The following is a 54,100-nucleotide window of genomic DNA, read 5'->3' as shown; positions in this document are numbered from 1 at the left end:
GCGACGACGTCGAGGCGTACGTGCGCGGGCAGTTGGGTCTGACCTCGATGGCCCGCCGGATCACGTCGGCCGTGTCGGGGAACTTCCTCTACGCGCGCTACGTGGTGCAGGAGCTCAAGGGCCGCCCGGCGCCGGCGATGGCGGCGTTCGACCCGAGCCGTCTGCCGGACGGGCTCGACGAGCACTACCGCGAGTTCCTGACCCGGGAGCTGGGCCGCGAGACGGGCGCGTGGGAGCGGGTCTACCGCCCGGTGCTCGGCCTGCTGCTGGTCGCGAAGGGCGACGGCCTCACCGCCACCCAGCTGGCCGGCGCGACGGGCCTGCCCCGCTCCGAGGTGGACGACGCGCTCACCCGCCTGGCGCCGTACGTGGCCGCGAGCGCGAGCGGGTCGATGCGGCTGTACCACCAGTCGTTCGCCGGCTACCTGGAGAGCGAGACGGAGTATCCGCTCTACCCGGACGAGGCGGACCGGGCGCTGGTCGGCTGGTACCGGACGCGCTACGGCACGGACTGGCTGGCCGCGGCCGGCGACCGCTACGCCACCGAGGAGCTGGTCAAGCACGCCGCCCGGCCCGGTGATCTGCTGAGCGACCCGGGCTTCGTGGCGATCGTCGACCCGGACGCGGTGCTGCTCGCCGCCGCCGGCGCCGATCCGGCGAGCCGGGTCGTCCGCGCCGCGCTCGGGGTGGCGCGGGGCAAGCCGATGGCCGAGCGGGTGGCTTACTACGCGCTGGTGGCCCATCAGCTGGGCGACACGGCATTGGCCGGCGCCCTGTACGCGTTGCCGCTCCCCCGGCCGTGGGAGGTGCTCTGGTGTCACTGGTCCTCGCCCGACTCGCACTACGTCGTCGGCGACCACGGCTGCCCGGTCCGCGGCATCGTCGTCACCGAGATCGACGGCCGGCCGGCCGTGGTGGCGGCCGACGACAACGCGGTCCTGCGCGTCTGGGATCTCGCGTCGGCGCGGGAGTGCCGGCCCGCGATCACCGCCGCCGGCCGCACGTTCGGCCGGCTCGGCCGGGCGGAGCTCGACGGACGCCGGCTCGTCGCGCTCGAGGCGCCGTCCCGGGACGCGGTCCACGTGTGGGACGTCGACGCCGGCGCGGCGGCCGCCCGCGTACCCACCGGGGAGCTGTCCACCGGCGTGCTCGCCGGCGTGGCCGGCGGGCGCCTGCGGGTGGTCACGTCGGACGTCCTGCGCACCCGCGTCTGGGACGTCGCGTCCGGCCTGATGATCGGCGCCGAGCTGGTCGCCGGCCGGCGGAACTCGGCGCAGGACGTCGCCACGCTGTCCGGGCGGATGGTTCTCATCAGCGCCCGCGACCGCGACGAGCGGCACGTCCTGCAGATCCACGACCTGGAGTCGGTGGCCCTCGTCCGGGAGGTCGGCCTCCGGCCCTACGAGGGCGGCGAGGACGTGGACGCCATCGCGGTCGCCACGCTGGGCGGCCACACCTGCGTGGCACTGGTGATCACCGATTACCACTACCGGGGCACGCTCGTCGTCCGCGACCTGGAGGACGACACCGAGCTGGCGGTCGTCGACCTCGGTCCGGCGATGGGACCGACGGTCGCGGCCGGGACCGCGGCCGGCCGGGATCTGGTCGTGGTCGGCGTGAGCGACGACGTCGAGGTGTTCGAGTTCGCCGGCGGCGAGCTCCACCGGCGCCGGCTGCACGGGCACAGCGACTCCGTCGAGGATGTCGCGATCGCGGAGCTCGGCGGGCAGGCGGTCATCGTGTCCGCCGGCCGGGACGGCACCGTCCGCTCCTGGCCGGCGCCGCTCCCCGGCGAGGCGGCGGACCCCGCCGGCGAGGCGCCCGTCTACATCCGGCGGGCCGCCACCGGCCGGCTCGGCGGCGACCTGGTGGTGTGCAGCCGCTGGGCGGACGCGGCGGGCACGACCGCGTTCGCGGAGGCCTACGACGGCGCGGACGGACGCCCGCGGTTCCGGCTCGAGACGCGCAGGACCTGCGCGGTCGGCGTCAGCCCGGAGGCCGTCGTGCTGGCCAATCCGCAGGGGCTGGTCACCCAGGTCGACGCGGACGGGACGGTCGTCCGCAACGACCTGTTGTTCGACCTGCTGCCCCCGGCCGAGGAGGGCTACTTCCTCGCGGCCGGGCGGGCCGCCGGGCGACGGCTGCTGGTCGCCGGGTCCGGCGGTGTCCACAGTGGTGCCGTCGTCGTCGATCTCGCCGACCTGACCCTCGCCGGTCCCGGACTGGCGGCGAAGAGCCCGGGACGGTCCGCGGTCGGCGAGTTCGAGGGCCACGCCGTGGTCGCCTTCGAGGACTACGACTTCGGCGCCCAGCCGGCCGCGTCGATCCGTGTCCACGACGTGAAGACGGGGCGGCGCATCGGCGAGCCGCTGCCCTGCGTGACCGGCCCGACGCGGAACATGCACGTCCACGAGGTGTCCGACCTCGCGGTCGGGACGATGGCCGGGTCGCTGACCGTCCTGGCCGGCAACCGCTTCGGCGAGGCGCGCCTGTGGGATCCGCGCGACCCCGCGTCGCTCGTCCTGATCGAGGTGCGCGACGGCCCCGTCGCCGTCGCGCTGGCGTCGGTCACCGGGCGGGAGCTCGCGCTGACCGGCGACGCCGGCGGGGCCCTGTGCGGGTGGCGGCGGGACGGGACGCCGCAGTTCCGCATCGAGCTCGGCCAGGGGATCTGGTCGATCGACGTGACCGGCGAGGACCGGGTGGCGGTGGGCACCGACGCGGGGCTGATGATGCTCCGGCTCAGTGGCGGCCTTTGTGGCAGGGTGAGGGCATGGCGCACGAGGTGACGGTGCGGGCGGTCGAGGCCCGGCCCACGGCGGTGGTGCGGGCGGCGACCACCTGGGCCGCGTTTCCCCAGCTGTGGCCCGACCTGCTCGACGACGTGTGGACGTGCCTGCGGGCCGGCGGGGTGGACGGCGGATTTCCGAACGTCATGCTCTACCTCGACGACGTGCCGCACGTGGAGGTGGGCGTGCTGCTGACCCGGCCGGTGCGGCTGAGCGGCGGCGTCGTCGAGTCGCGGCTGCCGGCCGGGCTCGCGGCCTGGACGGAGCATCGCGGGTCGTACTCGACGCTGTGGTCGGCGCACGAGGACATCATGGCCTCGGGGCTGCCGCTGGCCGGGCCGCGGTGGGAGATCTACGGCCCGCATCGGGAGAACCCGGCCGAGGTGAAGACCGAGGTCTACCACCTGCTCCAGGGCTAGGTGGCGGCCACCAGGACGGCCAGGGCGCCGCCGGCGAGGGCCAGGCCGCCGACGAAGAAGACCGGGATCGTCACGGTCATCAGGCGCAGGTCATCCTCGGTCGACCGGATGACGTCGGCCCAGCGGCCGGTGGCGAAGACCGTGCGGCCCCGGCGGACCAGGACGCCGTTCTCCAGACGGGCCAGGACGAAGACCGGAATTCCATGCGGAAGGCGGGTTTCCCGTACGGTCACCCGATCGCCCTTCTTCAGACGGCCGGCCATCTCCGCGGGCACCCACGGCGGCGGGACGAGGCCGCGTTTGTGGGCGTACTCCGTGGTGGTCGTCTCGGCCGCGTGCGTGCCGGCGAAGACCCCGGGCTCGATCGGCGCCGTCCGGCCGGTCGCGTCGACGAGCGCGGGATGGCCCGGTGTGCGGCCGGCGTCGGCGCTCCACGTGAGGTCGCCGTCGCTGTCGCCGGACCGGTCGCAGGTGGCGACCACCTCGAACCAGGCGCACGTGGCCTCGCTGAGCGGGCCGACCTGGAGGCCGGCCGGCCCGGACTCGGTGCGGCCCTCGGCGGCGACCCGGCCCGGCCGCCAGTCGCCGATCGGGGTGGGCGGGGTGCGGCGCAGCAGGCGCGCCATCCGGAGGTCGCCGACGCTGATCAGGGCGAAGATGCCGGTCACGCCCACCATGCAGGCGCCGACGAGCAGGACGATGGCGGCAGCAGTGGCCATGCGCACAAGATAGCGGCGGCGCGCACTATCGTGGCCCGGTGGACGAGTTGCGGTACCGGGCCCTGCGGGCCGAATCCGAGTACGACTCGGTCAAGAAGGACGCCCGGGTCGCGTACGGGATCTGGCTGGTCCTCGGCATCTTCGGCGGTCACCGCTTCTACCTGGGCGACACCGGCCGCTCGATCGCGATGTTGTTCACCCTCGGCGGGTTCGGGCTGTGGACGCTGGCCGACCTGTTCTTCGTGGGCCGCCGCGTCCGCAGCGTGAACCGAACCCGCCGAGCGGCGATCATGGCCCGTTACGGCATAGTCGACGCCTGGTAGTGGTCATGATTGCGTGCGGGACCACTGCTGGTTGGTCCCGCCGTTGCAGGTGTACTGCTGGATGTCGGCCCCGTCGGCGGTGTTGGCGTTGACCACGTCCAGGCACTTGCCGCTGTGGCGGGCCTTCAGCGTGTAGTAGCTGCCGGTGGCCGCCCACTGCCACTGCTGGTTCGTGCCGCCGCCGCAGGTGTACTGGATGATGTTGGCGCCGTCGGCGGTCGAGGCCGAGGAGACGTCGAGGCACTTGCCGCTGTTCTGGTTGACGACCTGGACGTAGCCGCTGCCCGCGTCCCGGAACTCCCACTTCTGGTTGCCGCCGCCGTTCCACGCGTACTGCTTGATCTCGGCGTTGTTCGCGGTCGAGGCGCTCACCGCGTCCATCACCTTGCCGCTGTTGCGGTTGGTGACGCGGTAGTACGTGGCCGCGGCGCCGGTGACCGTTCCGGCGGCCGTGTCGATGCTGATCGTCGGGTACCAGGACAGGCTCATGCTGGTGGCGCTCGGGAAGGCGATCGGGAGCCAGACGTACGTCGAGTCGTTGACCGGCCCTCCCCAGGCGCCCGCCCACCGGTCGCCCATGTAGAGGAAGCTGCTTCCGACCGGGAGCACGTACGCCGGCTGGGAGCTGAACGTGGTCGAGTCGCCGACGTTCTGCCAGCCGGTCCACGGGCCGGACATGCTCGACGCCGTCGCGTACTGCGCCTGGTTCGGGCTCCACCCGGTGGCCGCCGACGTCAGCATGAAGTAGGTGCTGCCCCGCTTGAACAGGGCCGGCGCCTCGCGGTGCGCGTCGTTCCAGAAGTTCCCGACGACGGCGGCGATCCCGGTGAAGTCGGCCGTCAGGCGGTAGATCATCAGGTCGTAGTTCTCGTCGGCCGCCGAGACCATGTAGGCGGTGCCGTTGTCGTTGAACAGCGTGATGTCCCGGGACATGTAGGTGTTCGACGGGCGGAAACTGCCCTGATACGTGTACGCCCCGTCGACCGTGGACGACACGGCGACGGCGGCCCGGGCCTGGCTGTAGTCGGTCCCGTTCTCCTTGTGCATCCACATCACGTACTTGCCGGTCGTCGCGTTGTAGATGACCTTGGGCCGCTCGACGTTCGCGCCCTGCAACTCCGCGGCCGACGACGGCGTCAGCACGTTGTTGCGGAACTCCCACGTCTTCAGGTCGGTCGAGCGGTACACCGAGACCGCCTTGAACGTGTTGTCGGCGTTGCGGTTCTCGCCGAACCAGTAGTAGTAGGAGCCCACCTTGAGCACGCCCCCGCCGTGCGCGTGCACGACCGCGCCGGAGGTGTCGGTGAACTGGCTGCCGTTGGTCACGGTGACCGGCGCCGCCTGGGCGGGAGCGGCGAGAACGGCCACCGCGGCCACCACGAGCGCCGCCCCGAGCGGGACAAGTCGCCTCATGCCCCTTTTGGTAGCCGCTCGCCCGGCATCCCGGAAACGATCCGACCTCGTTCGTCCACGGACGAAACTGTTCGTACATCGTTGACGGTCTATGAACACCGCATTACGTTTACGAGCGGCGCTCCTCCCGCCCTCGAGAAGGGGGTCGCGGTGACCGACGAGCGTCTCTTCCCGGTGCAGCGCCACGAACGCCTGCTCATCGAGCTGCATCAGCACGGCGCGGTGCGCGTACGGGAGCTGGCTCGTGACCTCGGCGTGAGCGAGCTGACCATCCGCCGTGACATCGCGGCCCTGGCGGCGCGCAATCTCGTGACCCGGGTCCACGGCGGCGCGACGCTCCCGCTGCGCGCCCGGCCCGCCGGACGGCCCCGGCCGAGCACCGCCTTCACCATCGGCATGGTCGTGCCGTCCCTCGACTTCTACTGGCCCCCGGTGGTGGCCGGCGCCCGGGCCGCCGCGGCCGCGCTCGGCGTCACCGTCCAGCTGCGCGGCTCGAGCTACGACCCGGCCGAGGACCGGCGGCAGATCGGCCGGCTGGTCGAGGCGGGCGAGGTCCGCGGCCTGCTGCTGGCGCCGAGCCTCGACCACGACGCGATGATCGACTGGATCGGGCGGCTGCCGGTGCCGTCGGTGCTGGTCGAACGGCAGCCGGGCCGCTGGACGACCGCGTCGCAGAAGGTCGAGTGGGTACGCAGCGACCACGCCCTCGGCCTCGAGATCGCCGTCCACCACCTGCGCGAGCACGGGCACCGCCGGATCGGGCTGCTGGTCTCCGGGGGCAGCCCGACCTCGGCGTACCTGCATCACCCCGGGCTGCTGCCGCCGGTGGTGCTCGACGATCCGCCGCGAGTGCTGCCGAGGACCGTCGTCGATCTGCACCGGGACGGCGTCACGGCGCTGATCGTGCACAGCGACCCGCACGCGATCGCGGTCGCCCAGGCCTGCGCGGACCTCGGGCTGCGGGTGCCCGAGGACCTGGCGCTCATCTCGTACGACGACGAGGTCGCGCACCTGGCCGAGCCGCCGCTCACGGCCGTGCGGCCGCCCAAGAACCATGTCGGGCGGCTGGCCGTGGAGCTGATCGTCTCCCGGTTGCTCGACGGCGACCGGCGGCCGGCCCGCGGCATGCTCGTCGCCCCGGAGCTGGTCGTGCGGCAGTCGTCTCCGTACCACGTACGAACGTGAACGCTTGTGATCGTCTGGTTTCGCTTCGTGGCGTGGTTTCCGCCCGGTCCGTTACCGATGTCCCATGAAGAAAGCCCTCCTGCCGGCGGCCGCGGTCGTGGCGCTCGTGGCCGCGGCGCTGTCCGTCCCCGCATCCCCCGCCGTGGCGGCCACCACCGGCTTCCGCGGCGTCAACTGGGCCGACCAGCGCGACAACTTCGTCGACGACACCCTCGTCCTCGGCGGCCTGAGCACGTCGGACAGCTACGCCACCACGCAGGCCAAGGCGAACGGCATCCTCACCGGCTTCCAGAACAACCTGGGCGCGAACACGGTGCGCATGCCGGTGAACCACCCGACCGTCTCGGGCTCGTACTGGAACTCGTACACCGGGGCGATCGACGCGGCCACCGGCAAGGGGATGAAGGTGATCCTCAGCTACTGGGAGGCATCGAGCTCCCGCAACGGCACGGTCGACAACCTCACCCAGTTCTGGTCGATGTGGCAGACGATCGTGACCAAGTACTCGGGCAACGCGAACGTCTACTTCGAACCCATGAACGAGCCGTACGGCTACAGCGACGCCGACTGGAAGAACCTGGCGGCCCAATGGTTGTCGTCCTACCCGGGCGTGCCCCGCGGCCGGGTCATCGTCTCCGGCGCCGGGTACAACCAGCGGCTGACCACGATCGGGTCGGACAGCCGTTTCGACGGGACGCTGATCTCGCGGCACACGTACCAGTTCTTCGACTCGAGCCGGACGACCGAGGACTCCTGGCGCGAGAGCCTGCGGACCAGCGTCGGCTCGTACGCGTCCCGGGTGCTGATCACCGAGTTCGGCGCGCCGATGACCGACGGCCGGAACTACGACTCGCCGTCCGCCTCCGACAGCTTCGTCGCCTTCATCCGCGGGACGGCGGCCGAGGCGCGCGCGCTCGGGCTCGGCACGGTGTACTGGCCCGGGGTGCGCGTGGCCGACCCGTACCGGCTCCAGGAGATCGGCGGCAGCGGCACCAGCCTGACGCTGTCCACCACCAACGCGTCCGGCCGTGACCAGCTGCGCTACTCGTGGGGCCTGGACGGCGGCGGCAACGTGGCACTGGCCCACTACCGGGTCACCAACCGCAACAGCGGCAAGGTGGCGGACCTGGTCGGCGCGTCGCTGTCGGACAACGCCGAGGTGAAGCAGTACGCCTGGAACGGCGGGCTGAACCAGAAATGGGCGTTCGAGGACGTGGGCGGCGGCTACGTACGTGTCGTCAACCAGAACAGCGGCAAATGCCTGGACGTTGCCTCGGCGTCAACGGCCGACGGCGCGAACGTCATCCAGTACACGTGCGGCGGGGGCACGAACCAGCAGTGGCAATGGACAGCGACCGGCAGCTACTACACGCTGAAGGCCCGCCACAGCGGCAAGTGCCTCGACGTGACCGGCGCGTCCACCACCGACGGCGGCGACATCGAGCAGTACACGTGCAACGGCGGCACCAACCAGCAGTGGACCCGGACCGCCGCCTGAGGCCCGATGAGTTTCGCGTTCCGGAACGGTCCAAGAGACATGAGCTATCCGAAGCACCCCGGCGTCGACGCCTACCTTGCCACGCTGCCCGCGTGGGAGGGACGGCTCGGGCGGGACCTGCGCGACCTCATCCACGCGGCGATCCCGGAGATCGAGGAGACGATCAAGCGCACCGTACGCCCGTACTTCGTCCACCGCGGGAACGTGTGCGCCCTTCTCGGCGCCAGGGATCACCTGAATCTGTTCCTCTACGACGGCGCCATCGTGCCCGACCCGGAGGGCATCATCACCGGCGGCCACGGCAACAGCACGGCCCGGACGATCGCCTTCCGGGAGCACGACGCGATCCCGGCCGAGGCCCTGACCGCCATGCTGCGCCGGATCGCCGCCGACAACGAGGCCGGCGGGTGGCGCCGGCTCAAGGCGCGGTGAGGCCGGTCGGCGCCGGCACGAAGTACTCGCTCATCTTGGCGCCGCCCGTGCGCGGGGCCTTCACCATGCACGGGATGCGCTTCGTGCAGTGGATGTAGGCCTCGTGCACCTTGGTGACGACCCACAGCTTGGCCCGCTGCCCGGCCGGCGTGTCGACCTGCTCGTCCGGGTCCTCGACGATCTCGGCGGTGCCGTTCACGTGCAGGCCGACGGTCTCGCCGAAGTCCAGGAACAGGAGCCCGACGTGCGCGTTCTCGGTGATGTTGCCGAGGCTCGCCATCACGCCGTTGCCGCGCAGCTCCGGCCAGCTCAGGTGCTCGTGGTCGAGCACCCGCACGAACCCGGGCGGCCCGGCCCGGAACGTGTTGTCGCAGCCGCCGCCGGCGTCCGCGGTGGCGAGGAACATCATCTCCTGCCGCCCGATGAAGTGCCGCATCGCGTCGTTGAGATGGGACAGAACCTGCCGGGCGTAGAAGCCGTCGGCCCGCTCGCGCGTGCCGAGCCGGTCCTGGAGCTCGCGCTCACCGTCGTTCATGATGCCCCTCCTGCCAGCGTCGGGACCCCGTGCGCGACAGTTTCACTGAGTGACCTCATGACCGCATAGAGTTGCAACTTGCATTGATCGGGTTGAATCGTTCCTGCTGAGAGACGTTCGCCCAGCCCTCGGCGCCTGGCCCGAGATTTGACCTTTGCTCCCCGTGTCACTCGATCGGGTGACAGTCAGCGGTGGTAGACGGCCAGGTAGTCGATCGTCATCTCACCACCTGAGACGGTGTTCCCGTTCGGGCCGCCACCGAAGGCCGCCGGGAAACCGCCGCCGATGGCCAGGTCGAAGATGATGAAGAACGGATGGTCGACGGCGTTGCTCCAGGTCTTCGCGTCGACCCGGTCCTGCTTCAGCGTGAAGTAGTTGCCGCCGTCCAGGTACCACCGGATCCGCTCGGGCGTCTGCGAGCGGTCGATCTCCACCGCGTACGTGTGAAATCCGCTCTGGCACCCGCCGCAGGGACGCTCGCCGCTGCCGAGGCCGCTCGACTCGCCGCACGGGCCGCCGGGGTTGGTGCCGCAGTGCAGCGTGCCGAAGACGGACGAGCGGCCGTTGATGTCCTCGAGGATGTCGACCTCGCCGACCGCCGGCCAGGTGCCGCCGTTGCGCAGGCCGCTGCCGAGCATCCAGAACGCCGGCCAGTAACCGGCGCCGTTGGCCTTGGTCACGGCCGGCTGCCTGATCGACGCCTCCATCCGCACGACACCACCCTTGGCCGCGCCGAACGAGGACGAGTTCGTCTCGAAGCGGCCGGACGTCCAGCCGCTGCCCGGGTCATCGCCGGCGTGCAGGGCGCGCAGCACCAGGTGGCCCTTGCCGTCGTGGAAGACGTTGCGGGTGCTGTCGGTCATCGTCTCGATCTCGCCGGTGCCGAACTTGCTGCCGGGCCCGGTGTCGTAGCGGTATTTCCCCTTGTCCAGGCCCGTGCCGGCGGCGCCGTCGAACGCGTCGTAGAACGTGGTTTCGAACCCGCCCGGCTTCTTCGGCGCGGTGAGGCTGGCCGCCGCCGTGTTGGATTTGGCGGGCTTCTTCGTCGTCGCCTTCGTCGGCTCCTTCGTCGCCGGCTTCCGGGACGGCGCCGACTCCTCCGCGGCGGCCGGCGCGGCCCGGTTCCCGTCGCCACCACCGCCGCGCCGGGTCATCGCGAACGCGGTCACCGCGCCCACCAGGACCAGGACGACGGCCACCGCGGCCCCGGCGATCACCAGCCGGGAGGTGGGCGCGGCGTGCCGGGGGCTTTCGTCGAACGCGTCGGGCATGCCCGCAAAACTAGCCACAGCCACCCTCCCGCCGGCACCCCGGAACGCCGTTTTCCCGAAATCTGCAACGTGGCCGGAATAATCGTTACGCCATTTCTTTCCGGCCGCTTAGGAATGGCTTAGGCGCGGGCGCCGCCGTCGACCCGGAGCACCACCCCGGTCACGAACGACGCACGGTCGCTGAGCAGCCACGCGGCGGCCTGGGCGATCTCCTCGGGGTCGGCCTGGCGGCCGAGCGGCGTCTGCGCGACGAGGCGATCGACCAATCCGGGCGTGTGCGATTCCCACTCCGCGATCATTTCCGTACGGGTATTGCCCGGCGCGATGGCATTGACCCGGATGTTCTCCGGCCCGTACGTGATGGCCGCCGATTCGGTGATGCTGTTGACCGCTCGTTTCATAGCGCCGTAAGCGGGCAGCACCGGATTCCCGGTCAGGCTCCCGACGCTGGAGTTGTTGACGATCGCGCCCGAGCCCGCCGTCGCCCGGATGGCGGCGACCTGCGCCGTCATGGCCAGCCACACACCGCGCAGATTGACCTCGTAGAGCCGGTCGAAGTCGGCGAGCGCGACCCGGTCGACCGGTCCCGGCGGCGAGATCGTCGCGCCGTTGTTGAAGGCCACGTCGAGCCGCCCGTGCCGGTCCACCGTCGCCGCGACCGCCGCGCGCACGCTCTCCGGGTCGCCGAGGTCGCAGACGACGTACGAGGCCGCCTCGCCGATCTCCGCCGTCACCGCCTTCAGCTGGTCCTCGGTCCGCGCCGCCAGCACGACCCGCGCGCCCTCCCGGGCGAAGAGCCGGGCCGCGGCCGCGCCGATCCCCCGGCCGGCGCCGCTGACGAACGCCACTTTGTTGTCGAGCAGAGGTGTCATGCCGTCAGCCTGCGTCGGCCGCGCGGGCTCAGCCAGGCATCGGCGATACCTGGCTGGGCCCGGGGCGGCCGCGCACACTGGGGACGTGGATCGACGGGAACTCGCGGACTTCCTGCGCAGCCGGCGCGAACGCATCACCCCGGCCGACGTCGGGCTGCCGGCCGGCGCCCGCCGCCGCACGCCCGGCCTGCGCCGCGAGGAGGCCGCTCAGCTCGCGCACATCTCGACCGAGTACTACACCCGGCTCGAGCAGGCCCGCGGCCCGCGTCCGTCGCGCGAGGTGCTGGCCGGGCTGGCCCGGGCGCTCCGGCTGACCGACGCCGAGCGCGAGCACCTGCACCACCTGGCGGGCGAGCCGGCCGCCCCGCCGAAAGGACCCTCCCGCGACGTCCGGCCGAGCATCCTCGACCTGATCCGGCGCCTGCCGAACGCCGCGGCCACGGTCATCTCGGCCGGCTTCGAGGTGCTGGCCTGGAACGACCTGGCGGCGGCGCTGATGGAGGACTTCTCGGCGGTGCCCCGCCGCGAGCGCAACCTCGCGCGCCGCGTCTTCCTGGGACCGCACCTGTACGGGGTGTCCGACGCCGACGAGTTCGCCCGGAGCGCGGCCTACCGCCTCCGGGCGGCCGCGGCCCGCTACCCCGCCGACCCCTCGCTGGCCGCCCTGGTCCGCGACCTGCGATCCGGCAGCGCCCGCTTCCGCGACCTGTGGGCGTCGCACGAGGTGGCCGCCGAGCCCACCTTGGAGAAGACCTTCCAGCACCCGGCGGTCGGCCCGATCACCGTCAACTGCGACGTCCTCGACATCGCCGACCGCGACCAGCGCCTGGTCATCTACACCGCCGTCCCAGGCTCCCGGTCCGAGGAGGCCCTGCGCCTGCTCGCGGTGATCGGCACCCAGCGCCTGGACGTCGCCGGCTGACTCCGTCACCGGCGGTCCGCCGGCATCAAAAACGTCAGGACGATCAGCAGCAGACCGGCGGTGCTGAAGAACGCCGCGCCCCCGGCCATCACCACCGGCACCGGCCGGCCCCCGCCCAGCTGCGACAACACGGCCGTCGCCAGCCCGACAAGCGCGCTGCAGACCAGCGACACCGCGACCCACAAACCCTTCATGTTCCGTCTCCTTCGGTTGCGATTCCCGGGAAGTCACGCAACCCGTCCATCCATCCACCCGAAAGGGAATTCGGACACGACGAACGAAGTGGACGGCGGCTACGCTGGTCGCACCCGACGCGGAGGCGGCCCGAGCGATGCCGAACGGCTCCAGCGGCGCACCGGATCCCGGGAGCGCCGAGACCCCGGAGCAGTTCGTGGCCCGCCTCGCCGCGCTCAAGACGGCGACCGGGCTCTCCTTCGATCGCATAGCGAACCGCAGCGGGCGGAACGGCCGGGCCGGCATCTCGGTCAGCACCGCGCACAACCTGACGCGACCGGGAAAGGTCCCCCGGCTGACGTCCGTCCGGGCCTTCCTGGTCGGCTGCGGTCTCGACGATTCGGCCCAGCGGCCGTGGATCGCCAAGTACCACGAGCTGTTCCCGCCGCCCACGGAGCCGCCGACCGATCCGGGGCAGCCGACCGGCCCGTTGCGGGCGCTGCTCACGGCCCAGTGGGAGGACGCACACCGCCACCGGTATCAGTTCTTCACCGGGCACGCGCCGACGCTGCCCACGCTCTACGTGGCCCAGCGCAGCGAGCCGGCCGAGGCGACGGCCCGGGAGGACGACGACGGCACCGCCGAGACCGTTAGCGTGGCCGAGATGCTCGAGCAGTCCACGGACATGCTCGTGCTCTCGGCCGCCGGCATGGGCAAGTCCACCATGGTCAACCAGATCCAGTACGCGCAGGCCGGCTGGTGGCTTCGTGACCGGGACGGCCCGGCACCGTTCGGGCCGGTCGTCCCCATCGCGGTGCCCGCCGGGCTGCTTGCCGAGCGGAGCCTGGCCGAGGCCTTCGAGGCGGTCTGCGACCGGCTGCACTGCCCGCCGATCTCCTCGGCCGAGCCGCCGCTGCCCTCGGCCGGAGTCTCCTGGCTCGTCATGGTGGACGGCCTGGACGAGGTCCTGACGTCGTACGAGCGCTCCCGGGTCCTCACCAAGATCGTCTCGTGGATGCTCCGCCGGGAGGCGCACGTGCGGTTCCTTGTCGCGAGCCGGCCGCTCATGATGGCCGAGCTGGCCGAGTTGCGGGCGCTGCGGATCGGCGAGTACCGGCTGCGCGGCTTCGACCAGGCGGACCTGCGGACGTTCGCGGGGAACTGGTTCCGGGTGCAGACGTCGTCACCGCCGGTCGCCGGGGACCGCGCGGACCGGTTCCTGGCCCGGATCGCCGCCGCGCGCCTGCGCCCAATCGTGCAGGTGCCGCTGCTGGCGACGACCGCGGCGTTGGTCTTCGACGCGGACCCCGACCGCGACCTGCCCACCAGCCGGGCCGGGCTGTACGCCCGCTTCGTCGATCATCTGCGGTACGGGCGGCGGGACGCGCCCGAGCACCAGCAGCGAGTGGTCGCCGAGTTCATCCGGTACGGCGAGGCGGGCCGGCGCGCGGCCGACTGGTTCCTGGCGTCGCTGCCCGACCTTCTCGAGCACCTCGCCGAGGTGCGGCTCGACCGGTCCGGGGTCTCGCTCATGACGGCGGCCACGTCGTGGATCACGCGCGGCGCTCCGGTCGCCGGGATCGCCTTGATTCCCGGCTGGGAGGGCGCTCTGCGGTCCCTGCTGACCGGCACGGCCCTGCTCCTGGAGCGCGACCGCGACCTGGCTTTCGCCCACCAGAGCTTCGCCGAGTACCTGGCGGCCGTGCCCCGGGCGCGCCGGTTCGACGAGGACATCTGGTTCGCCGACGTACGCAGCCCCGAACGCCGCAACCTCGCCCTGTTCGTGCTCGCCCTCTCCCTGGAGACGGCCGACCGCCTGGTGCGGACGCTGCTCGACGGCGGCGGTGCCGACGTGATCGCCGCCGGCGACATCCTGGTAGACGGCATCGACGTCGGCGTGCCGCTCTACCGCCGGGCCAAGGCGGTGCTGTTCGGCCAGATCACGGCCGAGGACCCGACCGCGATCGAGGCGCTGCGGGTTCTGATCGACCTGCGCTCCGACCCGGCCGTGGTCGCGGACCTGGTCGACCTCGTCCGCCATCCGGCGCAGCGCCCGTGGGTGCGGGCCGCCGTCGCCGACGAGTTGGAGGAGCACGAGGTCGGCGACACCCACCTCCTGCGGCTCCTCGAGGACACCGACCTGCCGGCCGACGCCCTGCGCTGGATCGCCCGCCGCTACCTGCAGCGGCACGGCGAGGACGATCCGGCTGCCGAGCTCGCGGCCGAGCTGTCCCGGCGCCCGGCCACGCCCGGCGATGCGGGCCGCGTCGGCGTCTTCCGCCGCAACGCCATCCGGCAGGCGTCGGCCGACTCCGCCTCCCTTCCCCGGCACCGTCTCGACGCCGCCCTCGACCTGGCCCGCATCGGCGACCCGACCACGCCCCTGGCCCTGCGCGCCTGCGTTGCCGACCCCGCCCTGCCGCTGTATCTCCGGCTCGAGGCGGCCCGCGCCTGGTCCGACCTCCCCGGCGACGGCCTCCGCGGGGAGATGTCCGAGCTGGCGAGTTCCCCGGACGCCGCCCCCGAGGCCCGCGCGGTGACCGCCGTGGCCCTGGCCGAGCGCGGCATCGATAACGCCCGCGAGGTGCTCGCCGATCTCCACCGCCGCCACGCCATGCTGGCCGTCCGCCTGCCGGTGGTGCTGGCCCTGCTGCCGGACAACGGACCGGCCCGGCTCGCTCCGAGCGCCACGTCAGAGGCCGTGGCGCCGATCGCGCGGGATACCGAGCGAGGACGACCGGCGGTGTGGGGCAATGTGCCGCCGCGCAACCCGGACTTCCTCGGCCGCCAAGACCTGCTCGACTCGCTGCGCGCCCTGGTCGCCACCAACTCCACCGTGGCCATCCTTGCCTTCGGCGGGTCGGGCCGGACGCAGCTTGCGATCGAATACATATATCGCGAACAGAGCTCGTTCGACATCATCTGGTGGATACCGGCCGAGACCCCCGACCAGATACGTCGTTCCTTCGACGAACTCGCGGCTCGGCTCGGATACGGCACAACCTCGCGTCTGATGGATGCCTTGCGCCAAGGTCCCCCGTTCCCGAACTGGCTGATCGTCCTCGACGAGGCGCAGGATCCCGCCGACTTGCTCGACTACCTTCCCTCAGCCGGGGGCGGCCGGGTCCTGATCACCTCGCGCGACCGGCGCTGGGCCGACATCGCGCCGTCGATCGAGGTCGGCGTCTTCCGGCGAACCGAGAGCATCGACGTGCTGCGGGCAAAGGTTCCCGACGTGAGCGTGCCCGACGCCGACCTTGTGGCGGAGAGACTCGGCGACCTGCCGTTGGCCCTGGTTCAAGCGGCGGCCTGGCTCGCGACGACCGGAATGCCGGTGAGCCAGTATCTGGAGCTGCTGGACACCCAACTGACGAGAATGCTGGCCGACAACCCGCCGGCGAACAGGTCCGATCCGGCGAGCACGTGGCTTTTCTCCGTCGACAAGCTCCGGGAACGCAACGAGGGCGCCGCGCAGCTTCTGGAGTTCTGCGCGTTCCTGGCGCCCGAGCCGATCTCCCGCGACCTGTTGAGCGCGGGACGCGGGGTACCGATCACGCAGGTGCTCGACGAGGTGCTGATCGACAGTTACAAGACGTCCCAGGCGATCCGTGATCTCCAGCGGCTGGCCTTGATCGCCATGGACTACCGGGAAGACACGTTGCAGGTGCACCGTCTCGTCGGCGCCGCGGTGCGGAACTCGCTCCGTCCCGAGGCCCAGGAAGAGATGCGGCGTGGGGCTCAGAGGCTCCTGGCCGCCGCCGCTCCGCGGGATCCGAGCCGCCCGGCGGCCTGGCGGCAGTACCGTGCCCTCATGCCCCACCTGCGGGTGTCGGGGGCGGTGGAGTCGGCGGAGCCCGCGGCGCAAGACCTGGTGACGAGGGCCGTCCAGTTCCTCTATCACTGGGGCGACTACCGGGACGCCGTGGAACTGGCCCAGCAGGCATACGAACGTCACCCGGACAACCTCGCGCTGGAACGATGGCTCGGGCGCGTCCTGGTCGCCGACGGCCGGTTCGAGGACGCAAGCGGGCTCAACGCGCACACCCTTGGCCGCGAGGAGACGCCCGAGTCCCTGACCCTGGTCGCCACCGACCGACGGCTGGCGGGCCTGTTCGCCGGGGCAAAGGCGCTGGACGAACAGGCGGTGGCGGTCGCGCGGGCCACGCTCGGCGACGACGATCCGCGGCGCCTGGACGCCTCGTACTCGCTCGGCGTCACGTTGCGGCACCTCGGACGGTTCGCGGCGGCCCGGGAGGTCGACGAGGAGGTGCACCGGACGCGGGTCGCCGTCTCCGGCGCCGACCACCCGGCCACGCTGAGCGCCCTGGACGCGCTGCTGATCGACATACGGGAGTGCGGCGACCACCGTGCGGCGCGGGCCGGGCACGAGGAGCTGCACGGCCGGTGCCTGGCGCTCTTCGGGCCGGCGAACCCGGCGACCCTGCGCGTCGCGCGCCAGCTCGCGATCGCTCGGCGTACGGCGGGCGATCTGCCGGCGGCTCTCGGGCTCTCCGGGACGACCCTCGACACGTACGCCGAACGCTACGGCCGCAATCACCTGGAGACCGTGGCGGCCGCTCTCACCCACGCCGTCCACCTGCGGCGAGCGCGTCGGGCCGTGGAAGCGCGGGAGGCCTGCTCCGAGGCGCACACCGTGCTCCTGGCCATCTTCGGCGAGCGCCATCCGTTCACGGTCGCGGCGCGCGCCAACCTGGAGCTCCTCCAGGCCGGCGACGGGACCACCCCGCGCGACGGGCTCGACGCCGACATCCTGCCCTGGTCGTGAGGCTCTAACTGCCGCAGTGCTCGAAGTCGCTGTCGTAGGTGGCGTCGGCGATCGAGCCGCCCCACTTCACGCAGACGCCGTCGGCCTTGGCTCGGACCGGGCCCGCGTAGTAGTCGAAGTTGCCGGCGTCGGTCACCCGGGCCTGGCCCTGCACCTCGAGGTAGGCGGAGGCGGGGCCGGATGTGCCGACGTCGGTGGTCTTGAGGGTGACCGCGCAGTTCTTGCCGGTGGCGGCGTTGTAGAGCAGGTAGACGCGGCCGACGACGACGCCGCCGGACTTCAGCGGGGCCTGGTCGATCACCGAGAACTCGCTGCCGCAGACCGCCTTCGGGGTGTGCGGGTTGGTGGCGGGGGCGGCCGACGACGACGCGGAATTGCTGGGCTCGGTGCTCGGGCCGGCGGACCCGGGCGCGGTGGTGGCGGTGCGGCTGGGCTTGGTCTTCGCCGGGGCCGCCGCGCGGGACGGGCCGGGCTTGGCGTGGTTGCGGGTGGCGCCGGCCGGGCCGTCGGCGACGCCGAGGGCGGGGCCCTCGGTCTGGGCGTTGCTGCGGTCGGGACGCAGGGCGAAGACGGCGCTGATGCCGACGACGATGGCGAAGACGGCCGCGACCACGACGGCGATGGTGGCGGTGTTGCGGCGGCGGTTGCCGGGCGCGACGGTCGCGGGCATTCCGGCCGGCGGGGTGGCGGCGGGCGGCTGGTAGGCCGCGGCCGGCGCCTGGTACGGCGGGCGCGAGACCGAGGCGGACCCGGCGGCAAAGCCCGGCCGCGGCGGTCCGGCGGGCCGGGACGGGGGCGGGCCGGCGGCGCCGGCCGCGGTCAGGCCGGTGGGGCGGGCCCCGCCGGGGCGGGCCGCGGGCGGGCCGGCGGGGCGGGACGAAGACATCCGCGGGGCGGAGCGGGCGGCCGCCGCGAGGGCCGCCGCGCTCGGATAGCGCCGGGCCGGGTCCTTCTCGAGGGCGCGCAGCACCACGGCGGCGACCTGCGGCGGCACCTCGACCGGCAGCGTCGGCGGGTCGCCCATCACCAGCTGGGTGAGCACCTGCAACGGCTCACCGACGTAGGGCGGACGGCCGGTGAGGCAGCAGTACGCCACCGCGCCGAGCGCGTAGACGTCGGTGACCGGCGTGACCGGCTTGCCCTCGGCCTGCTCGGGCGCCATGTAGTGGGCCGAGCCGAGGACCAGCCCGGTGCTGGTCAGGCCCTCGGCGGTGGCCGACCGCGCCACGCCGAAGTCCACCAGCACCAGGGCGCCGCCCGGGCGTACCAGAAGATTGGAGGGTTTGACGTCGCGGTGCACGATGCCCGCCTCGTGCGCCACCTGGAGCGCGTCGCCGACCTGCGCGACCATCGCCAGGGTCTCGGCCACCCCGAGGCGCCCGGATGCCTCGATCTTCTTCGACAGCGGCGTGCCGTCGATGAACTCCATCACCAGGTAGTCGAGGCGCCGGCCGTCGACGACCGCGTTCTCCCCGTAGTCGTAGACCTGCACGATGCCCGGGTGCCGCAGCGCCGCCATCATCCGCGCCTCGCGGCGGAACCGGTTGATGAACTCGGCGTCGGACATCAGCGTCGGCAGCAGCACCTTGATCGCCACACCCCGGTGCAGCAGCATGTCGGTGCCGCGCCAGACCTCGCCCATTCCCCCGGCCGCGATGCGTTGGGTGAGTCGATAGCGCTCGCTCAGCACGGTTCCCGGGGTCAGCACCCGCAACATGCTACTGGTCAGGCCAAACCTCAGTAGGTGGCGCGGCCGCCGCTGATGTCGTAGACGGCGCCGGTCGAGAACGACATCTTGTCCGAGCACAGCCAGGCGATGAGCTCGGCCACCTCGGTCGCGCGGCCGATCCGGCGCATCGGGATCAGGCTGGTGATGTGGGCCAGGGCCTCGGGGCCGGTGTCGGCGTTCATCGGGGTCTCGATGACGGCCGGCGCGATCGCGTTGGCCAGCACGCCGGTGGTGGCCAGTTCCTTGCCGAGCGACTTGGTCAGGGCGATGACGGCGGCCTTGGAGGCCGAGTAGGGCGACATGTTGGGGTTGCCGTCCTTGCCGGCCATGCTCGCGATGTTGACGATGCGGCCCCAGCCCCGGGCGATCATGCCGGGGACGAAGGCCCGGCAGGTGTTGAAGGTGCCGCGCACGTTGACCGCGAACGTCTTCTCCCAGCCGTCGGGCGGGACCTCCCACAGCGGCACGTTCGGCCCGACGATACCGGCCGAATTGACGAGAATGTCCACGTCACCCAGCGAAGCGGCAACGGCCGCGACGGCGTCACCATCGGCGACATTCACCACAAAGTCGGCGGTGGGCGAAATGTCCAGGACGATGACGCGTACGCCGTCCGAGCGCAGCCGGGTGACGACGGCGGCGCCGATCCCGCTGAGCCCGCCGGTGACGACCGCGACGCGCGACATCAGTGCGACTCCCGCGAGACCGACCAGCCGCTCGACCCGACCAGGAAATCGAGATCGGCCCCCGTGTTGGCCTGGCCGACCGTGTCGACGTACAACTTCTCCCAGCCTCGGACCGGCGCCGCGTAGGCGGCCGTCGCCGCCGCCGAGGGTGACCGCGCGGCCAGCTCCTCGTCGGGGATCTCGACGTCGAGCCGCCGCTTCGCGACATCGAGCACGATGATGTCTCCGGTGCGCACCTTCGCGAGCGGTCCGCCGGCGGCGGCCTCGGGGGTGACATGCAGAACCACGGTCCCGTACGCGGTGCCGCTCATCCGCCCGTCGCAGACCCGCACCATGTCGCGGACGCCCAGGGCGAGCAGCTTCGCGGGCAGCGGCATGTTCGACACCTCGGGCATGCCCGGGTAGCCCTTGGGTCCGCAGCCGCGCAGCACCAGCACCGAGTCGGCGGTCACGTCCAGGTCGGGGTCGTCCAGCCGCGCGTGCAGGTCTTCGATCGAGTCGAAGACGACGGCCGGCCCCCGGTGAGTCAGCAGCTCGGGCGTCGCCGCGGCCGGCTTGATGACGGCGCCGTCCGGCGCGAGGTTGCCGTACAGCACCGCGATGCCGGCCTCGGCCTGCAGCGGTTCCGCCCGGGCGCGGATGACCTCCCGGTCGTAGACCGTGGCGTCGTCCAGATAGGACACCAGCGGCGAGCCGGTGACGGTCAGCGCGGCCGGGTCGAGCAGGTCGCGCACCTCGCGCAGCACCGCGTGCAGCCCACCGGCCCGATAGAGGTCGTCCATCAGGAAGCGCCCGGCGGGCTGGAGGTCGACCAGCAGCGGCACGCCCGAGCCGACCCGGTCGAAGTCGTCCTGGGTCAGCGGCACGCCGAGCCGGCCGGCGATGGCGAGCAGGTGCACGACCGCGTTCGTCGACCCGCCGAGCGCGGCCAGGGCGACGATCGCGTTGAGGAACGACTCCCGGGTCATCACCTGGCTCGGCCGCAACTCCCGCTCGACGAGAGAGACGGCCAGCACCCCGGTCGCGTGCGCGGCCTCGAGCAGGCGGCTGTCCGGGGCCGGCGTGCCGGCGATGCCGGGCAGCGTCATCCCGAGCACCTCGGCCAGCAGGCCCATCGTCGACGCCGTGCCCATGGTGTTGCAGTGCCCGCGACTGCGGATCATCGACGACTCGGAGCGGTTGAACTCCGCCGCGCTCATCGTCCCCGCGCGTACCTCCTCGGAAAGCTGCCACACCCCCGTGCCGCAGCCGAGCGGGACCCCGCGGAAGGTGCCGGTCAGCATCGGGCCGCCGGGCACCACGACCGCCGGTATGTCGACCGAGGCGGCCGCCATGAGCAGGGCCGGGATCGTCTTGTCGCAGCCGCCGAGCAGCACCACGCCGTCGATCGGGTTGGCCCGCAGCATCTCCTCGATGGCCATCGCCGCCATGTTGCGCCACAGCATCGCCGTCGGCTTGACCTGCGTCTCGCCCAGCGAGACCACCGGCAGGTTGAGCGCGATGCCGCCCGCCTCGTGGATGCCGTCGGCGACGCTGCGGGACACCTCGTTGAGGTGCGCGTTGCAGGGGGTCAGGTCGGAGGCCGTGTTGGCCATCGCGATGTGGGGCCGGCCGTCGAACGCGTCGGCCGGTAGACCCCGACGCATCCAGGCCCGGTGGATGTAGCTGTTCCGGTCGTCACCGCCGTACCACTCCGCAGTCCGCCGCATTTCCGCACTGTAAACCTTTCAACTTGGCGGAACAACGGTCTAACATCCGGAACGTGACCGACCTGAGCGACCGCCTCGTCGGTGCCGATCGCGTCCTGGCCGTGCTGGCCGAGCTGGCCCGGCACCCCGACGGCATCGGGCTCGACGACATGGCCCGGGCGATGGCGAGCCCGAAGCCGACCGTGCACCGCGCCCTCGCCGCCTTGCGCCGGGCCGGGTTCGCGGCCCAGGACGGCCACGGGCGTTATGTGCTCGGCGACGAGTTCCTCCGGCTGGCCTTCGCGCATCACGAGGCCCGCCCCGATCATCTCCGGGTTCAGCCGGTTCTGCGGCGACTTTGCGACACGTACGGCGAGACGGTGCACTACGCGACGCTGGACGGCCGGTGGGTGGTCTACCGGTCGAAGCTCGACCCGCCGAGCGGCGCGGTGCGGCTGACCTCGGTCGTCGGCGGCCGCAACCCGGCGCACACCACCGCGGTCGGCAAGCTGCTGCTGTCGTTCGTGCTGCGCTCGGTCGCGGAGGTGCGCGACTGGATCGGGGACACGCCGCTGACGACGCCGACCGAGCGCTCGCTCGGCACCGCTTCCGCGCTCCACGCCGAGCTGGAGCGCACCCGCGAGCGCGGCTACGGCCTCGACGACCAGGAGAATGAGCCGGGCGTCAACTGCCTGGCCGTCCCCACCTTCCTCACCTCGCCGAGCACGCCGAGCGGGGCGATCAGCATCAGCGGCCTGGCCTACCGCACTCCCCTCGCCTCGCTCGTCGAGGCGGTGCCCGCGATCCGCGCGATCGTGGCCGGAACGGAGCTCTCGTGATCACCTACTCCGCGACGCCGGTCGGCCCGGACGCGTACATCCTGGGCGAGGGCCCGGTGTGGGATCCGGCCCGCGCACGTCTGCTGTGGGTCGACATCAAGGCCGGCAAAGTCTTCGCGGGCCGCGTCGACCCCTTCGAGGTCGACGCCACCTGGTCCTTCGACGGCCTGGCCTGCGCGGTCGCCGTCGCCGCCGACGGTGAGCTGCTGGTCGCCACGGCGGACTCGCTCGTCCGCGTCGATCTGGCCGGCGAGAAGACGCTCGTGCGGCGCGTCCTGAGCGGCGACGGCGGCCGGCTGAACGACGGCGGCGTCGACCCGTCCGGCCGCTATGTAGTCGGAAGCATATCTTTGTCCGATAAAAAGGGCGACGAGATTCTCGTGCGATTCGAGAACGGCGAGCTCACCACGCTCGACGACGACCTGACCCTCTCCAACGGGCTGGCCTGGGCCGGCGACCAGCTCTACAGCGTCGATTCGATCCCGGGCGTGATCTACGGGCGCACCTACCCGGACGGGCCGCGCCGCGAGCTGTTCCGGGTCACCGGCGGCCTGCCCGACGGCATGTGCGCCGACCGCGACGGCAACCTGTGGATCGCCGTCCACGGCGGCGGCCGGGTCGAGCGCCGCACCCCGGCCGGCGAGCTGCTCGCGGTCGTCGAGGTCGCCGCCTCCCAGCCGACCAGCGTCGCCTTCGCCGGGCCGGAGCTCGACCTCCTGGTCATCACCAGCGCCACCGACGGCCTCGACGCGCCTGCCGAGTTCGACGGCCGCCTCTTCACGGCCCGGGTCGGCACGACCGGGCTGCGCACGCCGTACTGGAATCCCGCCCTCTGACATCGGAGACCTCGTGTATCTCATGCGTGTCGGCGCCCCCGGCGCCGAAAAGCCGGTCGTCCGCGTCGACGACGCCACCTACGTCGACGTGTCCGACCTCGTGACCGACTTCGACGAGGCGTTCTTCGGCAACGACGGGATCCGCCGGCTGGCCGAGCCGGTCGCCGAGCGGCTCGCGGCCGGCGAGGTCGAGCCGTTCGGCAGCCAGCGGATCGGCGCGCCCATCGCCCGGCCGCACCAGATCCTGTGCATCGGCCTCAACTACCGCGACCACGCGGCCGAGACCGGGCAGGCGGTGCCGGACGAGCCGATCCTGTTCACCAAGTCGCCCAACACGCTGGTCGGGCCCAACGACGACGTCCGCATCCCGCGTGGCTCGGAGAAGACCGACTGGGAGGTGGAGCTGGGCATCGTCATCGGCAGCCGGACGTCCTACCTGGACAGTGCCGAGGACGCCCGCGCGGCCATCGCCGGATACGTCCTGGTCAACGACGTCAGCGAGCGGGCGTTCCAGATGGAGCGCGGCGGCCAGTGGAGCAAGGGCAAGTCGGCCGAGACGTTCAACCCGGCCGGGCCCTGGCTGGCCACCCCCGACGAGATCCCGGACGTGCTCGACCTGGACATGTGGCTGGACGTGAACGGCGTGCGGCGGCAGACCGGCAACACCCGCACGATGGTCTTCGACCCGTACTTCATCGTCCACCACCTGAGCCAGTTCATGGTCCTCGAGCCCGGCGACCTGATCAACACGGGCACCCCGCCCGGCGTCGGCATGGGCTTCAAGCCGCCGATCTGGCTGCGGGCCGGCGACGTCATCGAGCTCGGCATCGACCGGCTCGGCCGCGGCCGGCAGAAGGTCGCGGGACCGCGCTGATGCGGGCGCTCGTCTTCACCGGGCCGGGCCGGGCCGAGGTGCTCGACGTGCCGGCGCCGGTCGCCGAGGCCGGACAGGTGCTCATCGACGTCGAGCGGGTCGGCGTCTGCGGCACCGACCTGGAGCTGCTCGGCGGGGACATGAGCTATTTCCGGACAGGCGTCTCGGCCTACCCGCTGCGGCCCGGTCACGAGTGGTGCGGGGTGGTGACCGCGCTCGGCGCCGGGGTCGATCCGGCCTGGCTCGGGCGGCGCGTCACCGGCGACACGATGATCGGCTGCGGGAAGTGCCGGCGCTGTCTGGCGGGCCGGCATCACGTCTGCGAGTTCCGGTCCGAGCTCGGCATCCGCGGCGGGATGCCGGGCGCGCTGGCGGCTCAGCTGGCCTTCCCGGCCGCGTACCTGCACGCGCTGCCCGACGCGGTCGACGCCACGCTCGGCGCCCTGGTCGAGCCCGGCGGCAACGCGCTGCGGTGCGTTGACGCCGCTTCCCTCGCCGCGGGCGAGCGGCTTCTCATTTTGGGAACCGGCACGATCGGGCTGCTGGTGGCGATGTTCGCCCGTGCCCGCGGCATCGCGGTCCACCTGATGGCCGAGAAGGCGGATTTCGTCACCCTGCCCCGGTCGCTCGGCTTCCCCGACGTCTGGACCCGGGAGTCGCTGCCGTCGCTCGCCTGGGACGGCGTCGTGGACGCCTCCACCGGGCAGGACATCCCGGCCCTGGCGCTGGAGCTCGTCGAGCCCGGCCGCCGCATCGTCTACATCGGACTCGCGCACGAGCCGAGCCGCGTCGACACCCGCGAGCTGGTGCTCAAGGACGTCACCGCGGTGGGCATCCTGGGCGCGTCGGCGGGCCTTCCCGGAGCGATCAGCGCGTACGCCGATGGCAGCGTCGACCCGCGCGACCTGGTCGCCGCGACGGTCAGCCTCGACGAGATCGTCGACGTTCTCGGCGGCCGGCGCCCACCCGGGTCCGGCCCCAAAGTTCACGTGGATCCACGGCTAGTCACCTCGGAGGGCTGAGAACATGTCCGAATTCGCCGGCCTCAACGCGATCGTCACCGGGGGCGCCTCCGGCATCGGCCTCGCCACCGCCACCCTGCTGTCCGCCCGTGGCGCCGCCGTGGCCTGCCTCGACCTCAACCCGTCGGTGCCGTCGCCGCTGCACGGCATCAAGGCCGACGTCACCGACGACGCCTCGATCCGGGCCGCCGTGGCCGCGGCGGCCGAGGCGCTCGGGGGCATCGACATCGTCGTCAACAACGCCGGCATCGGGGCGCAGGGCTCGGTCGAGGACAACGACGACGCCGAGTGGGCGCACGTCTTCGACGTCAACGTCCAGGGCATGGTCCGCACCACCCGCGCGGCCCTCCCCCACCTGCGCCGCTCGGCGCACGCCGCGGTCGTCAACGTCTCGTCGATCGCCGCCACCGCCGGCCTGCCGCAGCGCGCCCTCTACTCGGCGACCAAGGGCGCCGTGCTGTCGCTGACCCTGGGCATGGCGACCGACCATCTGCGCGAGGGCATCCGGGTCAACTGCGTGAACCCGGGCACCGCCGACACCCCGTGGATCGGCCGCCTGCTGGCCAAGGCCGCCGACCCGGCGGCCGAGCGGGCCGCGCTCGAGGCCCGGCAGCCCACCGGCCGGCTGGTCAGCGCCGACGAGGTGGCCGCCGCCATCGCCTACCTGGCCGGTCCGCTGGCATCGGCCACGACCGGGACCTCGCTGGCCGTCGACGGCGGCATGCAGGGCCTGCGGCCGCGCAAGTAGCCCCGCCGATGCGCGCGATCGCCAAGCACGCCACCGCCACCGTCTTCCTGCTCTCCCGCTTCGAGGACGGCTGGCGGGTCGGGCTCGTCCACCACCCCACGCACCGCCGCTGGATGGCCCCCGGCGGCCACGTCGAGCCCGGCGAGACCCCGCGGGAGGCGGCCGCGCGGGAGATCGCCGAGGAGGCCGGCCTGCGCCCGCGGTTCGACGCCGACCCGGTGCGGATCGCCGAGTACGACGTCGCCGCGCCGCACCACCGCCACGTCGACCACTGGTTCCGGGCCGTGGTCGACGACCGCGTCCAGGTCGCACCCTTCGAGCTGCCGCTCACCTGGTTCCGCCGCGACGAGCTCACCGGCCTGGACATGTTCCCGAACAGCCGGCGCTGCGCCCAGGACCTGCTGGCCATAATGATCGGATGAGCGAGCTCACCGACGCCGACCGCGCGCACCTGGAACGGGCCGTCGCCCTGGCCCGGGCGGCGCGCGACGGCGGCAACCACCCGTTCGGCGCCGTGCTAGCCGGCCCCGGCGGCGTCCTCGAGGCCCGCAACACGGTGGTGACCGGCGCCGACCCGACCGGCCACGCCGAGACCAACCTGGTGCGCCTGGCCGGCGGGCTGGAACGCGGCGTCCTGGCCGCCAGCACGCTCTACACCAGCACCGAGCCGTGCGCGATGTGCGCCGGGGCGATCTACTGGTCGGGCATCGGCCGGATGGTGTTCGCCCTCTCCGAGGCCGATCTGGCGCGCATGGTCGCCGACGAGGACGGCATCCCGCCGCTGCGCCTGCCCGCGCGCGAGGTCTTCGCCCGGGGCGGCCGGCCGATCGAGGTGGCGGGACCGATCGATCTGCCGGCTGCTTTCGCCGTACACGAGGGATTCTGGTCCTGACCCCGCCGGTCTCCGCTCAATCCTCGAAATTCTCGCCCGGGGGCAGCGGCCGGCGGCCCGGGAAGCCGAGGTCGGCCCGGTGGTACCAGGCCAGCTCGGTCTCGCCCTCGAGCCAGCAGAGCAGCACCGGAACGCCGTCGAGATCGGCCGGGAAGTCGACCAGCAGCGGCGCGATCCCCTTGAGCTCGGCCCCGGTCTCCTGCACCTCGGTCATCAGCTCGTTGAGCCGCGCCTCGGCCGCCTTGCGCTCGGGAAGCCCGCCGAGCGGGGTGGGCTCGCCGCCCGGCGTGAGCGCCGCCGACAACTCCACCATGTCGGCCCGCACCGCCACGATCTCCTCGAGGACCGGCCGCAGCCGATCGAGCTCGTCCCGAGCCTGAGCCAGCGTGAACAAACCCATGGTCATCAGTGTGCACCAGGCCGGACCACACCACTCACGGGGCGCGGCGGAATCGTGCTACCGACACCGCGGCGGCCGGTTCGGCATCGCCGGTCACCGTCGCCGCCGCCAGAACGCCCAGCGCCGGCGCCGCCTGGATGCCGAAACCGCCCTGCCCGGCCAGCCAGAACAGGTTCGGCGCGGCCGGGTCGGCGCCCACCACCGGCTCGCGGTCGGGTGCGAACGTCCGCAACCCGGCCCAGGCCGTCTGCACCGAGCGCAGGCGCAGCGTGGTCGCCTCGTTCACCCGCTCGACCGCCAGCGCCACGTCCAGGTCGTCGGGGCGGGCGTCGCACGGCTCGCTGGGCGTCTCGTCGGCCGGCGAAACCAGGACGCCCCCTCCCTCGGGCCGGAAGTAGAACGTCTCGCCCACGTCCGCGACGATCGGCCACGCGCGGTCGACGCCCTCGCAGCGGGCCACCGCCGCCGTGCGGCGCAGCGGGCGCAGGCCCACCGGCGGAACCCCGAGCGCGGCCGCCACCTCGTCCGCCCACGCCCCGGCCGCGTTGACCACGACGGTCGCGGTCACCGGGCCGGCCGGCGTCGACAGCGTCCAGCGATCGCCGTCGAACGTGCCCGCCGACACCACCGCGTTCGTCCGCACCTCGGCGCCGCGGCGGCGGGCGCCACCCAGGTAGTGCTGGTGGAGGCCGAGCACGTCGATCTCGCGGGCCCCGGTCTCCAGCAGCGCGCCGGCGCACCAGCCCGGCCGCAGAGCGGAGCAGTGCTCCGCGGCCGTCACCGGCGCCAGGGCCGGCTGGGCCGCGGCCATCGCCGCGAGCCTGGGCATCTGCTCCGGCGGCGCGACCCACAGCATCGGCCGCGGCGCCTGCAACGCGCCCGTCTCCTCGAGCACCGCGCGGCTGCCGGCGGTCAGCCGCCGCACGTCGGGGCTGCCGTAGCTCTCGAGGAACATCGCGGCCGAGCGGCCGGTGGTGTGGTACGCGGGCCGGCTCTCCCGCTCGAGCAGGACCACCGACCGGCCGGCGGCGAGCTCGTACGCCACCGACACCCCGGCCATCCCGGCCCCGATCACCGCGACGTCAGCGTGCATGGCCCGCCCTCTCCACATCCGTCCCCACATCCGTCAGCAGCGCGTCGGCGAACCGGCTCCACAGCGCCCACAAGTCGACCGCCGGGTCGCGCAGCCAGGCGAGCTGCACGCCATCCATGAACGAGTACACCGCCACCGCCAGTTCGTCGCTGCCCAGCACCGCGCCGAGCCGGGAGCTGCCGGTGCGCAGCCGGGCGGCGAAGTACGCGTGGGCCGGATGCCCCGGGTCGAGCGCCTCGGCCGCCAGCACCGTGTAGAGGCGGACGATCTCGGGCTGGGCCAGGTTGCGCCGGACCACGGCGTCGAGCAGGTCGCGCGCCGACGGGAAGGACGCCTCGAAGATGGCCGCGTCGTCGCGCGCGTCGCGCATCGCGAGCACGTCCATCAACAGCTGCTCCTTCGAGCCGACGTGGTGCAGCACGCCGGCCCGCGTCAGCCCGGTCGCCTCGGCCAGCGCCGAGATCGAGAAGCGGTGGTAGCCGATCCGCGCGATCAGCGCCGTGGCCTCGTCGACCAGCTGCGCGCGACGGGCGTCGGCCGTCAGGCGAATGCGCTTCCCCGGCACCGGTCCTCCTTGCCTCCCGCGGATCCACCAGCCTAGACTTCGCACTACCTACACTAGTGTAAGTAAGGAAGTGGACGTGAACGCCTTCCGGAACGCCGTAGCACAGATCAGGGCCGGCGCGGGGCTCGCCGAAACCACGGACGCCCTGCTCGCCCAGCTCACACCGGACGAGAAGCTCTGGCTGCTGGACGGCGACGCCGACTTCTGGCCCGGCATGGCCGAGATGGCGGCCGGCTACAACCTCAAGCCGATCCTGATGGGCGCCGTCGACCGGCTCGGCATTCCCGGCCTGCGCTTCAGCGACGGCCCGCGCGGCGTCGTGATGGGCAAGTCGACCGCGTTCCCGGTCTCGATGGCCCGCGGCGCCACCTGGGATCTCGCCCTCGAGGAGCGCGTCGGCCTGGCCATCGGGCGGGAGATGCGCGCCCAGGGCGCGAACTTCTTCGGCGGCGTCTGCGTCAACCTTCCGCGCCATCCGGCGTGGGGCCGCGTGCAGGAGACGTACGGCGAGGACCCGATCCTGCTCGGGGAGTTCGGCGCGGCCCTGACCCGCGGGGTGCGCCGCAACGCCATGGCGGTGGTCAAGCACTACGCGCTCAACAGCATGGAGAACGCGCGCTTCCAGGTCGACGTGACGGCCGACGACGCCACCCTGCACGAGGTGTACCTGCCGCACTTCCGCCGGGTCGTCGAGGAGGGCGCGGACGGCGTGATGACCGCCTACAACTCGGTGAACGGCGAGTGGGCCGGGCAGAACGAGCACCTCATGGAGGGGATCCTGCGCTCGTCGTGGGGGTTCGAGGGCGTGACCGTCTCGGACTTCATCTTCGGGCTGCGCGACGCGGGGCGGTCGCTGCGGGCCGGCCTCGACGTCGAGGAGCCGTTCCGCCAGCAGCGCGGCGAGCACCTGCCGGCCTCGCTCGAGTCGGGCGAGACCTCGTGGGCGCACGTCGACCGCGCGGCCCGGCGGATCCTGCGCACCCAGCTGGCCCACTACGCCTCCGACCGCGAGGACGCGCCCTCGCCGGCCGTCGTGTTCGGCGCCGAGCACCGGGCGCTGGCCCGCGAGGTGGCCTCGGCATCGATGGTGCTGCTGAAGAACGACGGCGTGCTGCCGCTGGACCCGGCCTCCCTCGCGCACGTCGCCGTGATCGGGCGACTGTCCGATGTGGCCAACACCGGGGACCATGGCTCGTCCGACGTGCGGTCCCCGGAAGTCGTCACGGCACTGGGCGGTCTCACGAGCGCGCTTCCCGGCGTACGGCTGACGCATGTGCCGGACGACGACGCGCAAGCCGCCGCGGAAGGCGCGCGGGACGCGGACGCCGCCATCGTGGTGGTCGGTTACACGGCGGCCGACGAGGGTGAGTATCTCGGGGCCGACTCGATGGCCGATCCGGCGTTGCAGGCCCTGTTCCCGCCGGTGCCGCCCGGCGCCTCGGGGTTCGACCTGTCCCAGGCGGCGGCCACCATGGGCAGCGCCGACGGCGGCGACCGGGCCTCGTTGCGGCTGCGGCCGGCCGACGTCGCCATCATCAAGGCGGTGGCGGCGGTCAACCCGCGGACGGTCGTGGTCATCGTGACGGCGGGCGCGGTCATCACCGAGGAGTGGCGCGCGGCGGTTCCCGCCGTCCTGCTCGGCTGGTACAGCGGCGTCGAGGGCGGAAACGCGCTGGCCGACGTGCTGCTCGGGCGGGTGGACGCGAGCGGCCGGCTGCCGTACTCGATCCCGGTCGCCGAGGCGCACCTGCCGGCGTTCGACCGCACCGCGCGGCGGGTCACCTACGACCGCTGGCACGGACAGCGCCTGCTCGACCGCGACGGCATCGCGCCGGCCTTCCCGCTGGGCTTCGGTCTCTCGTACACCACCTTCGCCTTCTCGGATCTCGCCGTCTCCCCGGTCGAGGGCGAGTCGTTCACGGCGACGGTCCGGGTGACCAACACCGGCGGCCGGGCCGGGCGTCAGGTCATTCAGCTGTACGGGACGACGGCCGCCCCCGACTTCCCGGCCCGGGTGCTGCTCGGCTTCGCCCCGGTGACGCTCGACGCCGGCGGCGCGGCGACGGTGACCGTGACCGGCTCGACCCGCCCGCTGATGCGCTGGACGGACAAGGGCTTCACGCCCGCCCAGGCCGTGGCCGGGGTCGAGGCCGCCACGTTCTCCGGCGATCCGGCCGCATTGACCGCGACGCTGTCCCTGACGGACATCTCGCCGTTGCCTTGATCATGGACGATGGCGGCGTGACGGACGACGAACCGCCGGTCTGGTACTCGGAGAGCGACGACCCGTACCACACGCTGCGCCGCAGTGGCGGGCCGCTGGTGGCGGTCTTCGTGCTGCCGGCGGTCATCGCGGCCTGCGCGTGGGGCGGGAACGGCTCCCCGCTGGTCGTGCTGCTCGTCGGCGCGCTGGTGCCGATCGCCGCGGCCGTCGCCTTGTGCGAGTTCCTGGCCGACCGGCGGTCGGTGGTGGAGATGCGGCTGGCCGGCGACGAGCTGCGGGTGATCCGGGTCGACCGCAGCACGGCCGCCTATCCGGTTCGCGACGTGCGGCGCATCGAGGTTCTGCGGCGGATCCGGGACGGCCGGCCCGACTCGATCCGGATGACGCTGCGGGTCGGCGACCGGGTCGAGAAGACCCGGAACGGGCCGGCCGAGCTGCCGGAACGGTGGGCCGAGGCGATCACCATCGCCGAGATCGACACGCGCGTACGCGAGAAGCACGTCCGCGACGACTGACCCTCCTCACGTGAATGGGTGAGGCGACGCCGCCGCCGGGCCGCGAGGCTCGGGGCATGACCAAACCCAGCATCGTCTTCGCCCACGGCATCTGGGCCGACGGCTCCTGCTTCGCCAAGGTGATCCCCGCGCTGCAGGCCGAGGGGCACCAGGTGATCGCCTCCCAGCACGCGCTCGACACCCCCGAGGGCGACGTGGCCACCGTGCTGCGCACCCTCGGCCGGGTCGAGGGACCGGTGATCCTCGTCGGCCACTCCTACGGCGGGGCGCTCATCACCGCCGCCGGCACCGATCCGCGGGTGGCCGGCCTCGTCTACATCGCCGCGCTCGCGCCGGACGAGGACGAGACGTCGCAGAGCCAGCAGGACCAGTTCCCGGCCACCGACATCTTCGCCCACATCGAGGCCGCCGACGGCCGCATCTGGATGCTGCCCGAGGGCGTGGAGAGCTTCTGCGGCGACCTCAGCGACGAGGAGAAGAAGCTCGTCTGGGCGGCCCAGGTGCCGTGCGACGTGAACCTGTTCGGGCACAACGTCCCGGGCGTGGCCTGGCGGTCGAAGCCGAGCTGGTACATCGTCGCGGCCAACGACCACACCGTGCACCCCGACCTCCAGCGTTCGGCGGCCAAGCGGATGGGCGCCACGATCCGCGAGGTGCAGAGCAGCCACGTGCCGATGCTGTCGCACCCGGACGTCGTGCTCGACGTGATCCGGGCCGCGGCGGCGGGGGCCGCCGCCTGAGGCGACCCTGACCTACCCTGGTCGGGACATGACACGGGTGACGCTTCGCGGGCGCGCGACCGAGATGACGGCCGTGCTCGGCGCCGTGCGCGAGGCGGCCCGCACCCGGCGCGGCGTCGTCGTCGCGATCGGCGGCGAGCCGGGCATCGGCAAGACGGCCCTGCTGCGGGAGGCGGCCGAGCAGGCGCGACGGCAGGGGTACGCGGCCGGCGCCGGCAAGACCGAGGAGATCGACCAGATCGCGCCCGGCGCGCCGCTGCTGACGGCGCTGCGCTCGGGCACGCACCCGCTGCTCGACGCGGACACGTTCGCCGGGCTCGCCCCGCTGCACGAGCGGCAGCTGTGGCTGGTCGACCGGATCGGCGAGCTGCTGGCCGAGCGGGCGGCCCGGCAGCCGGTGCTGATCGCGCTCGACGACGTGCAGTGGGCCGACCCGCTCACCCGCTTCGCGTTGCGCCTGCTGCCGTCCCGGCTCGCCGGCTCGCCCGTGGTCTGGCTGCTGACCAGCCGCCTCGCCGGGTCCGACCGGCTCGACGAGATCCTCGCCGCCGCCGAGACCCCGGTGCGGCGCCTCACCCTCGGGCCGATCGCCGCCGCCGACATCGAGGCGCTGGCCGCCGACCGGCTCGACGCGACCCCGGACGCCACCACCCGATGGCTGCTCCGCGGGGTCGGCGGCAACCCGTTCTGGGCCGTGCAACTGCTCGCCGGCCTCGCCCGCCGCCGCGCCCGCGGGCTGCCCGAGGACGGCCTGCACCTCGAACTGATCACGAGCGTCCGGCGGCGGATGGCCGCGCTGCCGCCGCCGGTCGCGTCGGTCGTCGAGGCGGTCGCGGTCTGCGGCCGGGCGGTGGCCGCCGGCGACGTGGCGGCCCTGCTCGACGACTTCGTGGTCGAGTCCGCCCTGCACGCCCGGGACGAGGGGCTGCTCGCGGTCGAGGCGGGCGAGCTGGCCATGCCGCACGACCTGATCCGCGAGGCCGTGTACGCGCACATCCCGCCGGCCGACCGCCGCCGGCTGCACCGGGCGCGCGGCCGCCAGCTGGTCGCGAACCCCCTCGCCGCCGCTCCCCATTTCCTGGCCGGCGCCGGGCCGGACGACCTCGAGGCGGTCGACGTGGCGCTGCGGGCCGCCGCCCTCGTTCCCGAGCAGGCGGCGTCGCTGGTGATGCCGGCGATCGCGCTGCTCGACCCCGGTCACCCCCGGGCCATGGCGGTCGGCGAGCGCGCCCTGGCGGTGCTGGTCGACGCCCAGCGCGGCAAGGACGCGCTCGACCTGGCCGACCGGCTGCGGGCACGGGCCACCGATCCCGCGACCGTGGCCCGCATCGAGGTCGCCGCCGGGCGGGCGCTGTGGGAGACCGGCGCCGGTGAGGAGCTCGAGCGGCGGGCCGGCGTCGCGCTCGACCGGGACGGGGTCCCGGCGGTCGAAAGGGTGCGGCTGGCGGCGCTGCGGGCGCTGGCTTCCACGCGTACGGGATCGGCGCCGTCCGCCTATGTCGCCGCCGGCGACGCGCTCGCCGAGGGTGGCCGCCTCGGCGACGTCCTCGCCCGCCGCACCGCGCTGCTCGGGCTCACCGAGGCCGCGCGCAACGTCGGCGACTTCCGGACCGCGCTCGACCACCTCGACCAGCTGGAAAGGGTCTCGCCCGGCGCGCACGCCGCCGAGCGGATCCGCGTCCTCCAGCATCTCGACCGCTACGACGAGGCCGCCGAGCTGCTGAGCCGGGCCGGCGACAACGTGGACCGGATGCTGCCGTCGTACCTGTTCGCGCGGGCCTGGCAGCAGCACAACCGGGGCGAGCTGGCGGCGGCCGAGATCACCGCGCGGGCGCTGCTGCGCCAGGCCGAGGCGATGGAGCTCCACGCGTACGCGCTGAACGCCCGCATGATTCTCTGCGGGCTCGCCATCTACCGGGGTGAGCTCGCCCGCGCCCGTGCCGAGCTGGCGCCGATCGAGCGGGCCGGCTGCCGCTGGGATCTCGTGCGGGGCGCCCGCCTGAGCCTGATGCGGGCGTGGCTGACGGCCGAGGAGGGCGACCCGCGGCGGGCGCTGGCCATCGCCGGTCCGCTGCTGGCCACCGCCGACGACGGCTGCCACGGGTGGGCGTGGTCGCCGCCGTGGATGCGCACGTTCGCCGGCATCGCCCGCCGGGCCGGCGACGAGGCGACCGCCGGCCGCGCGGCGCACCTCGCCGAGGAGGCCGCCCGGCGCAACCCCGCAGTGGCCACGATGGAGGGGGTCGCGCTCCAGGTCCGCGGCTTCGTGGCCGGCGATCCGGAGCTGCTGGGCCGGGCGGTCGCCGTGCTGCGCCGCTCGCCGCGCCGCCTGGTGCTCGCCGACGCCCTGAGCGACCTCGGCGAGGTCCGGGAGGCGTGCGCGCTCTACGACGAGCTCGGCGCCCTCGGCTACGCGCGGGCCCTGCGCGAGCGGCACCCGGAGCTGAAAGGGCGCAGGAAGGCCGCCACGGCGCACGGCCGGGACGCGCTCACCGAGACCGAGTCCCGCGTGGCCGAGCTGGTCGCGGCCGGCCACAGCAACCGCTCGGCGGCGGCCGCCCTCGGCGTCTCGGCCAACACGGTGGGCACCCACCTGCGCGCCGTGTTCACCAAGCTGGAGGTGCGCTCGCGGGTCCAGCTGGCGAACGCCCTCCGGGCGGAGTAGGCGCCCGATGGCCGGCCGCTGGGTCACCCCCGAGGGGGCCGCGCTGGCGAAGAAGGTGCTGCGTCGGCTGGGCGGTCTCGACGGCCTCGGGCTGCCGGTCATCGACGGCCGGTTCGACGTGCGCGAGCTGCCCGGCGGTGGCCTCGTCACCACCGGGGAACGGATCGCCGGCCTCGACCTGAGCCGGGCGTGGCTGTTCGACGCCCACTTCGAGCAGTCGGAGGTGTCCGGTTGCCGCCTCGACGGCGCCGTCCTCTCGGGCGCGGTGCTGCGGGGCGGCTCGGTGACCGGCTGCACGATGCGGCGTGCGAAGCTCCGCGACCTGCTCGTCGTCGACGGCCGGTGGGCGGACGTCGACCTCTCCGGCGCCAAGGCGAATCACCTCACCGCCGAGCGCACCACCTTCACCGGCTGCACCTTCCCGGCGATGACCAAGGCCGAGTTCCTCCGCTGCTCCTTCCGGGACTGCCGGTTCATCGGGCCGCTGCACGAGGTGCAGTTCCTCGGCGGCCCCGGCGATGAGCTGCGCGACGTGGTCTTCGCCTCCGACGACCTGCGGTGGTCGGCGTTCCACGGCATGGACTTCGCTTCCGTACGCTTCCCGGACCGCGACCGGCTCATCGTCATCCCCCGCGAGTTCCGGGCCGTCGCCCGCCGGGCCGACGCCCTGTCGGTGAGCCGCCGGGACGAGATCGGCCGCGAATTCCGGCGGTTCCTCTCCGAGCAGACGCTCCACCGCCCGGAGAAGAGCGAGACCGCCGGCTGGGCCATCGACAAGCGCGACCTCGAGGACCTGGCCGACTACGCCGCCGCGACCCTGCACGCCGCCCGGCGCGAGTGGGAAGCCGAGGGCCGCTCCTAACCCGTTCCGGGCGGCCCGCATCGCCTCCACCTCGGAGTGCCGGGCGCCTCGGTCTCGGCCGGCGATCGCGCGAAACCGCACGAGCTCGCCCCGCGGCCGCGGTGCCGGGCCAGTCGGCGACGTTGTACATGCTGCCGGTGACGAAGTTCGTCAGGTCGTCGACCGTCACCGTGCCGCCCAGGTCGGGCACCTCGGCCGGGCCCTGCCGGAGCCGGTCGCGGACCTTGTCGAACTTGGCCCGGGCGTTGCCGGCGAACGCGCACGTCGTGGCGGCCTTGTCGCATTCGCGCAGGAACGCGGACAGGACGTGGCGACGCAGCCCTTCGTGTACTCGAGGTTGGCCCGGATCGTGCTCCACACGCCGGTCCGGCCGATCGGGACGATCTTCATCCGGGCGTGGAGCGCATCGGCCTCGGCGTCGGTGGCGAAGCACTCGACCGGGTCGCTCGCGCCGATGCCGCGCGGGTCGAAGCCGACGATGCCGAAGCGGGCGAGCACGTCGGCGCGACGAACTGGCGGCGACGGTGACCATGCCGCGGCCGGGACCGCCCGGGCCGCCGGGTTGACGAAGATGGACCTCGTAGGTGGCGCAGCCGAAACCGGCGCGCTCCTCCTCGGCGCAGGCCGCCCACGAGACGCGGGCGGCGGCTCACGGCTTGGCGAGCACCGACACCGATCCGACGGCGGTCGCGGTCGTCACGTCGTACCTCTGCTTGGCCGCCTTCCACCCGGCCGGGGTGAGCGTGGTGCCGGGCTTGACCTTGCGGTGGGTCTTGGTCCCGATGACCGCGACGTCGGCGCCGCCGGTGAGCTTGAGCCGCACCGGTGCGGTGGTGATCATCCGAAGCTCGCTGATCGCGCCGGTCACCGCCACCTTCGTGGTGCCCTTGGGCGCCGGGAGACGCAGCGCGGCGCGGGCCGTGGTGCCGGCCAGCTCGATGCCGGCGAGGCCGCCCGCGGTCATGTCGATGTCCTGGTCGGAGGCGCCGGCGGTGAGGCGCACGGTCCACGCGACCTTGGTCGAGAGGCGGATCTCGGCGCCGGCACGGTCGAGCTCGAGGCGCGGGCCCTGCGGGGTGTCGGTGATGCGCGGGGCGACGGTGGGGTCGGTCGAGACGACGGAGTAGAGCTGCGCGCCGAGGTCGCCGCTGGCGATGTGCAGGACCGACGCGTCGCCGCTGACCTCGAGGACGAGGGCCTTGGCGGTGCCGAGCGGCGCGGTGACCGGACCGGCGGGAATCGGCGCGGCCACGGTCGGCGCCGTGGAGGGCACGACGGCGGCCTGGGCGGTCGAGCCACGGTAGACCGGCTGGAACGCCTCGGCCTGGCCGAGCACGACGCCGATGGTGAGCGCCACGAGGCAGGCGGTGAAGGCCCACAGGCGCCACGGTTTCCGGGGCGACTGGTCGTAGATCAGCACGGCCCGGGCGGCGACCCGGGTGGGCGGGGCCCAGACGATGTGCATCTTCTGGGTGGGCTCGTCGATCACGGGCGGGGCCGCGGCGGCATCCGGCGGCACCTCCGGCCCGCTCCGGGAGTTGAGTCGGTCAGGCATCTCGGCACCTCCGCCCAGGGTTCTCACCTTGGATACGGATCGGAAGCGCCAATGGATCGACGATCTTCGGTGCATTCTGAGGAGCGTACGCTCTTCAGGCGTGCAGCAGATCAGCCTGGCGCCGGTCGACGGCGTGCACATCACGACGCTGATGGACAACTCGGCGGACGCGCTCCTGCCCGACGAGGGCCTGGTCCGCCGGTGGGGGTTCAACGGCACGGCGGGCCCGCTCCCGGTGGTGCCGGCTCCCCTCGCGTACGAGAAGCAGACCTTCGATTTTCTCCGCGCCGAGCACGGGTTCTCGGCCATGGTCGAGGCGCACGCCGGCGGGAGCGTGCGGCGGGTGCTGTTCGACACCGGGGTCTCGCCGGACGGGGTGGTCAGCAACCTCGACCGGCTCGGCATCCCGGCGGACATCTTCGAGGCGATCGTGTTCAGCCACGGGCACTGGGATCACACCATGGGCCTGAACGGGCTGGCCGAGCGGCTCGGGCCCACCCATCTGCCGATCCTGCTGCACCCGGACTTCTGGCTGCAGCGGCGGCTGTCCACGCCGGACCGCACGCTCGACCTGCCGACGCCGAGCCGGATCGCGATCGAGGACGCCGGTTTCGACATCGTCGAGGAGCGGCAGCCGTCGTTCCTGCTCGACGGGGTCCTGCTGGTCACCGGCGAGGTCGACCGGACCACGCCGTTCGAGACGGGCATGCCATCCGAGCATCAGGCGCTGCGCGACGGCCTCTGGGAGCCCGACCGCGAGGTCCATGACGATCAAGCGATAGTTCTGCACGTACGGGACAAAGGTCTCGTCGTGCTGACCGGGTGCGGCCACGCGGGCATCGTCAACATCGTCCGGTACGCGAAACGGCTCACCGGGGTGGACCGGGTGCACGCCGTGCTCGGCGGTTTCCACCTGCGCGGCGGGCCGTTGGTGGCGCAGACCGTCGAGGCCCTGGCGGCCGAGGCGCCGGGTGTCCTCGTCCCGGCGCACTGCACGTCGTGGGTCGCTCAGCAGGCCCTGGCGGCGGGGTTGCCGGAGGCGTTCCGCCCGAACGCGGTGGGCAGCCGCTTCGAGCTATGACTCGCTCGCGCCCTTCTCGCCCTTCTCGCCCCGGATCGCGTACCGGTGCATCGTGACGCCCTGCTTGAACGATTTCTGCTCGAGCAGGTCGAGGTCGATCGGCCGGTCGTAGTCGTCGAACAGCGGCCGGCCGAAGCCGAGGATCGACGGGTGGGTGAACAGCAGCAGCTCGTCGAGCAGCCCGGCCCGGAGCAGCTGCGTGGCGAGCGCCGCGCCGCCGACCCCGATGTCGCCGCCGGTCCCGGCGCGAAGGGCGGCGAGCTGCTCGATCGCATCGTCCCCGCCGACGACCCGGGTGTTGTACTCGGCGGTGCGGCGAGTGCGGGAGACGAGCACCTTGGGCATGGTGGTCCAGATCTCGCCGTACTCACGCAGGACGTCCGGCAGCGAGGCGTCGTCGCGCGAGCGTGGCCAGTACTCCTCCATCAGCTCGTAGACGACCCGGCCCTGCACCATCGACGCGAGCCCGCGGGCCCGCGCGTTGAACTCGCGGTGCAGCTCCTCGTCGATGCGCAGCCACTCGCCGGCGCCGTTGTCGCCCGGGACCTGCTCGATCCGCAGGTCGAGAGACACGTTCATCCAGTAGACGAAGCGGCCCATCATCCCCTTCTTTCCAGAAAGTGGTAGCGTTCTGCAACCACTATAGGGGGTGTCGACGAGTCGTGGAACCACGGTCCGGGTCCCCGATCAACGCCGCCGTCGAGCTGCTCGGCGACCGCTGGACGCTGCTCGTGCTGCGCGACGTCATCTTCGGCGACCGCCGCTACTTCCGGGCGCTGCTCACCGGCTCGGCCGAGGGCATCGCCTCGAACATCCTCGCCGACCGTCTCAAGCGCCTCCTCGACGCCGGGCTCCTCACCCGCGGCACCGCGGCCCGGGGTCAGCGCGCGCGCTTCAGCCTCACCGAGGCCGGCATCCGAACCCTGCCGATCATCGATGCGCTCGGCACGTGGGGTCTCGACTGGCGGCCGGGCAGCGACGAGTTGCGGGGCCGGCAGCAGTTCATGCGGGATGCGGGGCCGGCGTTCCTCGAGGAGCTGATGGACGAGCTCCGGGAACGCCACCTGGGGGCGCCGCCTCGGTCTCAGGGTGGGCCGGGAGCTTTCGAGCGCCTGAACGCCGCCTCCGCTGCCTCCGCTGGCCCCACCGCCTCCGCCGACGAGCGGGAGCGCCTCGGCCCGGCGGGCGCTTCGGACGATTGATGCGCACTCCGACGAATCCCGCGTCCGGCGGCTTGCGCGGCGCCCGGCCCCGATCAGACCCATAGCGGCGCGCCCGCCGTCGGCGCCTGATCACGGTCAGGGCCATGCCCCCGCCGGCCACCCGCGATCAGGCGCCGACGGCCGCCGCGAAGTGGTGCGCCAGCGCCTCCGGGGTGACCAGCGCCAAGGCCGAGCCGTCGCCGAACGACAGATGAATGCGGCCACCGCCCACCGCGGCGGAGACCACCGCCCGGCGCGGGCACTCCCAGCGCGGGGTGAGCGGCGCGAGCGCCTCCCCCTCCGCCCGGCTTTTCAGGAAATCTGATGCTTTCTCGCGGAAGGAGCGACGCGGGGCCGCCGCCTTCTCGAACGCGACCAGCCGGGAATCGGTCAAGGCCAGCGCCCGCGCCACCGTGGGCTGGTCGACGAAGGCGTCCAGCTGAGCGGCCAGGCTCCCGGGCTTCAAGCCGCGGGAGTCGGCATAGGCGTCGGGACCGGTCGACGCCTGGTCGATGCCGACCGCCTCGGCCGCGATCGACTCCAGCAACCGGCCCGGCCCCAGCTCGCGCTTGGCGACCTCGCCGGCCGACGGGCGCGACGCCGCCCGGCTGACCCAGATCGCGGCCCGGAACGTCTCCCCGGGGCGCAGCTGCTCGCCGACCCGGCCCTGCAGCTCGGCGTACTTGCGGGCGACCGGATCGGTCATGGCACCCGGTCCGCGATCGGGTCGACCACGTCGCTCAGGGCCTGGCGGAAGCGGCTGTCGTCGCCGTCGGTGCCCGCGCGCCGGTCGTCGTACTCGTCGCCGGCCGCGTCCATCACCAGGTCGCCGGCGGCCTGCCGGGTCTCGCCGAAGATCGAGCCGTCGAGGCCGGTGGTGGCCTCGATGCCCATCTTGATCCAGTGCTTGGGCCCGAACATCTTGTTCAGCGTCCAGGCCGCCAGCTTGCCCATCGTGCCGAGCGCCTTGAGCGCCTCCATGAACGCCTTGTACGCCTCGAGCGCCCGGTGCAGCTGGGCCAGCAGCCGGGTGGCGCGGGTGACCGCGATGCCGGTCTCGGCGGCCGACGCGGCGGCGGCCGCGGCCTCGGAGGCGCCCGCGGTGACGATGGCCAGCGCCTGCGCCGCCAGCCAGGTGATGACCAGCCACTCGACCAGCTCGCGGACGACGGTCTTGATCATCTCTTCGACGTTGCGCAGGTCCATGGCACTGTCGCCGAGGCTGTCGGCCGTGCCCGCCATCTCGCCGGCCGCGTCCTCGAGACCCTGGATCAAACCCTTGATCCGGGCGGCGTACGCGTCAGCGGCCGCGCCGTGCCACCGACCCATCAGCGAGTCGAGGTCCGCCCGCTGCGCCGCGGCGACGTCCCGCACCGCCTGGGCCGTCGTGTTCCAGGTCGCGGCGTGGTGGTCGAGCTGGTCGGGGTCGCCCACGGCCTGCTCGAACAGCTGGAGCAGCGGCCAGACGATCGGCGTGAGCAGCCAGTCGAGGCCGTTGTTCATGGCCTCGCCCATCGGGCTCATGACCGCGCTCGCCGTGTCCCGCACGTTCTGGTAGCCGCTGACGACGCTGCTGCCGCTCACGAGCCGCTCCGGTAGGACTTGCCGACCCGCTCGGCGGCCATCGCGTCGACGCCGTCGTAGTCGTCGGCGGTGAACGAGAGCGCGTCGCCGAGGTCGGTGAGCATGCGGGTCAGCTCCTCCATCGAGCTCGCCTCGCCGTCCACCCAGGTCAGGTAGGACGACTCGAGCCCGGCCATCTGCCCGACCTTGCCGAACGCGTTGCCGACCGTGGCCGCCGTCCGCACCTGGCACGCGAGCTCGGAGACCTTCGCCGCCTGCTCCTGCTGGAAGGCGCGGCTGCGCCGCAACTGCTCGGCCTGCACGTGGAGCTCGTCGCTCATCGAGTGGTCTCCTCCAGCTCCTCGGACACATCCCGGAGCGTACGAGCGTCCAGGCGCTGCTCGACCAGCGACGACACGTCGAAGGCCCGCCCGGTCGCCTCGTCGACCGCCGCCGCGTACCGCCGGTTGGCCTCCTGGGTGCCCTCACGCTGCGCCCGGACGATGATGCCGGACAGCTCCGCGGGGTCGAGCCGCATCGCCGACGCCGACAGCGCCAGGTCGACCAGGCTGCCGCCGGGCGCCATCGTGACCGTCACACCGTCCCGCTCGATCCGGCAGCGGAACCTGTCCGGCTCCTCCTGCAGCCGGGCGAGCTCGCCGAACCGGAGCTGTGTGTCCCGGACCAGTCCCCGGAACCATTCCTGCGTCGCCTCGCTGACCATGGTGTCCTCCCCCGTGTCGTTCCCCGGGGCACCCTAGCCGAGAAGATCCCATGCCGTGTCCCTGCTCGGGGCGGCACTGAGAACCGGCCGGACGGTCACGCTTTCCGCCGCCCCGGACGAAGGTCGCGTCGCGGGGCGGCGACTAGCGTTCCCGCATGGTTTCGCACCTGCCCGACCTGCTGGGCGCCGGGGACGCCCAGCGGCTGATGGCCGCCGACTGCCGCGCGCTGGTCGCGCGGGAGCTCGACGCCGGCTCGGGTCTCGCGGTGCGGCTCGCCTACCGGACGGTCACCACGCTCGCGCCCGGCTACTACGCGCGGGCGGTCGAGTCGATGACGCCGTACATGCTGCGGGCCCTCCAGCCGTTCTGGGCCGGCTACCGCGACGCGGGCGGCGCCGCCTTCGGCGACTACCTGGTGAACAGGCAGGACGAGGCCACCGCGGCCCTGCTCGCCGTCACCGACGCGCTGGCCGCCGGCTCCGGCCGCCGGGCCGTCGTGCACGCCTACCGCACCGCCCGCCCGGGCGCCGTCAAGCACGTCGGCGCGGTGCTGCCCGAGGTCGGCGAGCTGGTGGAGAGATATGCCCGGGCCGGGGTGGGCGAGCTGGTGGAGCGACAAGCGACTTGATTCGGTAACACGCGGCGCCATGCCCCGGCAGTGCGGGACCGGGGCATGGCGCCGATTTTCTAGCGGCGATGCCGCCACCAGCGGCGCTTCCGGGGCGGCGGCTCCTCGTCCCCGGCCGGTGCGGAATCCGGCCCGGGATCCGGCGCGGCGCGGTCGAGGACGGCCGAGGCGGCCGCGTGGTCGTCGAGCGTGCAGCCCGGGGTGACCAGCATGAGCCGGGCCAGGGACTCCTCGATGGTGACCAGGCGCGGCGCGCTCATCGCGGCGTCGAGCCGGGCGCGGACCAGGGCCCGCACCTCGTCCCGCTGGTCGGGCTCCCGGTAGGCCGTCGTGACCAGGGCGAACAGGGCCGCGTCCGAGACCCAGTCCTCGATGCCGAAGGCCAGGTCCATCAGCACCTCGCGGCGGGTCGAGACGAGCCACGGCTCGAACGCGTTGTGGTGCAGGATGCCGAGGCACACCCACGGCTGCATCAGGCGGTACCAGTACGTGGGCGTGGTCGTCGCGAGGTGCTGCCAGCGCGGCGTGTCCGGCGGCCCGGGCAGGTGCGCGAGCAGGCCGAGCAGGTCGGTCAGCGGCAGCTCCCCGAGCGGCGCCGCCTGGAGATAGCCGGACAGCAGCGACGGCCAGGGCTCGCCGGCGACCTCGTGCAGCGCCTGGATGGCGGCGCCGGACGGGGCCGGGACCAGGGGCACCGGCTCGGTGCCGTCGTAGCGCCACACGCCGTACCGGACCTCGCGCACCGGCAGCCGGATGTCGGGGGCCGGGAACATGTTGATGTCGACCGCGAGCGGGCCGACCACCCGGCGGCAGGCGACCATCGCGCTCGGCGGCTCGGCCGCGGACAGACCGAGGCGGGTGACGTCGAGCTGCTCGCCGCGGGCGCGCCGGCGGCCGACCTCGTTGGCCACGTTGGCGATCGCCTCGCTCGGCATCGGCACCCAGTTGAGCCAGGGCCGCTGGGCGCCGGCCATCGCGAAGATGACGTCGGTCATGCCGCAGGGATGCGCGTCGTCCTGGACCGCGACCAGGTCGGCCACGGCCCCCTCGGCGCGGAAGCGGACGGCATGCTGGGCCGTCTCGCGGTGGGGGAAGCGGGGGTCACCCGCCATCTTCGCCAGATCGGCGTCCACGTCGTCGGAGAACACGGCGGCGAGCCTAGTAGACCGCCTCCACCCCGTTCCAAGATCGCCAACGTTTTCATCGCGATTCACCGACGTAGCAAAGGATCATGGAAAGACAGAGGTCGATCTATTGACTTCGCTCCGAAATGGATTTCAGACTGTCCGTTAACTCCGGGAGGGCATCATGGCGGTGACGATCAAGGACGTGGCCCGGGTGGCCGGCGTCTCGGCGTCCACCGTGACCCGCGCGCTCACCCTGCCCGACCTGGTCAGCCCGGAGACCCGCGAGCGGGTCCGGCGCACCGCCGCGAGCCTCGGCTACCAGCCCAACCGCGCCGCTCGCGGCCTCATCACCGGCCGCACCGGAAACATCGGCCTGCTCGTGCCCGACCTCGGCAACCCGTTCTTCCCCAGCGTCATCAAGGGGATGCAGGCCCGCGCGCACGAGGCCGACTACGCGGTGTTCCTGGCCGACACCGACGAGGACGCGGCGGCCGAGGCCGGCCTCGTGCGCAAGCTGTCCAAACAGGTCGACGGCATCGTGCTCTGCTCGCCCCGGATGCCCGACGAGGAGCTGCGCACGCTGGTCGCCGACATCCCGGTCGTGCTGGTCAACCGCCGCATCGCCCGGGTGCCGTCGGTGACCCCCGAGTTCCCCGACGCCATGCGCCAGGCGGTCAGCCATCTCACCGCGCTGGGACACCGGCGGATCGCGTACGTCGCGGGCCCGCGCTCGTCCTGGGCGAACCGCGAGCGGGTCCGGTCGCTGCGCGCGGTCGCCAAGGACATCGAGCTCCTCGAGATCGGCAACTTCGCCCCGCAGTTCGAGGGCGGCGTCGCGGCGGCCGACCAGGTGCTGGCTGCCGGCGCCACCGCCGTCATCGGCTACAACGACCTGGTCGCGCTCGGACTGCTCAACCGCTTCACGGCCCGCGGCGTCGCCGTCCCCGCCGAGATCAGCGTGCTCGGCTTCGACGACATCGCGCTGGCCGCGATGGTCCACCCCTCCCTCACGACTGTCGCCCTGCCCAAGGAGCAGTCCGGCCGCGCCGGCGTCGATCTGCTCCTGCAACTCCTGGCCGAACCGGACCGCTCCTCCGCGGCCCGGCGCGAGCTGCCCACCCAGTTGATGGTGCGCGGCTCGACCGGCCCCGCCCCCGCCTGAAGGGATAAGCCATGTCCCGGAAATCAGTCCTCGCCCTAGCAACCGTGCTGGCCCTCACCGCCTGCGGCGCCCCCGGCAAGCCCGGCGGCGGCAGCGGCAAGACCGACGGTCCGATCCCCGACAAGCCCGGCAAGGCGGTGACTCTCAACATCCTCGACGTGGCCGGGAACCTCCAGCTGACGCAGGGGATGATCGACGAGTACGTGTCGAAGAACAAGGACCAGATCGCCAAGGTCACCTACTCCAAGGCGACCGCGCCCGAGCTGGTCGGCAAGGTCAAGGCCCAGCAGAACGCCGGCCGGGTCGACATCGACCTGGTGCTCACCGGCGTCGACGGGCTGGCCGCCGGCATCGACCAGAGCCTCTGGACGCCGCTGCTGCCCACCTACGCGAACCGGCTGCCCGGCATGAACGACTACCTGCCCGGCGCGGCGGCCATGCAGAAGCTCGCCGGCGACTACGGCGTGACGGTCACCTACTACCCGTCCGGGCCGCTGATCGAATATCTGCCGGCCAAGGTGGCCACCCCGCCGAAGACGGCGGAGGACCTGCTGGCGTACGCGAAGGCCAACCCGGGCGCGGTCCAGTACGCCCGCCCGTCGAACTCGGGACCGGGCCGCACCTTCCTGATGGGCCTGCCCTACCTGCTCAAGGACAGCGACCCCAAGGACCCGATCAACGGCTGGTCGAAGACCTGGGCCTACCTGGCCGAGCTGAACAAGTACGTGACGCTCTACCCCTCCACCACCTCCGAGACCATGAAGAACCTGGCCAACGGCTCGGCGAAGATCATCGCGAGCACCACCGGCTGGGACATCAACCCGCGCGTGCTCGGCACCGTGCCGAAGGAGGCCGCGGTCGGCACCCTCGAGGGCTTCCACTGGGTCACCGACGCGCACTACGCGGTCATCCCCAAGGGCGTCGACGTCGACCAGCAGGCCGCCGTCCTCAACCTGCTCAAGGACATGCTCACCCCGGCTCAGCAGGCCAAGGCGTACGACAAGGGCTACTTCTACCCCGGCCCGGCGGTGAAGGACGTGCCGCTGACGATGGCGCCGGCCGAGAGCCAGCAGGCGCTCGGCGAGTACGGCCGCCCCGAGTACGACAAGCTCATCGCCGACAACCCGGTCGAGGTGCCGCTCGACGCCAAGGCCCTCGTCGCCGCCTTCGACAAGTGGGACCGCGAGATCGGCGGCGCGAAGGTGAAGAAGTGAGCGCTTTCCAAACGCTCCGGCTCGACGGCGTCACCCGGCGCTTCGGCGGCAAGGCCGCGCTGGAGGGGCTCAGCCTCGACATCGAGAAGGGCGAGTTCATCGCCCTGCTGGGCCCCTCCGGCTGCGGCAAGTCCACCGCGCTCAACTGCCTGGCCGGGCTGCTCCCGCTGTCCGGGGGCAGCATCTGGCAGGACGACGAGCGCCTCGACCTGCTGCCGCCCGAGCGCCGGGGTTTCGGGATGGTCTTCCAGTCGTACGCCCTCTTCCCGCATCTCTCGGTGCGCCGGAACGTCGCGTTCGGTCTGCAGATGCGCCGCCTGCCCCGCGCCGAGGTCCGGCGCCGCACCGACGAGGCCATCAAGCTCGTGCACCTCGAGGAACACGCCACCAAGCTGCCCGGCCAGCTCTCCGGCGGCCAGCAGCAGCGGGTGGCGATCGCCCGCGCGGTCGTGCTCGAGCCGTCGCTGGTGCTGATGGACGAGCCGCTGTCCAATCTGGACGCGAAGCTGCGGCTGGAGATGCGCACCGAGATCCGGCGGCTGCACCAGTCGCTCGGCCTCACCACCGTCTATGTGACGCACGACCAGGAGGAGGCGCTGTCGATGGCCGACCGCCTGGTCGTGCTGCGCGACGGCCGGGTCCAGCAGGTCGGCGCCCCCGAGGAGCTGCACACCCGGCCCGCCAACCGGCACGTCGCCGATTTCATGGGCTACCGCAACCTGCTGCCGGTGACGGTCTCCTCGGCCACCTCGGAAGCGATCACGGTCGAGGGGGCCGGGATCTCTCTGGGTGGTACGCCGATGGGCCCGCTCGCCGCCGGGGACCCGGCGATCGCGGCGATCCGTCCCGAAGACCTGCACGTGGGCGAGGGCGGCGTTCCGGTCACCGTCGAGGTGGTCGAGTACCAGGGCCGCGAGCTGGCCGTCGAGGCCCGCACCGAGCGGGGCGTCATGCTCCACCTGCGGGCGCTCGAACGGCCGGCGCCGGGCGACCGGATCACGGTGGTGGCCGATCCGGCGCGGGTCCTCGTCTACCCGGCCGGTGACGCATGACGTCCTGGCGGCACCGGCTGGCCGAGCGCGGCGTCGACCGCCAACTGGTGCTCCTGCTGCCGGCGCTGCTGGCCGTGCTCATCCTGTTCATCTACCCCTTCGCGTACGGGCTCGGACTGTCCTTCCAGCCTTCGCACGGCGGCGTTCTCGGCTCCTACCGGGCGTTCTTCTCCGACGCGTACCAGCGCGACACGATCTGGACCACGCTGCGGCTGTCGCTGCCCGCGGCACTGCTCAACGTGGCGGCGTCGGTGCCCATCGCGTACCGGATGCGGGGTCGTTTCCGGGGGAAGCGGCTGCTGACCACCCTGCTGGTCGTGCCGATCACGCTCGGCACCGTGCTGACCGCCGAGGGGCTGCTGAACTTCCTCGGCCCGACCGGCTGGCTCAACCGCACGCTGATCTCGCTTCACCTGACCGACGAGCCGGTGCGGCTCACCAACAACTACTGGGGCGTGTTCCTGTCGCTGGTCATCACCGGCTTCCCGTTCGCGTTCCTGCTGATCCTGTCGTACCTGTCGGGCATCGACCCGACGCTCGAACGCGCGGCGGCGACGCTCGGGGCGGGCTGGTGGCCGCGCTTCCACCGGATCACGCTGCCGCTGCTCGCGCCCGGGCTGGCGACCACGTTCTGCCTGACGTTCGTGCTGGCGTTCAGCGTCTTCCCGTCGGCGGTGCTGGTCGGCGACCCGGCCGGCTCGACGCGGGTCATCTCGATCGCGGCCTACCACGCCGCGTACGAGGTCTACGACTACTCGCTGGCCAGCGCGATCGCCGTGGTGATGGGCGTGGTCGAGCTCGCCGTCGTGGCCGCCGTGCTGGGCGTGCGGTCGCTGTTCTACACCGGCTCGACGGGAGGCAAGGGATGACTCTGGCTATCGCCCGGCCGCGGCGCCGGATCGTGGCGTCGCCGGGCGCCTGGCTCGTGTGGGGCGCGGTCGGCTTCTTCTTCGTCATGCTGGCCGGGGTCATCGGCTCGGTGGTGGTCAGCTCGTTCGGCCGCCGCTGGTTCGACACCTGGCTGCCCCAGTCCTGGACCACCCAGTGGTACGGGTCGGCGTGGCACGAGTTCACGCTGCTCGACGTGCTGATCGTGACGGTCGAGGTGTCGCTGCTCGTGGTCGCCGTCTCGGTCGTCGTGGGGGTGCCCGCCTCGTACGTGCTCGCCCGCAAGACCTTTCCCGGCCGTCGCCTGCTCTACCTGCTGTTCCTGCTGCCGATCCTGATGCCGCCGATCACGTACGGGATCCCGCTCGCGACCGTGCTGTACAAGTTCGGCCTGGCCGGGCACATGTCCGGGGTCGTCCTGGCCAATCTGGTGCCCTCGATCCCGTTCGTCATCCTCACCATGACCCCGTTCATCGAGCAGGTCGACCCGGCGATCGAGCGGGCCGCCCGGATGTGCGGCGCCGGCACCGGCCAGATGTTCCTGCGGATCCTCGCGCCGCTGCTGGTGCCCGGCATCCTGGCCGCGTCGATCCTGGTGCTGGTGCGCACGGTCGGCATGTTCGAGCTGACCTTCCTCACCGCGGGCCCCGACTCGCAGACGCTGGTCGTGGCGCTGTACTACACGATGTCGGCGGCCGGCATCCGGGCGCAGCAGTCGGTCGACGCGATGGCCGTCATGTACACCTCGATGATGCTGGTGCTGCTGGTCGTCGCGCTGCGCTTCGTCAACCCGACCCAGCTGGTGGCCCGGGTGCGCGAGGAGCCTTCGTGAGGATCGACGCCGCGCGGGTGATCGTGTGCTCCCCCGGCCGGAACTTCGTGACCCTGAAGATCGAGACTTCAGCCGGCCTCACCGGCGTCGGCGACGCGACCCTGAACGGGCGGGAGCTGGCGGTCGCGGCCTATCTCACGGAACACGTCGTCCCGCTGCTGATCGGCCGGGATCCGGCGCGCATCGAGGACACCTGGCAATACCTCTACCGCGGCGCCTACTGGCGGCGGGGGCCGGTCACGATGGCCGCGATCGCGGCCGTCGACACGGCTCTCTGGGACATCAAGGGCAAGGTGGCCGGGCTTCCCGTCTATCAACTGCTGGGTGGGCGGTCGCGGTCCGGCGTGCGGGTGTACGGTCACGCTTCCGGCTCGTCGGTCGATGACCTGTTGTCGTCCGTGGCTCGTTTCGTCGACGCCGGCTACAGCGCGGTGCGGGTGCAGGCCGCCGTTCCGGAGATTTCCGACATGTACGGCATTTCCTCCGCGCCCGTCTACGAGCCGGCGGCGGCCGCGCTGCCGACCGAGGCCGTCTGGTCCACGCCGCACTACCTGGCCCACATCCCGCCGGTGTTCGGCCGGGTCCGCGACGAGTTCGGCCCCACGCTGATGCTGCTGCACGACGCCCACCACCGCCTGACCCCGCTCGAGGCGGCCCGGCTCGGCAAGTCGCTCGAGCCGTACGCCCTGACCTGGCTCGAGGATCCGGTGCCGGCCGAGCTCCAGGACGCGTACCGCCTGATCCGCCAGCACACCACCACGCCGCTCGCGGTCGGCGAGGTCTTCAACTCGATCTGGGACTGCGAGCTCCTGATCCGCGAGCACCTGATCGACTACATCCGGGCCACGGTCGTGCACGCCGGCGGCCTCACCCACCTGCGCCGCATCTTCGACCTGGCCGCCCTGCACCACGTCCGCACCGGCTCCCACGGCGCGACCGACCTCTCCCCCGTGTGCCTGGCGGCGGCCCTGCACCTGGACCTGGCCGTCCCCAACTTCGGCCTCCAGGAGTACATGCCGCACACCGCCGAGACCGACGAGGTCTTCCCGCACGGCTACCGCTTCGAGGACGGCTACCTCCATCCCGCCGAGACCCCGGGCCTCGGCGTCGACATCGACGAGGCCCAGGCCGCGAAGTACCCGTACCGGCCCGCGTCGCTCCCGGTGAACCGCCTCCGGGACGGCACCATGCACGACTGGTAGTCCTCAGCCGCGGCGCGGGTCCTCGCCCGGCTGCTTCACCAGGCGGTCGCCCTCCTCGAGCTGCTTCCACAGCTCGCGGCCGACCTTGACCTCCCTCTCGGTGCCGTCGTCGAGCTTGACCTTGAGGCGCCGGTAGAGGTTCGAGCCGTCGAGCATCGCCCGCGACTTCTTCACGACCGTGCCGCTCCAGGTGTCCTGCTGGGTGCTCATGGTGTTCTCCCCCGGTGAAAGGTGTATGCCGACGACGATAGGAATCCCGGCGGCCCGGGGCATCCGACCTGGGTCGAGTTTCTCGTCTACGACTTAGGTATGAGAGGCGCTTTACGAACGTGCGGACATCAGGTCTGCCCGTTCCGGCCGTCCCGGATCGACGAAGATCGCGGTAACGTGCGCCGGGCGTATACGCGCCCGTCACTCTCAGGGAGCCCGCAGGGAGCGCATCATGCGTCGGATCCTCGCCGCCGTCGCCGCGCTGGCGACGCTGTTCGCGGCCGCGGCCTGCTCGCCGGACAAGAAGGCGGACAAGCCGGCCGGGACGAAGGTGGACGTCGGCGTCATCGCCATCATCGACGTCGCACCCATCTACCTGGGCAAGGCCAAGGGCTTCTTCAGCAAGCGGGGCATCGACCTCAACCTGGTGCAGGAGCAGGGCGGCGCGCCGATCGTCAAGGGCGTGCTGGCCGGCAAGTACCAGTTCGGCTTCAGCAACGTGACCTCGCTGATGGCGGCGCAGGCCGGCGGCGCGCCGCTCAAGGCGGTCGCGAGCGGCGTCGCGTCGACCGGCCGGGCGGGGCGCGACTTCTCCGCCATCGTGGTGCGGGACGACGGCAAAATCCGTACGGCCAAAGACCTCGCCGGTAAAACCATCGCCGTGAACACGCTCAAGAACCTGGGCGACACGACCATCCGGCAGTCGGTGCGCAAGGCCGGCGGAAACCCGAACGGCCTGCGGTTCACGGCCATGCCGTTCCCGACCATGCCGGGCGCGTTGCAGGCCAAGAAGGTCGACGCGATCTGGGTGGTCGAGCCCCAGCTGTCCCAGGCCATGACGATGGGCCTGCAGGTGCTGTCGTCCAACTTCGTCGACACGGCGCCCGACCTGACCGTGGCGCTCTATTTCACCAGCAAGGACACGATCGCGCAGAGCCCGCAGCTGGTCGCCGGCTTCACCGAGGCGATCAGGGAGTCGCTGCGGTACTCCGACGACCACCCCGAGGAGGTACGGGATGTCGTCGGCACCTACACACCGATCAATGACACGGTGCGGATCGGCATGATCCTCCCGGACTGGCCGCAGGACATCAACCGGTCCTCGCTCGACCAGGTGGCCCGTCTCGGCGAGGAGGACGGCATCTTCAAGGGTCAGCCGTCCCTCGACGACCTGCTTCCCTAGAAGACGGCTCCGCGGCCATCGGCGCGGGGATCGCTGCCGGCGGCCAGCTTTCCGCCGGCGAGCCGGCACACCTGGATGTGGCCGGCGCGGTCGTGCGGACCGTCCGTGGTGGCCTCGAACGGCAAGCCCGGCTCGGCCAGCACCGCGTCGCCGTCGAAGACCCAGCGCGGGCGGGCGAGCACGGCGTTCAGGTCGGGGGCGGTGAGCACGTCGCCGGCGACCTGGGCGAGGATCCACGGCTGGTTGCGGCCGCCCTGGCAGCCCAGCGCCACGACCGTGTCGCCGGCGAGGGCCAGCGTCGGGCAGAGCGTGTGCGGCGGGCGGCTGCCGGGCGCGATCCGGCCCGGGTGGACCGGGTCGAGGCTGAACGCCGAGCCCCGGTTGTGCAGCACGACGCCGGTGGCCGGGTCGAGCAGGCCGGCGCCGAAGCTCTCGAAGACGCTCTGGATCAGGGTGACCGCGTTCCCGGCGTCGTCGACCGCGGTGACCGCGACCGTGTCGCCTCCCGGCTCCCTTTGCGCCGGCGGGACCACGGGCTTTCCGCCGCCCGTTCGGGGGTCGCCGAGCGTCGCGTCCCGCACCAGCCGCGCCTGCACCGAGGCGGCCGGCAGGTCGGGCGCGCCCACGACGGACAGAAAGGCCGGGCCCTGCACGGGCGGCGGGGCGGCGTGCCATCGGACCCCGCCGACCTCCCGGGTCAGCGGCTCGACGACCTCGGCCCGGTGGGCGGCGAAGTCGGCGGCCGACAGCGGGCTGCCGAGCGCGCGGACCCCGGCGACGAGCAGGTCGGTGTCGTAGATGACTCGCCAGTCGGCGGCGACCGCGGCCAGGGTTTTCGCCAGGGTCGGCTGGACGAGGCGGTCGCCGCCGCCGAGCAGCAGCGCCGACAGACCCGGATCGGCGCGGATCGCGTCCATCCGGCCGGCCATCCCCCGCCGCAGCCCCGGGCTGAACGGCACCTCCTCGGCGGCCAGCCGGATCGCCGGCGCGAGCAGATCGGACAGTGGCAGCCGGGCGCCGAGGGCGGCAACCGCGGCCCAGCCGGCGACCACGCCGGGCACGGTCACGGTCAGCGGACCGTCGCCGGGCATGGTGTCGCCGGCCGCGCGCAGGGCGTCGATGTCGACGGCCGCGGCGGCCGCGCCGATCGAGAGCACGGCCCGCGGCACACCGCCGGCGGGCCGGACGATGGCGACCAGGTCGCCGCCGATCGAGCACTGATGCGGGTAGACCACGGTGAGCGCCCCGGCCGCGGCGAGCACCGCGTCGAGGGCGTTGCCGCCGGCCGCGACCGCCTCGCGGGCGGCGTCGACGGCGGCCGGATGCGGCGCGGCGACGGCGACGGCCATCAGTCGCGCACCTGCTGGATGCGCTGGAGCTCGTCGGCCAGCACCCAGATCGCGGTGATCCGGCCGTCGGCGTCGATGCTCAGGACGTCGATGCCGAGCCCGGTCACCGTGCGGCCGGTCGGCTCGAGGTCGCCCAGTGGCGTACGCCAAACTCCGGTGTGCCGGGCCGTGTGCCGGAACGCGACCGTGAGCTTCCCCGGCGCCTCGACCCGGTCGACGACCTCGGTGGTGTGCTCGGTGAACGCCTCGTGCAGCGCCGCGGCCCGCTCGACCAGCCCGGTGACCGGCATCGGGACGCCGTTGATGATCACCGGGTCGGCGTAGAGCCGCGCGAACGCCGCGACGGGGTCGCCGTGCACGGCGGGCGGCACCCGCCACAGGTCGAAGAGCTGGTCGTCGATAGCCACGGACGAGACGCTACGCCGCCGCTCCCCGGCCCGGCCGCGTGACCTGACACAATCGGTGCCACTGAGGCACGGAAGGTGATCAATGTGACCGGCGTCGAGGTGATCCTGGCCGCGCTGGCGGCCGGCGGGGGCGACGTGGCGAAGGCCGCCGCCCACCAGGTGCTGACGCTGGCCCGCTACGACCTGCGCGAGGCGAAGGGCGTGCAGATCGGCGACCACAACACCCAGCACAACACGTTCGGCTGACATGGTCGACGCGAGCGGCGGCCAGGGCGTCCAGGCCGGTGACCACAACCGCCAGACGAACGTCTTCATGCAGAACCAGCCCCCCGACCTCGAGGCGTTGAACCCGCACGCCGCGGCCGACCGCGTGCGCGGCCTGTCCCGCGACGACGCCGTGACGGCGCTGGCGCGGGTGCCGGCCCCGGCGGCGGCCGAGATCCTGCGCTCGCTGCTGCTCGACGACGAGGCCCTGGTCGTGTCCCTGCTCGCCCACATGAACCGCGCCCGCTCCCAGGCCGTGGTCACCGTGCTCTCGGGAGAAACATCCTGGTTGTCCGATCTCCCGGCCGCGGCGGCAGCGATCGCCGAGGTCGAGCGCCGCTCGCGGACCACGTTGGGCGCACGGGTCGAGGAAATCCGGCGGCAGGGGACGTACGGCTTCGTGCAATCCCACCGGGAAGGCTCGATCGCCTGGAGCCCGGCCGGTGGGGCGCGTTTGCTGCGGGGACCGTTCGCCCTCTTCCTGGAACCGCTCGGGTTCCCTCTCGGTGACTGGGACCCGGCGCGGCGTTGCCAGCGATTCGAGGGCGGGACGGTCTACCAGGTCGGCGACGAGATGGTGACCGTCCCGGCCGCGTTCGCGGAGGCTCAGGGGCGGCTCGGTCTGCCCCTCGCCGACGCGCGGGTCGACCTGGACCGCACGATCCAGGAGTTCGAGGACGGCGTCATCTACTCCTCGCCGTCCCTCGGCACGCACGCGGTCGCCGGCGAATTCGCCCGGC

55 protein-coding genes (2 of these 55 only partly in view) are annotated in these 54,100 nt (G+C 72.8%); 33 read left to right on the top strand and 22 right to left on the bottom strand.

The genetic code is table 11. The features are described 5' to 3' along the window. Window positions 1–2,789: the 3' portion of an AAA family ATPase gene (locus tag ACZ6TB_RS41095; protein ID WP_465564731.1), read on the top strand. The gene continues 664 nt to the left of window position 1, outside the view; 2,789 of the gene's 3,453 nt are visible here — the last part of the coding sequence; its start codon lies off the left edge, out of view; the stop codon is at window positions 2,787–2,789. Further along, a complete protein-coding gene (locus tag ACZ6TB_RS41090) occupies window positions 2,774–3,208 on the top strand; it encodes a GyrI-like domain-containing protein (protein WP_465564729.1) in 435 nt (144 codons plus the stop codon). The genes ACZ6TB_RS41095 and ACZ6TB_RS41090 overlap by 16 nt, the downstream gene beginning before the upstream one ends. On the opposite strand, the gene ACZ6TB_RS41085 is transcribed toward ACZ6TB_RS41090, so the two are convergent. Beyond that, a complete protein-coding gene (locus tag ACZ6TB_RS41085) occupies window positions 3,205–3,927 on the bottom strand; it encodes a hypothetical protein (protein ID WP_465564727.1) in 723 nt (240 codons plus the stop codon). The two genes, ACZ6TB_RS41090 and ACZ6TB_RS41085, sit on opposite strands and share 4 nt — an antisense overlap. A gap of 38 nt (window positions 3,928–3,965) precedes the next feature. On the opposite strand from ACZ6TB_RS41085, the gene ACZ6TB_RS41080 reads away from it, so the two are divergent. Next, window positions 3,966–4,250, top strand: a complete 285-nt coding sequence (locus ACZ6TB_RS41080; RefSeq protein ID WP_465564724.1) for a TM2 domain-containing protein — start codon at window positions 3,966–3,968, stop codon at window positions 4,248–4,250. 3 nt (window positions 4,251–4,253) lie between these two features. On the opposite strand, the gene ACZ6TB_RS41075 is transcribed toward ACZ6TB_RS41080, so the two are convergent. Continuing rightward, the gene (locus tag ACZ6TB_RS41075; RefSeq protein ID WP_465564721.1) at window positions 4,254–5,663 is read right to left on the bottom strand and encodes an RICIN domain-containing protein; all 1,410 of its coding nucleotides are present in this window, start codon (window positions 5,661–5,663) and stop codon (window positions 4,254–4,256) included. A gap of 150 nt (window positions 5,664–5,813) precedes the next feature. Here ACZ6TB_RS41075 and ACZ6TB_RS41070 point away from each other — a divergent pair, with 150 nt between their 5' ends. The 3 genes from ACZ6TB_RS41070 to ACZ6TB_RS41060 all read left to right on the top strand — a co-directional run bounded on the left by ACZ6TB_RS41070 (window position 5,814) and on the right by ACZ6TB_RS41060 (window position 8,778). After that, the gene (locus tag ACZ6TB_RS41070; protein ID WP_465564718.1) at window positions 5,814–6,848 is read left to right on the top strand and encodes a LacI family DNA-binding transcriptional regulator; all 1,035 of its coding nucleotides are present in this window, start codon (window positions 5,814–5,816) and stop codon (window positions 6,846–6,848) included. Window positions 6,849–6,912: 64 nt separating this feature from the next. Then, window positions 6,913–8,346 (top strand): RICIN domain-containing protein, encoded by a 1,434-nt coding sequence (locus ACZ6TB_RS41065; RefSeq protein ID WP_465564716.1) that lies wholly within the window; start codon window positions 6,913–6,915, stop codon window positions 8,344–8,346. Between the two features lie 39 nt (window positions 8,347–8,385). Further along, window positions 8,386–8,778: a DUF1801 domain-containing protein gene (locus ACZ6TB_RS41060; RefSeq protein ID WP_465564714.1), complete on the top strand. Its 393-nt coding sequence runs from the start codon at window positions 8,386–8,388 to the stop codon at window positions 8,776–8,778. Here the strand turns inward: ACZ6TB_RS41060 and ACZ6TB_RS41055 are convergent. The 3 genes from ACZ6TB_RS41055 to ACZ6TB_RS41045 all read right to left on the bottom strand — a co-directional run bounded on the left by ACZ6TB_RS41055 (window position 8,765) and on the right by ACZ6TB_RS41045 (window position 11,456). Next, window positions 8,765–9,313 (bottom strand): pyridoxamine 5'-phosphate oxidase family protein, encoded by a 549-nt coding sequence (locus tag ACZ6TB_RS41055; RefSeq protein ID WP_465564711.1) that lies wholly within the window; start codon window positions 9,311–9,313, stop codon window positions 8,765–8,767. The genes ACZ6TB_RS41060 and ACZ6TB_RS41055 overlap by 14 nt on opposite strands. 185 nt (window positions 9,314–9,498) lie before the next feature. Next, the gene (locus ACZ6TB_RS41050; protein WP_465564709.1) at window positions 9,499–10,584 is read right to left on the bottom strand and encodes a glycoside hydrolase family 16 protein; all 1,086 of its coding nucleotides are present in this window, start codon (window positions 10,582–10,584) and stop codon (window positions 9,499–9,501) included. 119 nt (window positions 10,585–10,703) lie between these two features. Then, entirely contained in the window at window positions 10,704–11,456 is a 753-nt protein-coding gene (locus ACZ6TB_RS41045; RefSeq protein ID WP_465564706.1) for an SDR family NAD(P)-dependent oxidoreductase, read from the bottom strand. An 85-nt stretch (window positions 11,457–11,541) separates the two neighbouring features. Here ACZ6TB_RS41045 and ACZ6TB_RS41040 point away from each other — a divergent pair, with 85 nt between their 5' ends. Continuing rightward, complete coding sequence (locus ACZ6TB_RS41040) at window positions 11,542–12,378, top strand: helix-turn-helix transcriptional regulator (protein WP_465564703.1); 837 nt, start codon at window positions 11,542–11,544, stop codon at window positions 12,376–12,378. Window positions 12,379–12,383: 5 nt separating this feature from the next. On the opposite strand, the gene ACZ6TB_RS41035 is transcribed toward ACZ6TB_RS41040, so the two are convergent. Continuing rightward, a complete protein-coding gene (locus tag ACZ6TB_RS41035) occupies window positions 12,384–12,572 on the bottom strand; it encodes a hypothetical protein (RefSeq protein WP_465564700.1) in 189 nt (62 codons plus the stop codon). A gap of 137 nt (window positions 12,573–12,709) precedes the next feature. On the opposite strand from ACZ6TB_RS41035, the gene fxsT reads away from it, so the two are divergent. Beyond that, window positions 12,710–17,338, top strand: coding sequence for an FxSxx-COOH system tetratricopeptide repeat protein (gene fxsT / locus ACZ6TB_RS41030; protein WP_465564697.1), 4,629 nt, complete (start codon window positions 12,710–12,712; stop codon window positions 17,336–17,338). A gap of 4 nt (window positions 17,339–17,342) precedes the next feature. Here the strand turns inward: fxsT and ACZ6TB_RS41025 are convergent, their stop codons facing one another. Genes ACZ6TB_RS41025 through ACZ6TB_RS41015 form a run of 3 tightly spaced genes read right to left on the bottom strand, consistent with a single transcriptional unit; the run spans window position 17,343 to window position 21,462 of the window. Beyond that, window positions 17,343–19,046, bottom strand: coding sequence for a serine/threonine-protein kinase (locus ACZ6TB_RS41025; RefSeq protein ID WP_465564694.1), 1,704 nt, complete (start codon window positions 19,044–19,046; stop codon window positions 17,343–17,345). Window positions 19,047–19,075: 29 nt separating this feature from the next. Next, window positions 19,076–19,753, bottom strand: coding sequence for an SDR family NAD(P)-dependent oxidoreductase (locus ACZ6TB_RS41020; RefSeq protein WP_465564691.1), 678 nt, complete (start codon window positions 19,751–19,753; stop codon window positions 19,076–19,078). Continuing rightward, complete coding sequence (locus ACZ6TB_RS41015; RefSeq protein ID WP_465564689.1) at window positions 19,753–21,462, bottom strand: dihydroxy-acid dehydratase; 1,710 nt, start codon at window positions 21,460–21,462, stop codon at window positions 19,753–19,755. The genes ACZ6TB_RS41020 and ACZ6TB_RS41015 overlap by 1 nt, the downstream gene beginning before the upstream one ends. 53 nt (window positions 21,463–21,515) lie before the next feature. On the opposite strand from ACZ6TB_RS41015, the gene ACZ6TB_RS41010 reads away from it, so the two are divergent. The 7 genes from ACZ6TB_RS41010 to ACZ6TB_RS40980 are packed head-to-tail and all read left to right on the top strand — an operon-like array spanning window position 21,516 to window position 26,652. Continuing rightward, window positions 21,516–22,280 (top strand): IclR family transcriptional regulator, encoded by a 765-nt coding sequence (locus tag ACZ6TB_RS41010; RefSeq protein ID WP_465564687.1) that lies wholly within the window; start codon window positions 21,516–21,518, stop codon window positions 22,278–22,280. Next, complete coding sequence (locus tag ACZ6TB_RS41005; RefSeq protein WP_465564684.1) at window positions 22,277–23,116, top strand: SMP-30/gluconolactonase/LRE family protein; 840 nt, start codon at window positions 22,277–22,279, stop codon at window positions 23,114–23,116. The genes ACZ6TB_RS41010 and ACZ6TB_RS41005 overlap by 4 nt, the downstream gene beginning before the upstream one ends. Before the next feature lie 22 nt (window positions 23,117–23,138). Beyond that, entirely contained in the window at window positions 23,139–23,990 is an 852-nt protein-coding gene (locus ACZ6TB_RS41000; RefSeq protein ID WP_465564791.1) for a fumarylacetoacetate hydrolase family protein, read from the top strand. Beyond that, complete coding sequence (locus ACZ6TB_RS40995) at window positions 23,990–25,012, top strand: zinc-dependent alcohol dehydrogenase (protein ID WP_465564681.1); 1,023 nt, start codon at window positions 23,990–23,992, stop codon at window positions 25,010–25,012. Before ACZ6TB_RS41000 ends, ACZ6TB_RS40995 begins: the two co-directional genes overlap by 1 nt. Window positions 25,013–25,016: 4 nt before the next feature. Continuing rightward, window positions 25,017–25,760 carry an SDR family NAD(P)-dependent oxidoreductase gene (locus tag ACZ6TB_RS40990; RefSeq protein WP_465564679.1) on the top strand — a complete coding sequence of 248 codons (744 nt, stop codon included), beginning with the start codon at window positions 25,017–25,019 and terminating at the stop codon, window positions 25,758–25,760. Window positions 25,761–25,768: 8 nt separating this feature from the next. Further along, window positions 25,769–26,182 (top strand): NUDIX domain-containing protein, encoded by a 414-nt coding sequence (locus ACZ6TB_RS40985; RefSeq protein WP_465564676.1) that lies wholly within the window; start codon window positions 25,769–25,771, stop codon window positions 26,180–26,182. Next, window positions 26,179–26,652 (top strand): nucleoside deaminase, encoded by a 474-nt coding sequence (locus tag ACZ6TB_RS40980; protein ID WP_465564674.1) that lies wholly within the window; start codon window positions 26,179–26,181, stop codon window positions 26,650–26,652. Before ACZ6TB_RS40985 ends, ACZ6TB_RS40980 begins: the two co-directional genes overlap by 4 nt. A gap of 16 nt (window positions 26,653–26,668) precedes the next feature. Here the strand turns inward: ACZ6TB_RS40980 and ACZ6TB_RS40975 are convergent, their stop codons facing one another. From ACZ6TB_RS40975 to ACZ6TB_RS40965, 3 genes are read right to left on the bottom strand one after another with little or no spacing between them, the layout of a single operon-like run. After that, window positions 26,669–27,052, bottom strand: a complete 384-nt coding sequence (locus ACZ6TB_RS40975; protein ID WP_465564671.1) for a DUF2203 domain-containing protein — start codon at window positions 27,050–27,052, stop codon at window positions 26,669–26,671. 34 nt (window positions 27,053–27,086) lie between these two features. Beyond that, window positions 27,087–28,145: an NAD(P)/FAD-dependent oxidoreductase gene (locus ACZ6TB_RS40970; protein ID WP_465564669.1), complete on the bottom strand. Its 1,059-nt coding sequence runs from the start codon at window positions 28,143–28,145 to the stop codon at window positions 27,087–27,089. After that, the gene (locus tag ACZ6TB_RS40965; RefSeq protein WP_465564666.1) at window positions 28,135–28,710 is read right to left on the bottom strand and encodes a TetR/AcrR family transcriptional regulator; all 576 of its coding nucleotides are present in this window, start codon (window positions 28,708–28,710) and stop codon (window positions 28,135–28,137) included. Before ACZ6TB_RS40965 ends, ACZ6TB_RS40970 begins: the two co-directional genes overlap by 11 nt. A 76-nt stretch (window positions 28,711–28,786) precedes the next feature. On the opposite strand from ACZ6TB_RS40965, the gene ACZ6TB_RS40960 reads away from it, so the two are divergent. From ACZ6TB_RS40960 to ACZ6TB_RS40935, 6 genes are all read left to right on the top strand, one after another. Continuing rightward, window positions 28,787–30,934 (top strand): glycoside hydrolase family 3 protein, encoded by a 2,148-nt coding sequence (locus ACZ6TB_RS40960; protein WP_465564663.1) that lies wholly within the window; start codon window positions 28,787–28,789, stop codon window positions 30,932–30,934. 17 nt (window positions 30,935–30,951) lie between these two features. Next, complete coding sequence (locus tag ACZ6TB_RS40955) at window positions 30,952–31,449, top strand: hypothetical protein (RefSeq protein WP_465564661.1); 498 nt, start codon at window positions 30,952–30,954, stop codon at window positions 31,447–31,449. 56 nt (window positions 31,450–31,505) lie between these two features. Further along, window positions 31,506–32,189, top strand: coding sequence for an alpha/beta fold hydrolase (locus ACZ6TB_RS40950; protein WP_465564658.1), 684 nt, complete (start codon window positions 31,506–31,508; stop codon window positions 32,187–32,189). Window positions 32,190–32,217: 28 nt separating this feature from the next. Beyond that, the gene (locus ACZ6TB_RS40945; protein ID WP_465564656.1) at window positions 32,218–34,854 is read left to right on the top strand and encodes an AAA family ATPase; all 2,637 of its coding nucleotides are present in this window, start codon (window positions 32,218–32,220) and stop codon (window positions 34,852–34,854) included. 7 nt (window positions 34,855–34,861) lie between these two features. Continuing rightward, window positions 34,862–35,716, top strand: coding sequence for a pentapeptide repeat-containing protein (locus ACZ6TB_RS40940; protein WP_465564653.1), 855 nt, complete (start codon window positions 34,862–34,864; stop codon window positions 35,714–35,716). A 396-nt stretch (window positions 35,717–36,112) separates the two neighbouring features. After that, a complete protein-coding gene (locus tag ACZ6TB_RS40935) occupies window positions 36,113–36,244 on the top strand; it encodes a hypothetical protein (RefSeq protein ID WP_465564651.1) in 132 nt (43 codons plus the stop codon). A gap of 121 nt (window positions 36,245–36,365) precedes the next feature. On the opposite strand, the gene ACZ6TB_RS40930 is transcribed toward ACZ6TB_RS40935, so the two are convergent. Next, window positions 36,366–37,271, bottom strand: coding sequence for a hypothetical protein (locus ACZ6TB_RS40930; protein ID WP_465564648.1), 906 nt, complete (start codon window positions 37,269–37,271; stop codon window positions 36,366–36,368). A gap of 100 nt (window positions 37,272–37,371) precedes the next feature. Here ACZ6TB_RS40930 and ACZ6TB_RS40925 point away from each other — a divergent pair, with 100 nt between their 5' ends. Beyond that, window positions 37,372–38,352 carry an MBL fold metallo-hydrolase gene (locus tag ACZ6TB_RS40925; RefSeq protein ID WP_465564645.1) on the top strand — a complete coding sequence of 327 codons (981 nt, stop codon included), beginning with the start codon at window positions 37,372–37,374 and terminating at the stop codon, window positions 38,350–38,352. Here the strand turns inward: ACZ6TB_RS40925 and ACZ6TB_RS40920 are convergent. Next, complete coding sequence (locus tag ACZ6TB_RS40920; protein WP_465564642.1) at window positions 38,347–38,952, bottom strand: dihydrofolate reductase family protein; 606 nt, start codon at window positions 38,950–38,952, stop codon at window positions 38,347–38,349. The two genes, ACZ6TB_RS40925 and ACZ6TB_RS40920, sit on opposite strands and share 6 nt — an antisense overlap. Window positions 38,953–39,014: 62 nt before the next feature. Here ACZ6TB_RS40920 and ACZ6TB_RS40915 point away from each other — a divergent pair, with 62 nt between their 5' ends. Next, window positions 39,015–39,554 (top strand): winged helix-turn-helix transcriptional regulator, encoded by a 540-nt coding sequence (locus tag ACZ6TB_RS40915; RefSeq protein WP_465564639.1) that lies wholly within the window; start codon window positions 39,015–39,017, stop codon window positions 39,552–39,554. A gap of 127 nt (window positions 39,555–39,681) precedes the next feature. Here ACZ6TB_RS40915 and ACZ6TB_RS40910 read toward each other — a convergent pair whose 3' ends face one another. The 4 genes from ACZ6TB_RS40910 to ACZ6TB_RS40895 are packed head-to-tail and all read right to left on the bottom strand — an operon-like array spanning window position 39,682 to window position 41,841. Further along, window positions 39,682–40,260, bottom strand: coding sequence for a hypothetical protein (locus ACZ6TB_RS40910; protein ID WP_465564636.1), 579 nt, complete (start codon window positions 40,258–40,260; stop codon window positions 39,682–39,684). Further along, entirely contained in the window at window positions 40,257–41,138 is an 882-nt protein-coding gene (locus ACZ6TB_RS40905; protein WP_465564633.1) for a WXG100 family type VII secretion target, read from the bottom strand. The genes ACZ6TB_RS40910 and ACZ6TB_RS40905 overlap by 4 nt, the downstream gene beginning before the upstream one ends. Further along, window positions 41,135–41,458 carry a type VII secretion target gene (locus tag ACZ6TB_RS40900; RefSeq protein ID WP_465564630.1) on the bottom strand — a complete coding sequence of 108 codons (324 nt, stop codon included), beginning with the start codon at window positions 41,456–41,458 and terminating at the stop codon, window positions 41,135–41,137. The genes ACZ6TB_RS40905 and ACZ6TB_RS40900 overlap by 4 nt, the downstream gene beginning before the upstream one ends. Further along, window positions 41,455–41,841 carry a hypothetical protein gene (locus tag ACZ6TB_RS40895; protein ID WP_465564627.1) on the bottom strand — a complete coding sequence of 129 codons (387 nt, stop codon included), beginning with the start codon at window positions 41,839–41,841 and terminating at the stop codon, window positions 41,455–41,457. The genes ACZ6TB_RS40900 and ACZ6TB_RS40895 overlap by 4 nt, the downstream gene beginning before the upstream one ends. A gap of 155 nt (window positions 41,842–41,996) precedes the next feature. Between ACZ6TB_RS40895 and ACZ6TB_RS40890 the strand changes: the two genes are divergently transcribed. Continuing rightward, the gene (locus tag ACZ6TB_RS40890; protein WP_465564624.1) at window positions 41,997–42,470 is read left to right on the top strand and encodes a DUF6918 family protein; all 474 of its coding nucleotides are present in this window, start codon (window positions 41,997–41,999) and stop codon (window positions 42,468–42,470) included. 59 nt (window positions 42,471–42,529) lie between these two features. On the opposite strand, the gene ACZ6TB_RS40885 is transcribed toward ACZ6TB_RS40890, so the two are convergent. Continuing rightward, window positions 42,530–43,618 (bottom strand): hypothetical protein, encoded by a 1,089-nt coding sequence (locus ACZ6TB_RS40885; protein ID WP_465564621.1) that lies wholly within the window; start codon window positions 43,616–43,618, stop codon window positions 42,530–42,532. A gap of 160 nt (window positions 43,619–43,778) precedes the next feature. Here ACZ6TB_RS40885 and ACZ6TB_RS40880 point away from each other — a divergent pair, with 160 nt between their 5' ends. The 6 genes from ACZ6TB_RS40880 to manD are packed head-to-tail and all read left to right on the top strand — an operon-like array spanning window position 43,779 to window position 49,947. After that, entirely contained in the window at window positions 43,779–44,759 is a 981-nt protein-coding gene (locus ACZ6TB_RS40880) for a LacI family DNA-binding transcriptional regulator (protein WP_465564619.1), read from the top strand. A gap of 11 nt (window positions 44,760–44,770) precedes the next feature. Beyond that, window positions 44,771–45,973, top strand: a complete 1,203-nt coding sequence (locus ACZ6TB_RS40875) for an extracellular solute-binding protein (RefSeq protein WP_465564616.1) — start codon at window positions 44,771–44,773, stop codon at window positions 45,971–45,973. Further along, on the top strand, window positions 45,970–47,025 hold the full coding sequence (locus tag ACZ6TB_RS40870) for an ABC transporter ATP-binding protein (RefSeq protein WP_465564613.1): 1,056 nt from the start codon (window positions 45,970–45,972) through the stop codon (window positions 47,023–47,025). Before ACZ6TB_RS40875 ends, ACZ6TB_RS40870 begins: the two co-directional genes overlap by 4 nt. Then, the gene (locus ACZ6TB_RS40865) at window positions 47,022–47,894 is read left to right on the top strand and encodes an ABC transporter permease (RefSeq protein WP_465564610.1); all 873 of its coding nucleotides are present in this window, start codon (window positions 47,022–47,024) and stop codon (window positions 47,892–47,894) included. The genes ACZ6TB_RS40870 and ACZ6TB_RS40865 overlap by 4 nt, the downstream gene beginning before the upstream one ends. Further along, window positions 47,891–48,745 (top strand): ABC transporter permease, encoded by an 855-nt coding sequence (locus tag ACZ6TB_RS40860; RefSeq protein WP_465564607.1) that lies wholly within the window; start codon window positions 47,891–47,893, stop codon window positions 48,743–48,745. The genes ACZ6TB_RS40865 and ACZ6TB_RS40860 overlap by 4 nt, the downstream gene beginning before the upstream one ends. Continuing rightward, window positions 48,742–49,947, top strand: a complete 1,206-nt coding sequence (gene manD / locus ACZ6TB_RS40855; protein ID WP_465564604.1) for a D-mannonate dehydratase ManD — start codon at window positions 48,742–48,744, stop codon at window positions 49,945–49,947. The genes ACZ6TB_RS40860 and manD overlap by 4 nt, the downstream gene beginning before the upstream one ends. A gap of 3 nt (window positions 49,948–49,950) precedes the next feature. Here manD and ACZ6TB_RS40850 read toward each other — a convergent pair whose 3' ends face one another. Then, window positions 49,951–50,157, bottom strand: a complete 207-nt coding sequence (locus ACZ6TB_RS40850) for a DUF7489 domain-containing protein (RefSeq protein WP_465564602.1) — start codon at window positions 50,155–50,157, stop codon at window positions 49,951–49,953. Between the two features lie 232 nt (window positions 50,158–50,389). On the opposite strand from ACZ6TB_RS40850, the gene ACZ6TB_RS40845 reads away from it, so the two are divergent. After that, the gene (locus tag ACZ6TB_RS40845) at window positions 50,390–51,340 is read left to right on the top strand and encodes an ABC transporter substrate-binding protein (RefSeq protein WP_465564600.1); all 951 of its coding nucleotides are present in this window, start codon (window positions 50,390–50,392) and stop codon (window positions 51,338–51,340) included. On the opposite strand, the gene ACZ6TB_RS40840 is transcribed toward ACZ6TB_RS40845, so the two are convergent. Continuing rightward, a complete protein-coding gene (locus ACZ6TB_RS40840; RefSeq protein ID WP_465564597.1) occupies window positions 51,337–52,689 on the bottom strand; it encodes a gamma-glutamyltransferase in 1,353 nt (450 codons plus the stop codon). The two genes, ACZ6TB_RS40845 and ACZ6TB_RS40840, sit on opposite strands and share 4 nt — an antisense overlap. After that, window positions 52,689–53,096 carry an ester cyclase gene (locus ACZ6TB_RS40835; protein ID WP_465564595.1) on the bottom strand — a complete coding sequence of 136 codons (408 nt, stop codon included), beginning with the start codon at window positions 53,094–53,096 and terminating at the stop codon, window positions 52,689–52,691. The genes ACZ6TB_RS40840 and ACZ6TB_RS40835 overlap by 1 nt, the downstream gene beginning before the upstream one ends. An 84-nt stretch (window positions 53,097–53,180) precedes the next feature. Here ACZ6TB_RS40835 and ACZ6TB_RS40830 point away from each other — a divergent pair, with 84 nt between their 5' ends. Together ACZ6TB_RS40830 and ACZ6TB_RS40825 are read left to right on the top strand one after the other, a co-directional pair. Continuing rightward, entirely contained in the window at window positions 53,181–53,342 is a 162-nt protein-coding gene (locus tag ACZ6TB_RS40830; RefSeq protein WP_465564592.1) for a hypothetical protein, read from the top strand. 1 nt (window position 53,343) lies between these two features. Beyond that, on the top strand, window positions 53,344–54,100 hold the beginning of the coding sequence (locus ACZ6TB_RS40825) for a hypothetical protein (RefSeq protein WP_465564589.1). It continues 1,079 nt past the right edge of the window; only the first 757 of its 1,836 coding nucleotides appear in the window; its start codon is at window positions 53,344–53,346; its stop codon lies beyond the right edge, outside the window.

The organism is Actinoplanes sp. NPDC051537 (genome assembly GCF_055586105.1).
The sequence above is the reverse complement of the archived record's forward strand: the minus strand, read 5'-3'. Positions and strand labels throughout refer to the sequence as shown.

Excerpts from the sequence above, each read along its gene's own strand:
- ACZ6TB_RS40875 (WP_465564616.1), top strand. The coding sequence starts at position 44,771 with ATGTCCCGGAAATCAGTCCTCGCCCTAGCAACCGTGCTGGCCCTCACC.
- ACZ6TB_RS40990 (WP_465564679.1), top strand. The coding sequence starts at position 25,017 with ATGTCCGAATTCGCCGGCCTCAACGCGATCGTCACCGGGGGCGCCTCC.
- ACZ6TB_RS40900 (WP_465564630.1), bottom strand. The coding sequence starts at position 41,458 with ATGAGCGACGAGCTCCACGTGCAGGCCGAGCAGTTGCGGCGCAGCCGC.
- ACZ6TB_RS41090 (WP_465564729.1), top strand. The coding sequence starts at position 2,774 with ATGGCGCACGAGGTGACGGTGCGGGCGGTCGAGGCCCGGCCCACGGCG.
- ACZ6TB_RS40895 (WP_465564627.1), bottom strand. The coding sequence starts at position 41,841 with ATGGTCAGCGAGGCGACGCAGGAATGGTTCCGGGGACTGGTCCGGGAC.
- ACZ6TB_RS41065 (WP_465564716.1), top strand. The coding sequence starts at position 6,913 with ATGAAGAAAGCCCTCCTGCCGGCGGCCGCGGTCGTGGCGCTCGTGGCC.
- ACZ6TB_RS40920 (WP_465564642.1), bottom strand. The coding sequence starts at position 38,952 with ATGGGCCGCTTCGTCTACTGGATGAACGTGTCTCTCGACCTGCGGATC.
- ACZ6TB_RS40980 (WP_465564674.1), top strand. The coding sequence starts at position 26,179 with ATGAGCGAGCTCACCGACGCCGACCGCGCGCACCTGGAACGGGCCGTC.
- ACZ6TB_RS40975 (WP_465564671.1), bottom strand. The coding sequence starts at position 27,052 with ATGGGTTTGTTCACGCTGGCTCAGGCTCGGGACGAGCTCGATCGGCTG.
- ACZ6TB_RS40940 (WP_465564653.1), top strand. The coding sequence starts at position 34,862 with ATGGCCGGCCGCTGGGTCACCCCCGAGGGGGCCGCGCTGGCGAAGAAG.
- ACZ6TB_RS40930 (WP_465564648.1), bottom strand. The coding sequence starts at position 37,271 with ATGCCTGACCGACTCAACTCCCGGAGCGGGCCGGAGGTGCCGCCGGAT.
- fxsT (WP_465564697.1), top strand. The coding sequence starts at position 12,710 with ATGCCGAACGGCTCCAGCGGCGCACCGGATCCCGGGAGCGCCGAGACC.
- ACZ6TB_RS40840 (WP_465564597.1), bottom strand. The coding sequence starts at position 52,689 with ATGGCCGTCGCCGTCGCCGCGCCGCATCCGGCCGCCGTCGACGCCGCC.
- ACZ6TB_RS40880 (WP_465564619.1), top strand. The coding sequence starts at position 43,779 with ATGGCGGTGACGATCAAGGACGTGGCCCGGGTGGCCGGCGTCTCGGCG.
- ACZ6TB_RS40850 (WP_465564602.1), bottom strand. The coding sequence starts at position 50,157 with ATGAGCACCCAGCAGGACACCTGGAGCGGCACGGTCGTGAAGAAGTCG.
- ACZ6TB_RS40860 (WP_465564607.1), top strand. The coding sequence starts at position 47,891 with ATGACTCTGGCTATCGCCCGGCCGCGGCGCCGGATCGTGGCGTCGCCG.
- ACZ6TB_RS40970 (WP_465564669.1), bottom strand. The coding sequence starts at position 28,145 with ATGCACGCTGACGTCGCGGTGATCGGGGCCGGGATGGCCGGGGTGTCG.
- ACZ6TB_RS40865 (WP_465564610.1), top strand. The coding sequence starts at position 47,022 with ATGACGTCCTGGCGGCACCGGCTGGCCGAGCGCGGCGTCGACCGCCAA.
- ACZ6TB_RS40950 (WP_465564658.1), top strand. The coding sequence starts at position 31,506 with ATGACCAAACCCAGCATCGTCTTCGCCCACGGCATCTGGGCCGACGGC.
- ACZ6TB_RS40845 (WP_465564600.1), top strand. The coding sequence starts at position 50,390 with ATGCGTCGGATCCTCGCCGCCGTCGCCGCGCTGGCGACGCTGTTCGCG.
- ACZ6TB_RS41000 (WP_465564791.1), top strand. The coding sequence starts at position 23,139 with ATGCGTGTCGGCGCCCCCGGCGCCGAAAAGCCGGTCGTCCGCGTCGAC.
- ACZ6TB_RS41050 (WP_465564709.1), bottom strand. The coding sequence starts at position 10,584 with ATGCCCGACGCGTTCGACGAAAGCCCCCGGCACGCCGCGCCCACCTCC.
- ACZ6TB_RS40995 (WP_465564681.1), top strand. The coding sequence starts at position 23,990 with ATGCGGGCGCTCGTCTTCACCGGGCCGGGCCGGGCCGAGGTGCTCGAC.
- ACZ6TB_RS41060 (WP_465564714.1), top strand. The coding sequence starts at position 8,386 with ATGAGCTATCCGAAGCACCCCGGCGTCGACGCCTACCTTGCCACGCTG.
- ACZ6TB_RS41075 (WP_465564721.1), bottom strand. The coding sequence starts at position 5,663 with ATGAGGCGACTTGTCCCGCTCGGGGCGGCGCTCGTGGTGGCCGCGGTG.
- ACZ6TB_RS41085 (WP_465564727.1), bottom strand. The coding sequence starts at position 3,927 with ATGGCCACTGCTGCCGCCATCGTCCTGCTCGTCGGCGCCTGCATGGTG.
- ACZ6TB_RS41035 (WP_465564700.1), bottom strand. The coding sequence starts at position 12,572 with ATGAAGGGTTTGTGGGTCGCGGTGTCGCTGGTCTGCAGCGCGCTTGTC.
- ACZ6TB_RS41020 (WP_465564691.1), bottom strand. The coding sequence starts at position 19,753 with ATGTCGCGCGTCGCGGTCGTCACCGGCGGGCTCAGCGGGATCGGCGCC.
- ACZ6TB_RS41015 (WP_465564689.1), bottom strand. The coding sequence starts at position 21,462 with ATGCGGCGGACTGCGGAGTGGTACGGCGGTGACGACCGGAACAGCTAC.
- ACZ6TB_RS40945 (WP_465564656.1), top strand. The coding sequence starts at position 32,218 with ATGACACGGGTGACGCTTCGCGGGCGCGCGACCGAGATGACGGCCGTG.
- ACZ6TB_RS40910 (WP_465564636.1), bottom strand. The coding sequence starts at position 40,260 with ATGACCGATCCGGTCGCCCGCAAGTACGCCGAGCTGCAGGGCCGGGTC.
- ACZ6TB_RS40890 (WP_465564624.1), top strand. The coding sequence starts at position 41,997 with ATGGTTTCGCACCTGCCCGACCTGCTGGGCGCCGGGGACGCCCAGCGG.
- ACZ6TB_RS41045 (WP_465564706.1), bottom strand. The coding sequence starts at position 11,456 with ATGACACCTCTGCTCGACAACAAAGTGGCGTTCGTCAGCGGCGCCGGC.
- ACZ6TB_RS41055 (WP_465564711.1), bottom strand. The coding sequence starts at position 9,313 with ATGAACGACGGTGAGCGCGAGCTCCAGGACCGGCTCGGCACGCGCGAG.
- ACZ6TB_RS40985 (WP_465564676.1), top strand. The coding sequence starts at position 25,769 with ATGCGCGCGATCGCCAAGCACGCCACCGCCACCGTCTTCCTGCTCTCC.